This is a genomic window from Paraburkholderia sp. BR13444, assembly GCF_040948755.1.
In the GTDB taxonomy this organism is placed as follows: domain Bacteria; phylum Pseudomonadota; class Gammaproteobacteria; order Burkholderiales; family Burkholderiaceae; genus Paraburkholderia; species Paraburkholderia youngii.
Genome location: NZ_JBFPKM010000007.1, coordinates 1 through 56315 on the forward strand (window position 1 = coordinate 1; position 56315 = coordinate 56315).

General features: G+C 63.5%; 49 protein-coding genes, 1 rRNA gene and 5 pseudogenes (1 of these 55 running past the window's edge). 41 read left to right on the top strand and 14 right to left on the bottom strand.

Features of this window, described 5'->3' with window-relative positions; all coding sequences use genetic code 11:
* The first annotated feature begins 280 nt into the window (after positions 1-280).
* A 5S ribosomal RNA gene (gene rrf, locus AB3X95_RS20385) occupies positions 281-394 on the top strand.
* A gap of 73 nt (positions 395-467) precedes the next feature.
* Here rrf and AB3X95_RS20390 read toward each other — a convergent pair.
* The 3 genes from AB3X95_RS20390 to AB3X95_RS20400 are packed head-to-tail and all read right to left on the bottom strand — an operon-like array spanning position 468 to position 4967.
* Positions 468-1664 carry a lipocalin-like domain-containing protein gene (locus tag AB3X95_RS20390; RefSeq protein ID WP_368622562.1) on the bottom strand — a complete coding sequence of 399 codons (1197 nt, stop codon included), beginning with the start codon at positions 1662-1664 and terminating at the stop codon, positions 468-470.
* On the bottom strand, positions 1664-4243 hold the full coding sequence (locus AB3X95_RS20395; protein WP_368622390.1) for an FtsX-like permease family protein: 2580 nt from the start codon (positions 4241-4243) through the stop codon (positions 1664-1666). The genes AB3X95_RS20390 and AB3X95_RS20395 overlap by 1 nt, the downstream gene beginning before the upstream one ends.
* Entirely contained in the window at positions 4233-4967 is a 735-nt protein-coding gene (locus AB3X95_RS20400) for an ABC transporter ATP-binding protein (RefSeq protein ID WP_176125283.1), read from the bottom strand. The genes AB3X95_RS20395 and AB3X95_RS20400 overlap by 11 nt, the downstream gene beginning before the upstream one ends.
* 680 nt (positions 4968-5647) lie before the next feature.
* On the opposite strand from AB3X95_RS20400, the gene AB3X95_RS20405 reads away from it, so the two are divergent.
* The 6 genes and pseudogenes from AB3X95_RS20405 to AB3X95_RS20430 all read left to right on the top strand — a co-directional run.
* Positions 5648-7204, top strand: coding sequence for an NADH-quinone oxidoreductase subunit M (locus tag AB3X95_RS20405; protein ID WP_368622391.1), 1557 nt, complete (start codon positions 5648-5650; stop codon positions 7202-7204).
* A gap of 392 nt (positions 7205-7596) precedes the next feature.
* Positions 7597-8490: a ubiquinol oxidase subunit II gene (gene cyoA / locus AB3X95_RS20410; RefSeq protein WP_176369838.1), complete on the top strand. Its 894-nt coding sequence runs from the start codon at positions 7597-7599 to the stop codon at positions 8488-8490.
* A 3-nt stretch (positions 8491-8493) separates the two neighbouring features.
* Positions 8494-10515, top strand: a complete 2022-nt coding sequence (gene cyoB / locus AB3X95_RS20415; RefSeq protein WP_368622392.1) for a cytochrome o ubiquinol oxidase subunit I — start codon at positions 8494-8496, stop codon at positions 10513-10515.
* Positions 10515-11120, top strand: coding sequence for a cytochrome o ubiquinol oxidase subunit III (gene cyoC, locus AB3X95_RS20420; protein WP_184228596.1), 606 nt, complete (start codon positions 10515-10517; stop codon positions 11118-11120). Before cyoB ends, cyoC begins: the two co-directional genes overlap by 1 nt.
* A complete protein-coding gene (cyoD, locus tag AB3X95_RS20425) occupies positions 11121-11462 on the top strand; it encodes a cytochrome o ubiquinol oxidase subunit IV (RefSeq protein ID WP_176369841.1) in 342 nt (113 codons plus the stop codon).
* 112 nt (positions 11463-11574) lie between these two features.
* Positions 11575-11782, top strand: a pseudogene (locus AB3X95_RS20430) (glycosyltransferase); the annotation flags it as partial.
* A 587-nt stretch (positions 11783-12369) separates the two neighbouring features.
* Here the strand turns inward: AB3X95_RS20430 and AB3X95_RS20435 are convergent.
* Positions 12370-13587, bottom strand: a complete 1218-nt coding sequence (locus AB3X95_RS20435) for a chondroitin 4-O-sulfotransferase (protein ID WP_368622393.1) — start codon at positions 13585-13587, stop codon at positions 12370-12372.
* A gap of 103 nt (positions 13588-13690) precedes the next feature.
* Here AB3X95_RS20435 and AB3X95_RS20440 point away from each other — a divergent pair.
* The 6 genes and pseudogenes from AB3X95_RS20440 to AB3X95_RS20465 all read left to right on the top strand — a co-directional run.
* Positions 13691-13834: pseudogene (locus AB3X95_RS20440) on the top strand (N-acetyltransferase); the annotation flags it as partial.
* Positions 13835-13932: 98 nt separating this feature from the next.
* Positions 13933-15363, top strand: a complete 1431-nt coding sequence (locus tag AB3X95_RS20445) for a mannose-1-phosphate guanylyltransferase/mannose-6-phosphate isomerase (protein WP_368622394.1) — start codon at positions 13933-13935, stop codon at positions 15361-15363.
* 309 nt (positions 15364-15672) lie between these two features.
* A complete protein-coding gene (locus AB3X95_RS20450) occupies positions 15673-16101 on the top strand; it encodes a hypothetical protein (RefSeq protein ID WP_176125308.1) in 429 nt (142 codons plus the stop codon).
* Positions 16102-16186: 85 nt separating this feature from the next.
* Complete coding sequence (locus AB3X95_RS20455; protein ID WP_176125309.1) at positions 16187-16828, top strand: lysozyme; 642 nt, start codon at positions 16187-16189, stop codon at positions 16826-16828.
* On the top strand, positions 16812-17318 hold the full coding sequence (locus AB3X95_RS20460) for a lysozyme inhibitor LprI family protein (RefSeq protein ID WP_176125310.1): 507 nt from the start codon (positions 16812-16814) through the stop codon (positions 17316-17318). Before AB3X95_RS20455 ends, AB3X95_RS20460 begins: the two co-directional genes overlap by 17 nt.
* 144 nt (positions 17319-17462) lie before the next feature.
* Positions 17463-17642: pseudogene (locus AB3X95_RS20465) on the top strand (carboxymuconolactone decarboxylase family protein); the annotation flags it as partial.
* Positions 17643-17738: 96 nt separating this feature from the next.
* Here the strand turns inward: AB3X95_RS20465 and AB3X95_RS20470 are convergent.
* Together AB3X95_RS20470 and AB3X95_RS20475 are read right to left on the bottom strand one after the other, a co-directional pair.
* Positions 17739-17978, bottom strand: a complete 240-nt coding sequence (locus AB3X95_RS20470; RefSeq protein ID WP_176105868.1) for a hypothetical protein — start codon at positions 17976-17978, stop codon at positions 17739-17741.
* Positions 17979-18187: 209 nt separating this feature from the next.
* Complete coding sequence (locus AB3X95_RS20475) at positions 18188-18874, bottom strand: HAD family phosphatase (protein WP_176125312.1); 687 nt, start codon at positions 18872-18874, stop codon at positions 18188-18190.
* A 210-nt stretch (positions 18875-19084) separates the two neighbouring features.
* On the opposite strand from AB3X95_RS20475, the gene AB3X95_RS20480 reads away from it, so the two are divergent.
* The 6 genes and pseudogenes from AB3X95_RS20480 to AB3X95_RS20505 all read left to right on the top strand — a co-directional run bounded on the left by AB3X95_RS20480 (position 19085) and on the right by AB3X95_RS20505 (position 23911).
* On the top strand, positions 19085-19399 hold the full coding sequence (locus AB3X95_RS20480; RefSeq protein ID WP_368622395.1) for a YXWGXW repeat-containing protein: 315 nt from the start codon (positions 19085-19087) through the stop codon (positions 19397-19399).
* 238 nt (positions 19400-19637) lie between these two features.
* Positions 19638-20234 (top strand): annotated as a pseudogene (locus tag AB3X95_RS20485) (RNA polymerase sigma factor); the annotation flags it as partial.
* Complete coding sequence (locus AB3X95_RS20490; RefSeq protein WP_368596289.1) at positions 20231-20647, top strand: hypothetical protein; 417 nt, start codon at positions 20231-20233, stop codon at positions 20645-20647. The pseudogene AB3X95_RS20485 and the gene AB3X95_RS20490, both read left to right, overlap by 4 nt.
* Complete coding sequence (locus AB3X95_RS20495; RefSeq protein WP_368622396.1) at positions 20644-21153, top strand: periplasmic heavy metal sensor; 510 nt, start codon at positions 20644-20646, stop codon at positions 21151-21153. The genes AB3X95_RS20490 and AB3X95_RS20495 overlap by 4 nt, the downstream gene beginning before the upstream one ends.
* Positions 21154-21236: 83 nt before the next feature.
* On the top strand, positions 21237-22757 hold the full coding sequence (locus AB3X95_RS20500; RefSeq protein WP_368622397.1) for a DUF1800 family protein: 1521 nt from the start codon (positions 21237-21239) through the stop codon (positions 22755-22757).
* 5 nt (positions 22758-22762) lie between these two features.
* Positions 22763-23911, top strand: coding sequence for a DUF1501 domain-containing protein (locus tag AB3X95_RS20505; protein ID WP_368622398.1), 1149 nt, complete (start codon positions 22763-22765; stop codon positions 23909-23911).
* Positions 23912-24028: 117 nt separating this feature from the next.
* Here the strand turns inward: AB3X95_RS20505 and AB3X95_RS20510 are convergent, their stop codons facing one another.
* A complete protein-coding gene (locus AB3X95_RS20510) occupies positions 24029-24574 on the bottom strand; it encodes a flavin reductase (RefSeq protein ID WP_176125319.1) in 546 nt (181 codons plus the stop codon).
* A gap of 48 nt (positions 24575-24622) precedes the next feature.
* Positions 24623-26017 carry an LLM class flavin-dependent oxidoreductase gene (locus AB3X95_RS20515; protein WP_368622399.1) on the bottom strand — a complete coding sequence of 465 codons (1395 nt, stop codon included), beginning with the start codon at positions 26015-26017 and terminating at the stop codon, positions 24623-24625.
* A 199-nt stretch (positions 26018-26216) separates the two neighbouring features.
* Between AB3X95_RS20515 and AB3X95_RS20520 the strand changes: the two genes are divergently transcribed.
* From AB3X95_RS20520 to AB3X95_RS20535, 4 genes and pseudogenes are all read left to right on the top strand, one after another.
* The gene (locus AB3X95_RS20520; protein ID WP_176125321.1) at positions 26217-26507 is read left to right on the top strand and encodes a nucleotidyltransferase family protein; all 291 of its coding nucleotides are present in this window, start codon (positions 26217-26219) and stop codon (positions 26505-26507) included.
* Positions 26504-26889 (top strand): annotated as a pseudogene (locus tag AB3X95_RS20525) (DUF86 domain-containing protein). Before AB3X95_RS20520 ends, AB3X95_RS20525 begins: the two are co-directional and overlap by 4 nt.
* A complete protein-coding gene (locus tag AB3X95_RS20530; RefSeq protein ID WP_176105880.1) occupies positions 26886-27050 on the top strand; it encodes a hypothetical protein in 165 nt (54 codons plus the stop codon). The pseudogene AB3X95_RS20525 and the gene AB3X95_RS20530 overlap by 4 nt, the downstream one beginning before the upstream one ends.
* Entirely contained in the window at positions 27023-27592 is a 570-nt protein-coding gene (locus AB3X95_RS20535; protein ID WP_176105881.1) for an XRE family transcriptional regulator, read from the top strand. The genes AB3X95_RS20530 and AB3X95_RS20535 overlap by 28 nt, the downstream gene beginning before the upstream one ends.
* A gap of 117 nt (positions 27593-27709) precedes the next feature.
* On the opposite strand, the gene AB3X95_RS20540 is transcribed toward AB3X95_RS20535, so the two are convergent.
* Positions 27710-28096, bottom strand: coding sequence for a BON domain-containing protein (locus AB3X95_RS20540; protein ID WP_368622400.1), 387 nt, complete (start codon positions 28094-28096; stop codon positions 27710-27712).
* Between the two features lie 614 nt (positions 28097-28710).
* Positions 28711-29916: a DUF6402 family protein gene (locus tag AB3X95_RS20545; protein WP_368622401.1), complete on the bottom strand. Its 1206-nt coding sequence runs from the start codon at positions 29914-29916 to the stop codon at positions 28711-28713.
* 481 nt (positions 29917-30397) lie between these two features.
* On the opposite strand from AB3X95_RS20545, the gene AB3X95_RS20550 reads away from it, so the two are divergent.
* Positions 30398-30709, top strand: coding sequence for a DUF4148 domain-containing protein (locus AB3X95_RS20550; protein ID WP_176105883.1), 312 nt, complete (start codon positions 30398-30400; stop codon positions 30707-30709).
* Between the two features lie 101 nt (positions 30710-30810).
* Positions 30811-31938, top strand: coding sequence for a VIT1/CCC1 transporter family protein (locus tag AB3X95_RS20555; protein WP_368622402.1), 1128 nt, complete (start codon positions 30811-30813; stop codon positions 31936-31938).
* 5 nt (positions 31939-31943) lie between these two features.
* On the opposite strand, the gene AB3X95_RS20560 is transcribed toward AB3X95_RS20555, so the two are convergent.
* Complete coding sequence (locus tag AB3X95_RS20560; RefSeq protein WP_368622403.1) at positions 31944-32099, bottom strand: hypothetical protein; 156 nt, start codon at positions 32097-32099, stop codon at positions 31944-31946.
* 100 nt (positions 32100-32199) lie between these two features.
* Here AB3X95_RS20560 and AB3X95_RS20565 point away from each other — a divergent pair, with 100 nt between their 5' ends.
* The 3 genes from AB3X95_RS20565 to AB3X95_RS20575 are packed head-to-tail and all read left to right on the top strand — an operon-like array spanning position 32200 to position 35286.
* Positions 32200-33375: a glycine betaine/L-proline ABC transporter ATP-binding protein gene (locus AB3X95_RS20565; RefSeq protein WP_176125326.1), complete on the top strand. Its 1176-nt coding sequence runs from the start codon at positions 32200-32202 to the stop codon at positions 33373-33375.
* Positions 33368-34270: a choline ABC transporter permease subunit gene (choW, locus tag AB3X95_RS20570; protein ID WP_176105887.1), complete on the top strand. Its 903-nt coding sequence runs from the start codon at positions 33368-33370 to the stop codon at positions 34268-34270. Before AB3X95_RS20565 ends, choW begins: the two co-directional genes overlap by 8 nt.
* A gap of 20 nt (positions 34271-34290) precedes the next feature.
* Complete coding sequence (locus AB3X95_RS20575; RefSeq protein WP_368622404.1) at positions 34291-35286, top strand: GlxA family transcriptional regulator; 996 nt, start codon at positions 34291-34293, stop codon at positions 35284-35286.
* Between the two features lie 16 nt (positions 35287-35302).
* On the opposite strand, the gene AB3X95_RS20580 is transcribed toward AB3X95_RS20575, so the two are convergent.
* Positions 35303-36385, bottom strand: a complete 1083-nt coding sequence (locus tag AB3X95_RS20580; protein WP_176105889.1) for a GlxA family transcriptional regulator — start codon at positions 36383-36385, stop codon at positions 35303-35305.
* A 326-nt stretch (positions 36386-36711) separates the two neighbouring features.
* Between AB3X95_RS20580 and AB3X95_RS20585 the strand changes: the two genes are divergently transcribed.
* The 7 genes from AB3X95_RS20585 (at position 36712) to AB3X95_RS20615 (ending at position 45345) form a co-directional block, all read left to right on the top strand.
* Positions 36712-38106 carry an L-serine ammonia-lyase gene (locus AB3X95_RS20585; protein ID WP_368622405.1) on the top strand — a complete coding sequence of 465 codons (1395 nt, stop codon included), beginning with the start codon at positions 36712-36714 and terminating at the stop codon, positions 38104-38106.
* A 45-nt stretch (positions 38107-38151) separates the two neighbouring features.
* Positions 38152-39396, top strand: a complete 1245-nt coding sequence (locus AB3X95_RS20590; RefSeq protein WP_013091654.1) for a sarcosine oxidase subunit beta family protein — start codon at positions 38152-38154, stop codon at positions 39394-39396.
* 17 nt (positions 39397-39413) lie between these two features.
* Positions 39414-39761 carry a sarcosine oxidase subunit delta gene (locus tag AB3X95_RS20595; RefSeq protein WP_176125331.1) on the top strand — a complete coding sequence of 116 codons (348 nt, stop codon included), beginning with the start codon at positions 39414-39416 and terminating at the stop codon, positions 39759-39761.
* A complete protein-coding gene (locus tag AB3X95_RS20600; RefSeq protein WP_368622406.1) occupies positions 39758-42760 on the top strand; it encodes a sarcosine oxidase subunit alpha family protein in 3003 nt (1000 codons plus the stop codon). The genes AB3X95_RS20595 and AB3X95_RS20600 overlap by 4 nt, the downstream gene beginning before the upstream one ends.
* The gene (locus AB3X95_RS20605) at positions 42750-43406 is read left to right on the top strand and encodes a sarcosine oxidase subunit gamma (protein ID WP_368622407.1); all 657 of its coding nucleotides are present in this window, start codon (positions 42750-42752) and stop codon (positions 43404-43406) included. The genes AB3X95_RS20600 and AB3X95_RS20605 overlap by 11 nt, the downstream gene beginning before the upstream one ends.
* Positions 43407-43498: 92 nt before the next feature.
* The gene (locus AB3X95_RS20610; RefSeq protein WP_018438003.1) at positions 43499-43762 is read left to right on the top strand and encodes a hypothetical protein; all 264 of its coding nucleotides are present in this window, start codon (positions 43499-43501) and stop codon (positions 43760-43762) included.
* 164 nt (positions 43763-43926) lie between these two features.
* Positions 43927-45345, top strand: a complete 1419-nt coding sequence (locus AB3X95_RS20615; protein ID WP_368622408.1) for an MFS transporter — start codon at positions 43927-43929, stop codon at positions 45343-45345.
* A 59-nt stretch (positions 45346-45404) separates the two neighbouring features.
* Here AB3X95_RS20615 and ampC read toward each other — a convergent pair whose 3' ends face one another.
* Positions 45405-46586, bottom strand: coding sequence for a class C beta-lactamase (gene ampC / locus AB3X95_RS20620; RefSeq protein WP_368622409.1), 1182 nt, complete (start codon positions 46584-46586; stop codon positions 45405-45407).
* 278 nt (positions 46587-46864) lie between these two features.
* Here ampC and fdhA point away from each other — a divergent pair, with 278 nt between their 5' ends.
* Positions 46865-48064 (top strand): formaldehyde dehydrogenase, glutathione-independent, encoded by a 1200-nt coding sequence (gene fdhA, locus AB3X95_RS20625; RefSeq protein WP_368622410.1) that lies wholly within the window; start codon positions 46865-46867, stop codon positions 48062-48064.
* A 114-nt stretch (positions 48065-48178) separates the two neighbouring features.
* Here fdhA and AB3X95_RS20630 read toward each other — a convergent pair whose 3' ends face one another.
* Positions 48179-49174: a GlxA family transcriptional regulator gene (locus tag AB3X95_RS20630; RefSeq protein ID WP_184228576.1), complete on the bottom strand. Its 996-nt coding sequence runs from the start codon at positions 49172-49174 to the stop codon at positions 48179-48181.
* Positions 49175-49592: 418 nt separating this feature from the next.
* On the opposite strand from AB3X95_RS20630, the gene AB3X95_RS20635 reads away from it, so the two are divergent.
* The 5 genes in view from AB3X95_RS20635 to AB3X95_RS20655 are tightly spaced (at most 34 nt apart) and all read left to right on the top strand, a layout consistent with a single transcriptional unit that may run on beyond the window.
* Positions 49593-50867 carry a serine hydroxymethyltransferase gene (locus tag AB3X95_RS20635; RefSeq protein WP_368622411.1) on the top strand — a complete coding sequence of 425 codons (1275 nt, stop codon included), beginning with the start codon at positions 49593-49595 and terminating at the stop codon, positions 50865-50867.
* An 18-nt stretch (positions 50868-50885) separates the two neighbouring features.
* The gene (locus tag AB3X95_RS20640) at positions 50886-51857 is read left to right on the top strand and encodes a dipeptidase (protein WP_176125339.1); all 972 of its coding nucleotides are present in this window, start codon (positions 50886-50888) and stop codon (positions 51855-51857) included.
* Between the two features lie 34 nt (positions 51858-51891).
* A complete protein-coding gene (locus AB3X95_RS20645) occupies positions 51892-52431 on the top strand; it encodes a DUF5943 domain-containing protein (RefSeq protein WP_368622412.1) in 540 nt (179 codons plus the stop codon).
* 25 nt (positions 52432-52456) lie between these two features.
* Entirely contained in the window at positions 52457-54520 is a 2064-nt protein-coding gene (locus tag AB3X95_RS20650) for an NADH:flavin oxidoreductase (RefSeq protein WP_176125341.1), read from the top strand.
* Between the two features lie 2 nt (positions 54521-54522).
* Positions 54523-56315: the 5' portion of a (Fe-S)-binding protein gene (locus tag AB3X95_RS20655; protein WP_368622413.1), read on the top strand. Its footprint extends 133 nt past the window's final position; only the first 1793 of its 1926 coding nucleotides appear in the window; the start codon lies at positions 54523-54525; its stop codon lies off the right edge, out of view.

Genomic DNA, 56315 nt, shown 5'->3' on the forward strand with positions numbered 1-56315 from the left:
ACAGTAATGTACTGAGCTAACTGATACTAATTGCCCGTAAGGCTTGATCCTATAACAGGTGTGTTTCGACATGAGTTAGCGCTTTAGCGCTTACTCAGGTCAACCCCCGCAGGGGGCAGGGCGCCAGCATTATCCTGGGCGTTCCCAGCACACAGGTTGAGACCCGTGTTGTGCCAGATTGAACAACACAACCCCCACACGAATCCTTTACGCTTCTTCCCGATTGGCTGTGGCGCGCAGGGTTGACTCCAACCCGGCCGCGACGCAGCAACCCGTCATGCCTGATGACCATAGCGAGTCGGTCCCACCCCTTCCCATCCCGAACAGGACCGTGAAACGACTCCACGCCGATGATAGTGCGGATTGCCCGTGTGAAAGTAGGTAATCGTCAGGCTCCCCCAAAAGCCAGAAACCCCACCCGCAGCGGTGGGGTTTTTGCGTTTACGCGGTCAATTCCGCGCGCTTCACTACTTTCCGATCCGCAGCGCATCCGCGTAACCCGTCAGTTCCAGATAGGCCCGCCCTACATCGGCATTCTGTTGACTCACTCGCACCGCGCCTTCCCAATACACCGCGCCGGTCGACTGTCGTGAGTCGAGTTCCTGATCGTTCATCAGCGGATCGAGTTGCCATGTCAGAGTTCCGGCTCTAACCGTCATCGATACCGGGTACAAAGTATTTGTGTGCGGCGACCGCCACATGCGATGCGGCGTGAACGAAACTTCGCCGGGGCCGAAATTCCTTACCTGCCCATCGGGTCTGCGAAGCGTCGCGTGGGCCCATGTTGCATGTCCATCGCGGCTACGGATCTTGAATGCCATGAGCGCCGAGCCGTCTGTCAAATTGGCGCCGAGCCAATCCCATCCGACCGCATTGGCGTCGAGCAATGTGCTCGACCATTCGTGATCGAGCCATGCGGTACCCGTCACCGCAGCATTGGGCGTCGAGTCGTTTGCAGCCGCGGCCGGGCGCACCACAGTGCCCGTCACGCGGAGTTGCGGTTCGCTGTAGTAATAGCTTGCCTGTTCGGGACGCGGTCCTTTGCGCGAGTAACCGCGCTCGCCCTGAATCAGCGGAGGCTGCGTTGGTGTCAGTTGGAGGTGTAGCGAGAATCCGCTTGCGTCGGCGGTGACCTCGTAGTGACCGTCCGCGGTGCGAATCATTTTCCATGCGTCGAGTTTGACGTCGGTGTTGTCGGGCTTCGCGTAGGAAAGCCCGAGACCTTGCCGGGCGATGCGTTGATCGTGAACGAGATGGCCGATGGCCGGATCGCTCAGCGCAGCGTGCGCAATGATCAGTTGCGAGGGGGCGAAGGCGCTGGGGTCGGCGGCATCGTGACCAGTCGCCGAACGGAAGAACGTGATCTGGAATCCGAGCGGTTGGTGCTCGGGTGTCGTGAGCCAGCCCGTCGCGTACCACCATTCGGTGCGGAATTCCGGATGGGCACCGGTGTCCCGCGGAAACGAGATCAGATGTTCGGGCGTGACTACCGCGAAGGCGGCCGGCGTGGATGCAGAGGAGTCGCTGCTAGCGGCAAAAGAGGGCGACGCAGCGGCTATGCCAACGCAAAGTAGACTCCGAAAAGTTCGATGAGGGTATGGGAGTGAAGATTTGCTGGTACTCCAAAGCAATCGCATCCCCCACGCACGCCGCACAACTCGCATCACCAGTCCTCCTTCACCGCGCGCACGGCATCCACCGACACCGCACCCCGTCCCGCTACCACCGCCGTCGTGCACGACAGCACTAGCATCACCAACGCGACCGTGCCCAGCACGAACCACGGCACATGCAGCGACATGCTCCAGTGAAACGACTGCGGATTGACAACGAACACGAGAATCAGGCTGATCGCGAAACCAAGCGCGAAACCTAGCGCAATGCCGGATGCGGTGAGCAGGCCGCCCTCCGATGCGAGGATCGCAAAAATCTGCGCGCGCGTCACGCCGACGTGGCGCAACATCCCGAACTCGCGGGCGCGCGCGAGCGTCTGCGCGGAAAACGTCGCGGCGACACCGAACAAGCCGATCACGATGGCCACCGCCTCGAGCAGATACGTGACCGCGAAACTGCGATCGAAGATGACCAGCGTGCGCGCACGGATCTCCCCCGGTTGCGACATCTCGAGCGAAGCGCCGAACGGCAACGCCTTCAAACTTGCGACGACGCGTTCGACACTCACGCCCGGCTCGACGGTCACGGCGACATCGGTTGCGGCGGAGTCGCCGGTGAGCCGCCGATAATCGCCAAGCCGGATCTGAATCGCGCCACTCTGCCGCGCGTAGTCGCGCCAGACGCCGGCGACGACGAACATCTGATCATGCTCGCCGAGCGGCAACCGCACACGTTGACCTAACTGATACCCATACAGGTCGACCATTGCTTCGGAAACCCAAATAGGTATGTCTCCGGTGCGAAGCGCGGACGGCGACAGCACCGCGCCGGTCATCTGCAGGGTCGCGCCCGGATCGGCCGCATCGATCTCGCGGGCGAGCAGCGCGACGTCCGGGCGGGCGGGATCGAGCGTCAGATGCGTGATGCGCGAAAACGCAGCGTGGCGGATGCCGGGGACCGTCGCGATGCGCGTCTGTTGGTCGGGCCGCAAGCCGCCACTGTCACCACTATTGCCGCCGGAGGTTAGGCGCACATAGAGATCCGCGGACAGCAGATGCGTGATCCAGTCGTCGACGGATACGCGGAAACTGGCCACCATGATCGCCATCGCGACGATTAGCGCGAAGCTCGACAGCACGCCGCCCATCGCGATCGACGCCTGCCCCGACGCATTCGCGAGACGCGCAATCGCGAGCGTAGTCGTCGCGCCCGCGCGGCGTCGCGCGCCGCGCACACGGCTCGCCGCACCAAAAATCAGCGCGGTCACGCGCGGCATCAGTGCGATGCCGCCGACGAGCAGCAACGCGACCGCCAGATAACCAGCAATCGGCGCATCGAACCACGGCGGCACGCGCGTCAGCGCGGCGGCCGCCAGCAAACAGCCGAAGGCCGGCCACGGCGTCGCGAGCCGCGCCAGCGCGGTTTCCTCGGCGCCGGCCTTGAGTGCCGCGGCAGGCCGTGCGCGTGCCGCGTCGATGGCGGGCGCGACGCTGCCCAACACCGACACCGCGACCCCGAGCGCGAGAAACACCGCGCTCGCGAGCGGCTCGAAACCGACTCGCGGTTGCACACCCGGAAAATAGCCGCCGCCAAGATCGCTGCCGAAAAAGCGCAGCGCACCGCTTGCCATCGCGTAGCCGAGCGCAAGTCCAAACAACGAACCGAGTAGCCCGAGCAGCGCGCCTTCGAGCAGAATCTGCCGCAATAGCTGAACTCGCGTGAGGCCGATCACACGCAGCATTGCGAACTGCGAGCGGCGTCGCACGACACCGAGCGCCTGCGTCGAAAACACGAGGAACGCGCCTGTGAACAGCGCGACCAGTGCGAGCACATTCATGTTGATCCGGTAAGCACGCGACAGGCGATCGGTGCGGCTCTCAGTATCGTGCGTTTCGGCGACTACCCAGGCACTGCCGAGCCGCTGTTGCAGATCGCGTTTGAAGCGTTGCCGATCGACACCGCGTTCGAGTTGCACGTCGACGCGCGACAGCTTGCCCACCTTGCCGAACCGCCATTGCGCGGCGGCGATGTCCATCACCGCGAGCCGTTGACCCGGCCGCGTGCGCACGAGCCCGCCCGCGACGCGCAACTGCAGATCCGAGGTGCCGACCCGCAGCGTCACGTCGTCGCCGGTCTTGACGTTCAGCCATTGCTGCGCGGCCGTCGACAGAAATATCGCATCGGAGGCGAGCGTGTCGAACGGGCGCTCAGGCGAGGGTACGCCGATCAGATCGGGCGTGATCCGGCTCGCCTTGAAGACGTCGATGCCGAGAACGGGCAGTGCACCGTTGCGGCCGGGCACCGCGACGTCGAGCGCGAGCACGGGACTCGCTAGCGCCACGCCCGGCTCGTTGGCCAGCAGCGGATAAAGGGACTCGTCGGCGAAAGGCTGCGCGCCGCGCACTTGCAGATCCGCTTCCCCGGACAGACTGCGCGCGGCCGCGGAGAATTCATTGAAGGCCGCGCTGTTGATCAATTGCACCGCGTAGCCGAGCGCGACGCCGAGCGCGATCGTCGCGATGGCGACGAGTGCGCGTCCGCGATGGCTGCGCCATTCCGCGGCCAGTAGCCAGCGTGCGAGAACGCGATAGCCGGGCGCGCGCGGCAGTGGCTGAAGGTCAGCGGCCATCGTCGGTCGAGCGGGCCGCGGCGGGCGCGACGTTCGCGGCTTTATCGCGCGCGGCATGCAAGCCGCCGTCGCTCAGGATCAGTACGCGGTCGGCCACGGCTGCCGCGGCTTCCGAATGCGTGACCATGATGGTCGCCGCGCCGGTCGCCTTGCTTTGCGCGCGGAATAGGCCGAGTACGTCGTGCGCGGTCGCGGGATCGAGGTTGCCGGTCGGTTCGTCGGCGAGAAGCAGCGTTGGACGATGCACGAGTGCGCGTGCAATGGCTACGCGCTGCAATTCGCCACCGGAGAGATCGCGCGGAAAGTCGTCGCCGCGTCCGCCGAGCCCGACCGCCGCGAGCATGTCGAGCGCGGCGGCCGTCGGAAGATCGTTGAGCAGCAGTGGCAGCGCGACGTTCTGCGCGAGCGTCAGATGCGGCAGCACATGAAACGCCTGGAATACGAAGCCGAGCTTCTGGCGGCGCAGACGCGTCGCGGCGTTATCGTCGAGTTGCTCGACCGGGCGTCCGTCGATCAGCACACTGCCGCTATCGGCGCGGTCGAGTCCCGCGATCAGGTTGAGCAACGTCGACTTGCCAACGCCCGAGTCGCCCATGATCGCGACGAACTCTCCCGCAGCGAGCGTGAAGTCGAGCTGCGCGAGCACGATGCGGCCGGTGCCGTACCGCTTGCTGAGGCCGCGGCATTCGAGTGCGGGTACGACGTCGTCGTCACGAAGCGCCATGCGAGGAGATCCGGAAAAGGGGCCGGGCGAGGGGCGCCGGCCAGGCGAAATGAGTGTGCCTCGCCGCGCGAATTTCCGCAGCAGCTGCCAGGCGAAACGCCGTTTTTCGTAAGGCAAATGGAAGATTGGCGCGCCTCGGTAGAACAGGTTCAGCGCATCTTGATCCGAGGCGCTCGGCATCGTTGCCCCTGTTCGCCGGTCGATTCAGACCGCCCGGACAAAAAATTTTTTGTCGTCGACAACGCAAATTCTTGTTCAAATGCGGGTCGTTGCCGCCGGCCGAAAAGGACCGTCCAGCACGATCCGTTCCAGCCGAACCGGCCCCACAAACAGGTGATGCCTAAAAGCGGCCAACCTCCGGGTAATTGCCGGCTTTTGCTGCCAAATTATCAATTGTTTGCGGGGCCTTTGTAACAAGGTGAAAACGCACATTTTGATGCGTTTTGCAAGCGTCCTCGTCGCAACAATCTAATCCGAAGGGATTTGTTCGCTGCTGCGATGCAAAATTATTCTTATCTTGGTAATCTCCCACCCTCGGTCGGTCGGCTGCGGGTAAACGTGTAGCGGGAAACCCCTCCACGCGTCAATTTCAGCGCACTCCAACTTACATTTCAATTTCAATGCCTGCTGTTTTGGCGGCATTGACGCAGCGTTTTGTACTTCAAGTTTTGACAGAGCACATGCCATTGCCTCTTCTAAGTCTTCTCATCTGGATCCCCATCGTCGCCGGCTTCGTGGTTCTGCGCGCCGGGTCCGACGCGGCGCGTAATCGCACGCGCTGGCTCGCGCTGATCGGCGCGGTGGCGGGTTTCTTGCCGGTGATTCCGGTCGTGGCGAATTTCCGCAACGACGTGACCTCGATGCAGTTCGTCGAGAACGTCCGCTGGTCGCCGACGTTCGATATCGCATGGCATGTGGGAATCGACGGGATTTCGCTGTGGCTCGTCGCGCTGACCGCGCTGACTACGATCATCATCGTGATCGCGTCGTGGGAGTCGATCACCCAGCGTACCGCGCAGTACTACGGCGCGTTCCTGATGCTGTCGGGTTTCATGCAAGGCGTGTTCACGTCGCTCGACGGCATGATGTTCTTCATTGCATTCGAGGCGACGCTGATCCCGCTATATCTGCTGATCGGCACGTACGGTCACAAGAATCGCACGTATGCGGCGGTGAAGTTCTTCTTCGTGTCGTTACTCGGCTCGCTGATGATGCTGATGTCGCTGCTCTATCTGTACAGCCAGACGCACAGCTTCGACCTCGCCGTGTGGCGCGAAGCGCATCTCGACATGGTGCCGCAGACGCTGATCTTCCTCGGCTTTCTCGCCGCGTTCGGCGTGAAGGTGCCGATGTGGCCGCTGCACACGTGGCTGCCCGACGTGCACCTCGACGGCCCGACCGGCGCCGCGGTGATGATCGGCATGCTGAAGATCGGCGGCTACGGTCTGCTGCGTTTTGCGCTGCCGATCGCGCCGCAAGCGAGCCACTTCTTTGCGCCGATGATGATCACGCTGTCGCTCGTCGCGGTGATCTATTCGAGCCTGCTCGCGCTCGTGCAAACCGACATGCGCCGCCTGCTCGCGTATTCGACGGTCGCGCATATGGGCCTCGTCACGCTCGGTCTGTTCGTCTTCAACCGCTTCGGCCAGGCCGGCGCAATCGTGCAGATGATCTCCTATGGCGTGGTGTCCGGCGCGATGCTGTTGTGCACCGGCATGCTGTTCGACCGCACGAAAAGCGCATCGATCGCCGAATACGGTGGCGTCGCCAACACGATGCCGCGCTTTGCCGCTTTCGTGATGCTGTTCTCGATGGCCAACATCGGTCTGCCGGGCACGTCGGGTTTCGTCGGCGAATTCATGGTGCTGATGGGCGCGATCCGCTTCAACTTCTGGATCGGCGCGATCGCCGCGACCACGCTGATCCTGAGCGCGGCCTACACGCTGTGGATGTATAAGCGCGTGATCTTCGGCGCGATCGCCAATGCGCGCGTCGCGAATCTGAAGGACCTCGGCAAGCGCGAGTTCGCGCTGCTCGGTGCGTTGGCGTTGCTGGTGCTCGCGATCGGTCTCAATCCGAAGCCGTTTACCGATGCGATCGATCCGTCGGTCGGCACGCTGCTCGCGCAATCCGAACGCTCGGCGCTTCCTTCTGACAACGTGCCGGTCGAAGCTGGCGAGCATCTGCAGGCGGCGGCGCCCGGACCGGCACCCGTCGCCACGCACAATCCGGGTTAAAAGAACAGAGCGCAAGAACCGTTGTCGCATCCGCGCGTCAGGATGCGGCGACGGCTTTTGCGCTTTTGCGCGTCGCTACGAATCCCTTTGTGAATGCATGCTCGACGAAGTACTGCGAAACCGCTGCGCGTCCGGCGGTTTTCCAGTGCTTATTTGAAGGGGATCTTGCGATGCGTCAACTTTTAGATGCTTCGTTTTGAAGCGTCGCAAACGACGCTGGTGAATAGGGTGTGCGGGGAAATGCGGCAACGTGTCGCACTGCGGCGCGATGCAATAGATCGTTGCAAATTCGAGTGTTTATTAGCATTCGATGCCCCCCTATTATGCGAGCGCTTATTACTGGAGAGCCGTCGAATGACGTTCGTTGAAGTCAAAAAAACGAGGCAGTGGATATGAAAGGACGGGCGCTGGGAAGGCCGGCAAGTTTCATTTCCGCCAGCCTCATGTTGCTGCTTTCGGGTTGCAGCAACCTCGATATTCTGAATCCGAAGGGGAGTGTGGGACTCGCGGAGCGTGATCTGATCGCGACTTCGGTGTGGGCCATGCTGATTGTCGTGGTGCCGGTCATTCTGATGACACTGTTTTTCGCGTGGCGTTATCGCGCGTCGAACAGAAACGCTGAATACAAACCGGGGTGGACGCATTCCACCGCGATCGAAGTCGTCGTCTGGACGATTCCGGCGCTGATCATTTTGTTCCTCGCCGTGTTGACGTGGAAGAGCACGCATGAGCTCGATCCGTATCGTCCGCTCGAGTCGCAGGTCAAGCCGATCAACGTCGAAGTCGTCGCGCTCGACTGGAAGTGGCTGTTCATCTACCCGGACCTCGGTATCGCATCGGTGAACCAGCTCGCGATCCCGGTCGGCACGCCGGTGAACTTCCGGATTACGTCGGACACGGTGATGAACTCATTCTTCATCCCGCAGTTGGGCGGCCAGATCTACGCGATGGCAGGCATGCAGACTCGCCTGCACCTGATCGCCGATCACACCGGCGACTACGCGGGCCTCGCGGCGAACTTCAGCGGCAAGGGCTTCTCGGACATGAAGTTCCGTACGCTCGCCTCGTCGCCTGAAGAATTCAACGCCTGGGTTGAGAAGGTGCGCGCTTCGTCGGACCGCCTCGACATGGACCGCTATCACGCGGTGTCGGAGCCGAGCGAAAAGGACCCTGTGCGGTACTTCTCGACCGTCGATCCGAAGCTCTTCAACAACATCATTGCCAAATACAACAACGGCAACGTCATCGACAACATGAAAGACGCCAACTGTGCGCCTAAGGGGTAACTCATGTTCGGAAAACTAACTCTCGATGCGATTCCGTATCACGAGCCCATCATCGTCACGGCGGGCGCCGGCATGGCCCTCGCCGCACTGGCGGTGCTCGGCGGAATCACGTATTTCGGCAAATGGCGCTACCTGTGGAGCGAATGGCTGACGTCCGTCGACCATAAGAAGATCGGTGTCATGTACATCGTCGTTGCGTTCATCATGCTGTTGCGCGGCTTTGCCGACGCAATCATGATGCGTATGCAACTGGCGCTGTCGTACCTGAGCCCAGGCTATCTGCCGCCGCATCACTACGACCAGATCTTCACCGCGCACGGCGTCATCATGATCTTCTTCATGGCGATGACGTTCATGATCGGTTTGATGAACATCATCGTGCCGCTGCAGATCGGCGCGCGCGACGTCGCTTTCCCATTCATCAACTCGCTGAGCTTCTGGCTGACGGCAGTCAGCGCGATCCTGATCAACATTTCGCTGGTGGTTGGTGAATTTGCACAGACGGGCTGGCTCGCTTATCCGCCCCTGTCGGAATTGCAGTTCAGTCCAGGTGTCGGCGTCGATTACTACCTGTGGAGTCTGCAGATCTCCGGTGTCGGCACGTTGCTGACTGGTGTGAACTTCTTCGTGACGATCGTGAAGATGCGCGCTCCGGGCATGTCGTGGATGAAGATGCCGGTGTTCACGTGGACCTCGTTGTGCGCGAACGTGCTGATCATGGCGTCGTTCCCGATCCTGACCGTCACGCTCGCGCTGCTCGGTCTCGACCGTTACCTCGGCATGCACTTCTTCACGAACGAAGCCGGCGGCAACGCAATGCTGTACCTGAACCTGATCTGGGCATGGGGTCACCCCGAGGTGTACATCCTGGTCCTGCCGGCGTTCGGTATTTTCTCGGAAGTCGTCGCGACCTTCGCGAAGAAGCCGCTGTTCGGCTACAAGACGATGGTCTGGGCGACCTGCGCGATCATGGTGCTGTCGTTTCTCGTGTGGCTGCATCACTTCTTCACGATGGGTTCGGGCGCGGACGTGAACGCGTTCTTCGGCATCGCGACGATGGTGATCTCGATTCCGACCGGCGTTAAGGTGTTCAACTGGCTGTTTACGATCTACAAGGGCCGTCTGCGATTCACGACGCCGGTACTGTGGACGATCGGCTTCATCATCACGTTCACGATCGGCGGTATGACCGGCGTGATGCTGGCGATTCCGGGCGCGGACTTCATGCTGCACAACAGCCTGTTCCTGATCGCTCACTTCCACAACGTGATTATCGGTGGCGTGCTGTTCGGCTATCTGGCTGGCTTCAACTACTGGTTCCCGAAGGCGTTCGGCTTCAAGCTGAACGAGAAGCTCGGCAAGGCCGCGTTCTGGTTCTGGCAGATTGGTTTCTGGGTCGCATTCACGCCGCTGTACGTGCTCGGCTTCATGGGCGCGACTCGTCGTCTGAATCACTACGACAACCCGGATTGGCATCCGTGGATGATCATCGCCGCGTTCGGCGCGGTGCTGATCGCAATCGGTATCGCTTGCCAGCTGCTGCAACTGGTCGTCAGCATCCGCGATCGCAACAAGATGGAAAACCGCGACCTCACGGGCGATCCGTGGGACGGTCATACGCTGGAATGGGCGACGAGCTCGCCGCCGCCGGTTTATAACTTCGCTCACATCCCGGACGTCCGCTCGCTCGACGCGTTCAGCGAAATGAAGTCGCGCAAGGGCGGTGTCAAAGTGCCGGCGTATCGCGACATTCACATGCCGTCGAATACGTCCGCGGGTCTGCTGGTGGGGCTGTTCTCGCTGGTGCTCGGATTTGCAGCCGTGTGGCACATCTGGTGGCTCGCGATCGTTGGCCTGGTTGGCACGATCGCCACCGTGATCGTGTACAGCTTCATGGACAACGACGGCTATTACATTCCGGCGGACACTGTCGCGCTGATTGAAGAGAAACGCAACGGCGGTGCTGGCGCCGTGGCCGGTGTCGGCGCAGGTGTCGGCAAGCAGGTCGCGCTGGAGGTGGACTGATGTTACAGAAGACTATTGCGGTTGAGCCGCATCTCGCGCCGGACCACGTGCCGTCGCACTCGGTGTTCGGCTTTTGGGTGTACCTGATGACCGACTGCATCATCTTCGCGGCACTGTTCGCAGTGTTCGCGGTGATGAGCCAGCAGTTCGCGGGCGGTCCGAGCGGTAAGGAGCTGTTCGAGATCCCCGGCGTCGCGCTCGAAACGACGATGCTGCTGCTCTCGAGTATCACCTACGGCTTCGCGATGCTCGGCGCGCACAAGAACCGCAAGGGCGCGCTGCTCGGCTGGCTCGGCGTGACGTTCCTGCTGGGCTTCGCGTTCCTCGTGCTGGAAATGCGTGAGTTTTCGCACATGATCGCCGAAGGCGCAGGTCCGAGCCGTAGCGCGTTCCTGTCGTCGTTCTTCACCCTGGTCGGCACGCACGGTCTGCACGTGACGTTCGGCCTGATCTGGATGGTGGTGCTGGCGCTGCAGGTGATGCGTCATCGCGACCTGACCGAACGCGACATGATCCGTCTGACGTGCCTGAGCCTTTTCTGGCACTTCCTCGACGTCGTGTGGATCGGCGTTTTCACCTTTGTCTATCTTGCGAGCGTGATCTAAATGGACCATAGCCATAGCGCCCATGGCGCACACTCGGAAGGCGGTCACGGCAGCTTCGGCAGCTACATGACGGGCTTCGTGCTCTCCGTCATTCTGACCGTCGCGGCATTCGCGATCGTAATGACCGGTACGTTGAGCGGCCATAGTGCGTTGTTCGCGATCGCGGGCCTCGCGCTTGTGCAGATCCTCGTGCACTTGGTGTTCTTCCTGCATATGAACACGTCGTCGTCGCAGCGCTGGAACGTGACGGCGTTTGTGTTCACCGTGCTGACCGCGGTTATCGTGGTGGGCGGCACGTTGTGGGTGATGCACAACGTCAGTATGAACATGATGTCGCGTTAAGCGGATAACGCTTTAGCGTTAGCATCGATAAAAAAGCCCCGCAAGATTGAAATCTTGCGGGGCTTTTGCTTTGTCTGGACGGTTTGTTTTTTTACTGTGCTCGTGGCGCGCGGAATACGAAAACGTCATCGATATGCAGGAGTGTTGCGAATCGCCAAAGGCCGTCGCAATGGAAGAAGCCCACTGCTTCGACGAAAAGCTACATGCGTATCTGCAACACTGTCGGGGCACTGCTTTTTCCGTCGTTCGTCGAAGGTTGCGGGATGCCGCTCGCCGAAGCGCTCGATTTCAAAGTACCGATACTCGAGAGTGAGTGCGATTTCGATCCGTCGCGTCGATGCCGGGGCGCCAGCGGACTGAGCCCCTGTCAGGTTCAAGCACAGCGTCTACGCGCGTAGAGCGCATCGGAACGTTGCGTATCTGTTTGCAGATAGAAGGTATTAAGAACTTCCGGTCAAACCATGGTACCCCTGGAGGCATGACAAGAGAGAACCCAAAGACCTTATACGACAGACGTATCAGACGAGGAATGGAGCTTCGTGGCAGCTCATCTGACGTTAGCGGAGGAGAGTGCGCCACAGCGTGATATGAGTTGTGCGAGATGTTCAAGGGTCGCGTTGGACGGCTAGTGCTGCGGCTGCGTGGCCGATGATGCCGACCAACCTTCCGCTGCGGCAACTAACACCGTCTGGCCGCCTTCGGCAATCGCGTCCCCCGTTCGCCGTACTTGCCCCGAGACGCATACTTGGAGCAACCCCGTGAATCTCCGGATACCGCCTCACGCTTGAGTTGATGAATCGGTCGTGTGCTTGAGCTCGGGTGGCGGGCGGTACTTCCGCACGTTACGAGGATGATGTTCGTTGTAGTGCTGAAACGCGAGCGAGCACGACGGGACCCGGACGGCGTCTCACGCCATATGCCAACCCCGCTGCCAGGTCCCCGCAGATCGTATCGTTTGCGCAGATCCCGCAATCTTGACTCTGAATCCCTCCTGCGCCTCCTCCGGTAACCGAACAGCAAAGCCACAACGCTCGGACGCATAGCCGGCAGCAGCCACATCCGGCCGCGGGTTGCCAGTCAGCGTCGTCGCAACCAGCTTTTCCCGTACCCATATTTCAATCGGTACGCATTTGTCCGGTACGCTTAGATTCACCGCCCAGCCGTGCACCATGTCGTCGTTCACTGCGTCCACGAAACCATCGAACAGGTCGCCACATTCGCGGCGACGCGATTGCGCCAGCTCAATATATGCATCGATCGGAGAGAGATCAGCCGAAGTAGCGACCTCGCGCACCATACGTAGATGATTTTCGTCGAATCCGAACATGTTCGACTTGCCGGTATAAATATAGGGATTGTCGAGAGCATCGATCCGCCGCTGAATCTGGCGAACAGCTTCTATGGCCCGGGTATAGATAGCGCCGTACGACTCCCTTTCCCGTGCGATCTCATCGCACACATACTGGTACAACTCGTAGTCCAGGTGATTGTCTTCGACAAATTTTTCACGGGCTCGCTCGGATAGCGGCGAGCGCTCTTTGGGCACGCCTTCCGTCACATTCGTCCGGATGAAGAACGGTAAACGCATTCCGGTTCTACCGCAAAGACGAAGCAGAAAATCGCTCATGTCTTCACAGAGACCGACTGTCGGGATATGTTGCCGGACGTTCTCAATCGCGATTTCGAGGCTTTCACGGTTCACGCGGCCATGACCGCTCAGCATATGCACGAACAGATTCTTGCCGCTGCACGATTCGCCCACCCAATCGTCCAGAGACAATTCACCGCCTTGCGCCAGCGCTTCAGCCTCGGAAACCGAAACTCCGCGCGCGACGCCCCCGTTTTTTCCATTACGCGCGAACCAGTAATGCGAGATCTGCCGCCTGAGCGGCTCGCGCAAAATACTGCAATATTCCAACGGCATCTTGAGGTCTCGATGAATGCCGATAGGATCATGACCGCCGCCGATTCCGCTTGCCAAAAATCGCTCTCGCGTTTTTTCCTGAGATACACCACCCCATACGAAATTGATGAACTTATCGCGATCGAGATTAATGTCAAAAAATGAAATAACAGTGGAACCGCCACATTTCGGCGGATGTATGAAGAACAGAGGTTTGCTCACGTAGGTTATTGCTATGTGTTGGCTAGCCTCAATTTTAAATCCAACGGCGGGCCCGAGGTGTAACAACCAGTTGTGATATAAAGCCGCGCAGCCCCCGAAAAGGCTCGATGTACTGGTGAGCAACAAGCCCGCATAGGCGCTGTACCGGCGTCTCGGCTTCGTCGAATTGCCGCGCAGGGCACCGATCTCGGCGCGCCTGCCGCGCGAGCTCGAATCGGTGCGAATGGGGTGGGTGGGGGAAGAATAACGGGCGCCGTAACAAAGACGGCCTGCAAGATGCGACGCAATCACGAGGCAGATGCCCGATGCAGTCGATTCATAAGACACAAACGAGGACCTGAAAACATGCACATCCATCCGGTAGTTCTTTGCGGCGGCAGCGGCACGCGACTGTGGCCGATGTCGCGCGGCGGCTATCCGAAGCAGTACCTCGCACTGACAGGCGAACACACGCTGGTCCAGCAAACCGTGTTGCGCTTGCGCGGCATCGATGGTGTCACCGCGCCGATCGTCGTCACGAACAACGAGCAGCGTTTTCTTGTCGCTGAACAACTGCGCCAGGTCGACGTGGGCTCCGCAAACATCGTGCTGGAGCCGGCAAGCCGCAACACGGCGCCGGCCATCGCCGTGGCCGCGTTGCTCGCCTTGCGCGACACGCCAGACGCTTTGCTGCTCGTGCTGCCGTCCGATCATGTGATCGCGGGCGAGGCCGCATTCGTCAAGGCGGTCGAAGCGGCCGCGCAGATCGCGAAGGATGGACGTCTGGTCACGTTCGGCATCACGCCGACCGAGCCGCATACCGGCTACGGCTACATTCGCGCGGGTGCGCCGCTGATCGACGGCACGCCGACGTTCGCGGTCGATTCGTTCGTCGAGAAGCCCGATGCTGAGACCGCTCGGCGCTTCATCGATGAGGGCCGCTACTACTGGAATAGCGGTATGTTCATGCTGAAAGCGTCGACGTATATGGACGAGTTGCGCCGCTACGAGCCGGAGATCGCGCGTCAGGCCGAGTTGTCGCTGCAGAACGCGCAGCAGGATTACGATTTCGTGCGTCTCGATGCCGAGTCGTTTGCCGCCTGCCCGAATATTTCCGTCGATAACGCGGTGATGGAGAAGACCCAGCGCGCGGCCGTCGTCGCGGTCGCCGATCTCGGCTGGAACGACATCGGTTCGTGGACTGCGCTCGCCGACATCGCCGAGCGCGATGCGCAGAACAACGCATTGATCGGCGACGTGCTGACCGACGCGGTCAGCAACTCGTATATTCGCGCCGAGCATCGGCTCGTGGCCGCGATCGGGCTCGAGAACGTCGTGATCGTCGAGACCGCGGATGCGGTGCTGGTCGCTAATCGTGACCAGGCGCAGAACGTGAAGAAGATCGTCGCGCAGCTCAATGCGATGGGGCGGCACGAATCGGTCACGCATCGTCGCGTGGTGCGGCCTTGGGGTTCGTATGAGGGCATCGATAGCGGCGAGCGCTTCCAGGTCAAGCGCATCGTCGTCAATCCGGGCGCGCAGCTAAGTCTGCAGATGCATCATCATCGCGCCGAGCACTGGATCGTCGTGAAGGGCACAGCGCTCGTGACGAACGGCGACAAGGAAATCATGCTGACCGAGAACCAGTCGACCTATATTCCGCTCGGCGTTACTCACCGGCTGCTGAACCCCGGCAGGATTCCGCTCGAGTTGATCGAGGTGCAGTCGGGCGCGTATCTCGGTGAGGACGATATCGTGCGGTTCGAGGATACGTACGGGCGCGTGGCGAAGGGTTAAAACCCTCGGGGTTTAGCCCCGGCGTCGCGCCTCAAAGGCCATCGGTCGAAAGACCGGTGGCCTTTTTCTATTCATGCGAGCGGATCTGGACACTGACGGCGCGTGCGAAGGGTGAGCGTCGAGCAGATGGTCGACGGGCCGTCGATATAAAGCGTGTGCGGACGTCGGACTTACCTGTCGTTGAACAACGCTCATCATCAGAATCGTAAATAGTTGTCAAAAAGGGCTTATCCCGAATTAATGCGGTTGACCGTGGTCCGTTTCGATGGTTAATTCGCGAGGTATCGCCAGAAAATCTTGAGGAGTGTAATGGCGCAACTGAAACAGCAAAGCAGTGAAACGGATTGGACAGTCGAGGAAGAATGCGACCTTTGCCGTATCACCTATTCGATCTACTCAAACTTCCCGCCGATGCCGCACGCACAGGCGCTGAACGCCGAAACCGGCGAGTTTTTTCCGTTTGACAGGGTTCGTAAGATGAAATCCGGTTATGCCATGGCCGAAGCCCTGGGTTACGCATGGGCATGCAATTGTCGCCGAGGCTCAGGGAATTATTTCGATCAGCGGTTCAGATTGCGCGACAGTGACGGCCGTGCGGTTCCCGATACGTTCTATACGGTCCGCTATCCAACCGGCGAACTGAAGCACGGCGTGACTGATCACGCGGGACGTACAGCCCGCTATAGAACACGCGACGGCCAGCAACTGGCCGTATATCTCGGACACAGGAAGCCTTGATGTCGGGGCGTCTATTACGTTGCCGTCGAACTTGTCAACGGTATTAGCGGTTCGCAGGGGCATACCGCGCGCTACAGGACAGTCGGTGCGCGATGCATTCACATTTACACTGGCCACAGGGGGCGCAATGCCTGATGCAATTGGAAGAGCACTAACAGACACAAACCCGAATTCGTGCGTTGACCTGCGTTGCGATAGGCACGGCAAACCGTGGAAAGCCTCCGATAAAATTAAAACCTTTATGGGTATTTGGGAAAGCGGACGCATGGAGGGCACGACTAGAATATTTCGCGCGGACCATTCGCACATTGATGTGCCGGTATCTGGCGGTATGATCCTGGTGGTTTACCGCGACGACCGTGGAAATCCAACGGTGGGCTGCGGTCACCTTGTTCTCCCTGAGGACAATTTGCAGGTTGGTCAAACAATCACAGTTGCCCGCGCGCGTGATCTTCTGGAGAAGGATTTGAAGCGAATGGAGGAGGCGATGAATAGAAACGTCAGGGTTCTCTTGCATCAGTACGAGTATGACGCACTGGTTAGCATTTGCTTCAATGCGGGCGGCGGTGCGGCGGCGATCGAAATTGCCGGCCGGGTCAATCAAGGCGATTATCAAAACATCGCTGAGTACATCACCACATTTCGTTGCCGCAATCCACGCTTGCGTCAGCGACGGATAACAGAGGCGCGGGTTTTTGCGCAGGGAATATATGATGCAACCCACTAGGTCTTTGACCACATTGACTGCCGCGTGTACTATCGCTGCGTTTGCGTTTAGTTCGATGGTGCACGGTAGAACCGTTTATTCTGAGCCGTTTGACTATAAGAAATTCCCTGCGCCGTCGATCTACTTTGAAGGAAAATCACTCAAGGAAATCGACCAGTTCTGTAAATCCGGTCAAAATGCTTCCGCTGATGATGCGGCTGCGTGCGGGCAATGGGATTTCGAACATTTGAATTCGACACTAAACGCAACTTATGCCAAGGTTCTGAATTCAATAAGAAAGTCGGACAAGGAATTGGCGGAGTATCACGCTCCTTTAGCCGCTCCCGATTTTGTCGGAGCGCAAGAAAGTTGGTTCAAATATCGCGATCGTTACTGTTACTCCTATGTCTATGCGCTCGGTGAAGCATCCGGACGCTACATATATTTCTGGGATTGCATGAAGGAAATCACTGAGGACCGCATCAAGCAGCTGGAAAGATTTTCGCAATGAATATGTCCCGCTTTGGGGGCTTTTGGGCCCGATAGGCATCTCTGATCGAGACGTGTCACAAAGTCAAGCGGCACACTTCGCCTGATCATAGGTCGTCAAGTTCAGTAAGTCAGGAATTGTCCACTTGCTCCCAACCTCGCTACGGTGGCGGTCAGCGTGACGAACAACTGCGGCTATTGCGTCGCGAGCCACACGGCGGTGGCGCGTCGCGCCGGCATGACCGACGAGACGTTCGGCGAACTGCAGGCGATCGTCGGAATGGCTAACGAAACGAACCGGCTTGCGGTCGGCTATCGCGTGCCAATCGATCCTGCTTTCGAGTAAAGCGCACGAAACGCACGCTGCGGCCCGGTCATACCGACCTGGGCCGCAACACATACAGGCTTGCGCTGTCGTACGCAAAGGCGCGAGGCCTCGTGCTTACAGCGGCACGATCTTGCCCGGCTCCGGATGGCAGATCGGGGTGTAGACCGGTCCACACCCAAAGTGCACCGGCGGGCATGGGTTGTAGTGCGGCGGTTCGTAGTGAGGCGGGCTGCACACCGGCGGCTTGTAACACGAAGGCGGGTACTCGCGCGAGTACCCGCCGCGCACGGACTGCGCAGCTGCGTGGTCGAGGTCGTCGCAGCGCGACAGGTCGGCAAGGGTCAAGTTGGACATGATGAATCTCCGGCAACGTTGGATGGGTATCGAGCGCGCAAATGCTTTTCGCTCGGGCGTTCCAGTTGCACGCAACATGCCATGCGGCGGGATTCAACGTCGGTACTGGCGCAAACGCTGATCGACCGCACCTGCGCAGCCGAAAACTGGTCGTGGTTGGCCAACTCGCGTCAGGCCGGTGTCGTTCAACTGCCAACACGTGGGCCGAATCAGCGCGTACTCCATCCCGCGAGTAACGCCGGTAGCTCGGCCATGTCCCTGAACACGTGCACCGCGCCCGCGCCATGCAACGCGGTCGCGCTGCTATGGCCGAGGTGCGTCGGGCAATAGCCGAATACCGTCGCACCCGCCGCAACGCCCGCGGTCGCTCCCGTCACCGTATCCTCGATCACCGCGCAGCGCGCCGGCTCGACGCCGAGTGCCGCGGCCGCGGCGAGGTAGACGTCGGGAAACGGCTTGCTGCGCGGCGTTTCGTGTCCGCTGAAGATGCGCCCGTCGAAGCAGTCGAGGAGGCCGGCCTTCACGAGCTGCAATTCGATTTTGATGCGATCCGCGCCCGACGCCACCGCAATGCGTCCGTTCAACGTTTGGTGCAGTGCGCGCACCGCGAAAGACGCGCCGTCGATCGCGCGCAACTCCTTGTCGAGCGCCACGTTGCGACGCGCGCGGAACTGCGCCAGCCACTCGGCCGTGATGGCAAAGCCGGTGTGCGCCTCGATCAGTTCCGCTTCGTCCTTGACCATCTTGCCGACGAAAATGCGCATCGTCTCTTCGACGCTCATATGCCAGCCGAGCTCGCCGAGCATTTCGGTGAGCACGCGGTTCGTGATGGGTTCGGAATCGACGAGCACGCCGTCGCAGTCGAAGAGCACGGCGTCGAAAGGAAAATCGGCCATCGGGGAGGGTACGGATGAGGTTCGCTAAAGCGGCAAGGATACCCCACCGGCTCGCGGGTCGCAGCGCGATGGCCGCCCGACAGTGAAGCGCTTCCTTCCCGCCGCACTTTTTTTGCAGACAAAGCGACGGATTTCGCCCCGCAGACCCGTTGAAGCAGAAACGGGGCCACCCTGGCTCCGGCTCTTTTCGGGCCTAGGGGAGAAAACGACATGATCTCGAACCGCATGAGTCGCCTGCTCGGTTCCACGCTCAGCGCCGCGCTGTGCTGCGCGGCCACGCTGACGGCCGCACCCGCCTTCGCACAAGTGGTGATCGCGCCAATGGCGCCGCCGCCGCGCGTCGAACTCGTGCCCGCGCCTCGTGACGGCTATGTGTGGGATCAGGGCCGCTGGCGCTGGGAGCACGGCCGCTATGTGTGGGCGCCGGGCCACTGGCAGCCGGTGCGGGTCGGCTATCACTGGGTGCCCGGGCATTGGGCGCAACGTGGGCCGCACTGGCGCTGGATCGAAGGACATTGGGCTTGAGCGAGGCTTGCGATGAAAACACTCGTGATGATCCTGCTGGCGGCCTCGCTCGCCGGCTGTGTGGTCTATCCGGCACGTCCGGCCTATTACCGGCCGGCGGTCGTCGTATATTGACCGCATACGTGATACCCGGCCGGCTAGCGCCGTAGCGCACGAAAACCATAACAACACGATAGTCGAAGGAGCGGCGGCAAGTGAACGACGTTGATCCCGTGATGCGGCCCGCACGCGAACGCGCGCGCGTGATGTCGCGACGGAGCCGCACGCCTTGAGCGACGCGCCGCCCGATCCGGACGCCGAGCTGATCGCGCGGGTGGGCCGCGAGGAGCCCGGCGCGGTCCGCTCGCTGGTCGCGCGCAAACTGCCGCGGCTGCTCGCGCTTGCCACGCGCATGCTCGGCGATCGCATGGAAGCGGAGGACGTCGCGCAGGAGGTCTTCGTGCGAATCTGGAAACAGGCGGCTCGCTGGCGTGAAGGCGAAGCGAAGTTCGACACGTGGATGCATCGGGTCGCGCTCAATCTTTGCTATGACCGTTTGCGCTGTCAGCGCGAAGACCCGAGCGACGAACTGCCCGACGCGGCCGATCCCGCCGCGCCACCCGACGCGCGGCTCGAAGCACGTGCGGACCACGCGCGCGTGCGCGCGGCGCTCGCCGCGCTGCCGGCGCGACAGCGCGAAGCGCTCGTGCTGAGCTATTACCAGGAGATGTCGAACCTCGACGCTGCCGCCTTGATGGGCATCAGCGTCGATGCGCTGGAAAGTCTGCTGAGCCGCGCGCGCCGCGGTTTGCGCGCTCAACTGGCCGGCAGCGGCCTTAGCAAGGACAAGTCATGACGCCCGAAAGATTCCATCAGATCGTCGCAGCGTACGGCGCCGACGCGCGTCGCTGGCCGGAGCGCGAACGCGAGGCCGCGCAGGAGTGGGCGCGCGCGCATCGCGACGAAGCCGACGCGGTGCTGAGCGATTCGGCCGGCCTCGACGCATGGCTCGCCGCGGACCGGATCGAGCCGCCGAGCCTCGAACTGCAACGCCGCATCATCGATGGCGCGCCGTCGCGACGCCCGGCCGCGCGCTGGCGTTTGTGGTGGTCGGGCGCGGCGGTGGCAGGCGTCGGGCTGCTCGGTGGCGTGGCAGGCGCGCTCGCGGTGTCGTTCTTCGTGCTGACCGAGAACGCGCCGGTCTTGCATGAATCCTCGTATCTGACTTCGAGCTTCGGCGGCAGCTCCGCCGATTGGAGCGGCGAATGAACGGGCGCTCGTGGAAATTTGCGCTGCTGGGCTCCGCGGTGCTCAACGTGTTCCTGCTCGGCGCGATCGCCGGCGGCGCGTATCAGTGGTTCGCCGCGCACGGCGCGAATCAGCCGGTGACGCAGGACCAGCGCGCGTTGCGGTTCGCCGCCGAGCCGCTGTCGGCGCAACAGCGGCAGGCGTTTATCGACGGCCTGAAAAACGCGCGGCGCGACGGGCGCCAGTATGCGCGTGACGCTCGCGAAGGGCGTCGCGAGGTATTGCGTTTGCTCGCCGCGCCGCAGTTCGATCGCGCCGCGCTCGATGCCGCGCTCGCGCGCACCCGCGCGGCCGACAGCAGCCTGCGCGCGATGGTCGAAGCGAGCGTCGCCGATTTTGCGGCGACGCTGACGCCCGAGGAGCGTGTCAAATTCGCCGAGAGCCTGAAGCTGCGCGGGCAATGGCGCGAAGCGCAGTCGGCGCCGAACGAAAGGAAACCGGCGGCGAATGCCGCATCGGGCGAATAAAAAAACGCGTGCGGTGGCGACGGATTCCGGCGCGTCGGCCGTTTAACGAACATGCAGGCGTCTTACCTGCCGACGAGGATCGTATGGCCCACTCATCGAACCTGAATGCCGCGGCGATCGCACTAAACCGCTTCGGCCTCGGCGCGCGCGCCGACGATACACCGCCAGCCGATCCGAAGGGATGGCTGCTTGCGCAGTTCGAGCAGTACCAGCCGCGGCCGGACGCGTGGGCGAACCAGCCCGACTCGATCGCGTTGTCGACGCAGCTCGTGCAGCAGCGCATGCAGATCGAGCAGCAGGCGAAACAGAAGGCGGGCGAAGAGTCGAACTCGAACCAGAGTGTGAACAACCGTACAACCAACATCGCCAGCAACGCCGCAGCAGCCAGCCAGACCGACGCGCAAGCTGCGAAGCTATCCGAACGAAAGGCGTTTCGCGTCGAAATCCTCGACATGTACCGCTCGTCGGTCAATGCGCGCGTCGCAAGTGCGCTGAGCACGCAGACGCCATTTGTCGAACGCCTCGTGCATTTCTGGGCGAACCACTTCGCGGTGTCGGCCGAAAAACCCGGCGTCGCGGCGCTTGCCGGGTCGTTCGAAGCGGAAGCGATTCGCCCACACGTGCTCGGCCGTTTCGAGGACATGCTGGTGGCCGTCGAGCGTCATCCGGCCATGCAGCTGTTCCTCGACCAGACCCGCTCGGTCGGTCCCGACAGCATGGCGGCGCTGCGCGCCGCGCAGCGCAATCCGGACAACAGGCGCGGACTCAACGAGAACCTCGCGCGCGAGATCATGGAGCTGCACACGCTCGGCGTGCGCAGCGGCTATAGCCAGGACGACGTGACCGAGTTCGCGCGTGCGCTGACCGGCTGGAGTCTCGTCGGCAATCCGGGGAACGGCGGCGCCAATGCAAACCGGCGCACGATGGAGCCAAGCGGCGAACCCGGCAGCTTCGTGTTTCGCCAACCGCTGCACGAACCGGGCTCGCGCACGATCATGGGACGCCGCTACGACGAAGCCGGCGAACAGCAGGCGCTCGCGATCCTGCACGACCTCGCGCACGCGCCGGCCACCGCGCAGCATATCGGCGCGAAGCTCGCGCGCCATTTCGTCGCCGACAATCCGCCGGCTGGCGTGTGCGTTCGTCTGGCCGATGCGTTCACCCGCAGCGACGGCGATCTGCCGACCGTCTATCGCGCGTTGATCGATATGCCGCAAGCGTGGTCGCCGAGCGCGGTGAAGTTCAAGACGCCGTGGGAGTGGACCATTTCGTCGATGCGCGGACTCGGCTGGCACGACCTCGGTAATCTGCAGAGCGCGCCGATCCTGACGCAGCTGGGCCAGCCGGTGTGGCGACCCGGTTCGCCCGCCGGCTACGACGATATCGCCGCGAGCTGGGCCGCACCGGATGCGCTCGTGCGCCGCGTCGAAGTCGCGCAACGCTTCGCTTCGCGCGTGGGCGACCGGCTCGATGCGCGCTCGCTCGGCCAGACCTTGCTGGCTGGCTCGCTCAGCGAGCCGACGGCCACGGCGGTGTCGCGCGCGGAAAGCGCGGCGACGGCGATCGCGCTGCTGCTCGTATCGCCCGATTTTCAACGGAGGTGAACGCCATGCTGTCACGCCGCCAGTTTCTGAGCGTCGCCGCCGCCGGTGCCGGCGCACTGCTCGTATCGCCGCGAATAGCGTTCGCGCATGTCGCGACCGACCGCCGCTTCGTGTTCGTGATCCAGCGCGGCGCGGCCGATGGCCTGAACATCGTCGTGCCTTACGCGGACCCCGCGTATGCGAGTTTGCGCGGACCACTCGCGATCGATGCGTCGAACGCGCCGCATCTGGACGGCACGTTCGCGCTCCATCCAGCGCTCGCGCAAATGGCGAAGCTGTACGCGCAGCGCGAGGCGCTATTCGTGCACGCGGTCGCTTCGCCGTACCGCGACCGCTCGCATTTCGACGGACAGAACGTGCTGGAAACGGGTGGCACATCGCCGTATCGGACGAAGGATGGTTGGCTCAACCGGCTCGCCGCGCAATTGCCCGCGACCCGCGAAAACGCGATCGCGTTCGCGCCGACCGTGCCGATGGCGCTGCGCGGTCCCGCTTCGGTGACGTCGTATGCGCCGTCGGGGTTGCCGCAGGCGTCCGACGATCTGCTCGCGCGCGTGTCGCAACTGTACGAGCAGGACGCGCAGTTGCGTCCGCTGTGGGAATCGGCGATGGCGGCGCGCAGCGTCGCCGGCGATGCCGGCGCACGTCAGGACCCGGCGAGCCTCGGCAAGCTCGCGGCGAGTTTCCTGGCGCGCGACGACGGTCCGCGCATCGCGATGATCGAGACCGGCGGGTGGGACACGCACAGCGCGCAGAACGCGCGGCTCGCGAATCAGCTGAAGGCGCTCGACACGATGCTCGCGGCGTTGCGCGACGGCATGGGACCATCGTGGAGCAAGACCACGGTGCTGGTCGCGACGGAGTTCGGCCGGACCGCGGCCGCGAACGGCACGGGCGGCACCGATCACGGCACCGGCTCGGTCGCGATGGTGCTGGGCGGCTCGGTGCAGGGCGGTCGCGTGATAGCGGATTGGCCGGGGCTCGCGCCGCATCAGCTGTATCAGTCGCGCGACCTGAAGCCGACCACCTCGCTCGATGCGTTGATCGCAGGCGCCGCGAGTGAAAGTCTCGGGCTCGACCCGGAACGGACGGCAGCAGCGCTGTTTGGCCGGACCGCGGCGGGCGGACCGATGACGGGCGTCGTACGGGCGTGACGCGTCGATGGTCGGCGCGGCGAGCGAAAGTATTGCGCTCGATCCGGTCCGCGCCGCAGCCGCACTATTCGGCCGGACGATCGCGGCGGCCCGCCGATTTCAACGAGCCGTGCGAACTCAACGCGCGCAGGCGGACGCTTCGCATTGATTCGCCGCGGCCTGATGCGTCGCGTGCACCGAGCGCTCGCCGACGCGATGGTAGCGGCGTCCGTAGTAGATCAGCGCATCGCCCGCGCCCCGCGTACGCGTGGCCTTCACCGCGCAGAAGAACACCGTGTGCGTGCCGACTTCAGTCACCGACTCGATCTCGCAATCGAGCGACGCGAGCGCGTCCTGCAACACCGGCGCGCCGGTCTCGAGCTTGCCCCATTGCGCGGCCGCGAAGCGCTCTTCGATCGCGAGCGCGCTCGTGGCGAAGTGCGCGGCAAGCGCCTGCTGCTCGGCGCTCAGCACGTTCACGCAGAGCTTGCCGTTGCTGCGAAACGCGGCGTTATTGCGGCTGCCGCGATTGATGCAGACGAGCAGCGTCGGCGGCTCGTCGGTGACGCCGCAGACCGCCGACGCGGTGCAGCCAGCAAGGCCGGCTTCGCCGTCGCTGGTGATGATGTTGACGGCCGCGCCAAGACCGGCCATCGCGTCGCGGAACGCGCTCTTGTCAAGCATGAAGGCCTCTGCTGGAAGTCGGGGTTCGCTAAGACAACGGTGATCGCGTCAGCCGCGAGCCTCGTCGGCCGGCTCCGCCGCGCAAGCCGGCGATCGGAAGCGCGCCGCGGTGTGAGTCTCGGGCAGCCGCGCATGGCCGAACAGTTTTTCGCGCAGTGTGCCGTCGCGATACTCACGCTTGTACGCGCCACGTTCCTGCAGCAGCGGCACGACCAGTTCGATGAAATCGTCGAAGCACTCGGGCACGACGGTGCGCGACAGATTGAAGCCATCGACGCCGGTTTCCTCGGTCCATGCGATCAGTTCGCTGGCGATTTTCTCGGCCGAACCGACGAGCGGCTGCTGGCGGCTGCCGAGCACCATCTGTTCGAGCAGCTTGCGCCTCGTCCATTGCGGACCGGCCGCGCGCGTCATCGCTTCGACGTTCGACACGATCGCCTGGCTCTTGCCGGTTTCGATCGGTTCGTCGAGGTCGTAACGCGCGAAGTCGATCCCAAGCGATGCGGCCGCGTGCACCAGCGCCGCCTCCGAACTCACATAGCGGCGGTACTCGTCGAATTTCTCCTGCGCTTCCTGATCGGTGCGGCCCGTGATGACGGTCTGGCCGAGCAGCACCTTGATGTCATCGGCGCGGCGGCCGCCGGCGACCGCGTGCGCGCGAATGTCGTCGACGATCGACTTGACCGCCGGCTTCGCCTGGCCGTTGACGAACACGCACTCCGCGTGTGCCGCCGCGAACTGTTTGCCGCGCGCGGACGAGCCGGCCTGATACAGCACGGGGGTGCGCTGCGGCGACGGCTCGGCGAGATGCATCGCATCGACGCGGTATTGCTTGCCGTGGTGGTGGATCACGTGGACCTTCGACGGGTCCGCGTAGACGCCGTGCGCCTTGTCGCGCAGCATCGCGTCGTCCTCCCAGCTGCATTCCCACAGCTTGTAGACGAGCTCCATGTACTCGTCGGCCAGATCATAGCGGTCGTCGTGCGCCATCTGACCGGTCAAGCCGATCGCGCGCGACGCGCTGTCCAGATAGCCGGTCACGATGTTCCAGCCGACCCGGCCGCGCGTCAGATGATCGAGCGTGGACATGCGGCGCGCGAACAGAAACGGCTGCTCGACCGACAGATTCGACGTGACGCCGAACGACAGATGCCGCGTGACCGCGGCCATCGCTGGAATCAGCAGCGTCGGATCGTTGACCGGCACCTGCACGGCACCGCGGATCGCGGCATCGGGGTTGCCGCCATAGACATCGTAGACGCCGACCACGTCCGCGAAAAAGATGCCGTCGAACAGGCCCGCTTCGAGCTTCTGCGCATAGTCGGTCCAGTACTGCAGGTCCGTGTAGCGCGTGGACTGATCGCGCGGATGGGTCCACAGCCCTTGCTGGATGTGGCCTATGCAGTTCAGGTCAAACGCGTTGAGAACGATTTGCTTCGGCATGGTGTGTTCCGGCTGGTGAGCGGTTCGGACGAAGGATTTCGTTTAATATAGTGGACGAAAAATCACTATGCAAGACATCGTTGGCTGCCTGCGGGGGCAGCCAGCCCTCCAAAGCAACTGGCATGGCGCAGGTGAAGGCGTTGCGAGTCTCGACTCAATCGCTTATCGTCTCGATGAGTTTCGACAAGAAAGGATGCCCATGCGACCGTCCGTTGTACTCGAGATGAAGCGCAGCGTAGTGCGCGAAGCGACAAGCCGCTTCCGCGCAGCGAACCCGCGCGTGTTCGGCTCGGTGCTGCATGGCACCGACCGGGACGGCAGCGACCTCGATCTGCTGGTCGATGCGCTGCCCGGGGCGACGCTGTTCGACCTTGGGGGGTTGCAGGATGAACTGGAAGCGCTACTCGGCGTCCACGTCGCTCTGCTGACCCCGGCCGACCTGCCGCAGAAGTCCCGGGCCAAGGTGCTAGCGGAGGCGCAGCCGGTATGAACGAGAACCGCTTGCCGGACTACCTCGACCACATGCAGCAGGCCGCCACTGATGCTTGCAGCTTCGTGAAGGGGCAGGCCAAGGATCAGTTCCTTGTAGACAGCGCACCCAGCGGGCCGTCGTCATGAGCCTCATCATCCTTGGCGAGGCCGCCACGAAAGTAATGGACCGCTATGCCGACTTCGCTCAGGCGCACCCCGAAGTGCCGTGGCGCAGCATGCGCGGGATGCGCAACCGCATCGCCCACGGATACTTCGATATCAACCTTGATGTGGTGTGAGACACCGTGCAAACGGCGCTACCGGAGCTACTCAAACAACTGCCTGCTGCGTGCCGGGATGCCAAAGATGAAGACCGCAAGGACGACGGATTGAAGCAATGACCGAGCGGATCGAGTTAACGGAACTGAAGGCAACTATTTCGGCCGCCGGCGGCAACGAACTCGTCAATGGGCGCTGTCACGCCACGATGATCGGCTATGCCCGTACCCCCACCTCCGCACCGACGCCCCTTCCATGTCCGAAACTTCCGCAATCGATCTGACCCAGGCGATCTCCGCGCGCGTAAAGACCGAGCGCGAGGCGCGCAACTGGTCGCTCGCCGAACTGGCTGAGCGCTCGGGTGTGTCGAAGGCGATGATCAGCAAGATCGAGCGTGGCGAGGCGAGTCCGACCGCGACGGTGCTCGGGCGGCTGTCGGGCGCGTTCGGGCTCACGCTGTCGACATTGCTCGCGCTCGCCGAGCAGACCGGCGAGCGGCTCGTGCGTCATGCGGACCAGTCGCTGTGGGAAGACCCCGAAACCGGCTATACGCGGCGGCGTATTTCACCGCCGACCGGCGGCGTGCTGGAGCTGCTCGAAATCGAATTGCCGATCGGGGTGAGGGTGCCTTATCCGTCGGATGCGTTCGCGTTTCAGCATCAGCAGATCTGGGTCACGCAAGGGGTGCTGACGTTTCGCGAGGGCTCGCTGACGTACCAGCTCGAAGCGGGGGACTGCCTGCAACTCGGTGCGCCGGTCGACTGCGAGTTCTTCAATGCTGGCACTCAGGTGTGCAGATATGTGGTGGGCTTGGTGCGGCGCTGAACTGTGCCGGATGGTGCCCAGCAGTTCAGATAGCAGGACGACGCCCGGGGATTAGCGGGAGACGCCGCATGCATCGCAGGTTCGCGGCGCTCCCGTTCGCGAGTCGGATGCCGACGCTCAGCTTCCACCACCTCCGCGGGACGGGAAATTCAGCGTGAGCTTGTTGGTCACCGAGGTCACGCCTGGCACGCCTTTCGCCACGTCGGCAGCCTGCTGGATCATGCCGCTTTCAGGCACCGAGCCGGTCAACGTCACTGCGCCGCCGCGCGCCCGCACGAACACGTTCGACACGTTCGACACGTTGAAGCCCTGCGCTCTCGCGAGCGCGCGCCGCACGTCGCGGCCGAGCTTGCGATCCGCCGCACGCGTCGATTGGGTGGTCGTGGCCGGCGCGGCTGCCGTGGCGGCAGGCGCCTGCGCGTCGCTTGCCTGCGCGTAGGCGCTGGATGCCGTTGCCACGCACAATGCAATTCCGAGCACCTTCAAAAGATTGAGTGTTTTCACGGTTTCACCATCCTCGATAAGTTGATGTCGCTTCGTTGCATGTTAGAAACGTCGCGCTTTTGTCGAGCTGGTCCGGACTCTGGGAAGTGCCTGTCTTATAGAGGAGTGGTGGTTTCGGCGCTTCCGGCGCGGTTAAACGATACTCCTGGCGGGGCTGGCGTGCCAAAAAACCGTACCGCGGGGAGGTGCGACCAGCTATAAGCGCGGGCGGGCGGCGGCCAGTTTGTCCCAGAACGACGGGGGTAGCGAAATCCTCGAGTCGCCTTTACCGGCATCTCCGCGGGAAAACTCGACGGACGGACCGAGATAGCGGGGCGGCGAATACGGATTCAGCGAGTATCGCAGGCCCGTTGACCAGAAAAGATCGGGGACAGACGTGCTGAAAGTGCGCTGTGCAAGCAGCCTCCCGCTCTTTGCATCGAATAGTCGGCCGACATATTCAGGGCTCCCGCTGCGGCCCGGAGCCCATCGCAACAGGCAAAGCTCTGCTCTGTAGATGCCGTCGACAGGTGCCGAATGACGACACTCGCGTCCATGCGGAGTATGGTCGAAGAGCCCGAAATAAAGCCCTGCGCTAAGACCAGCCAATAATGCAGCACGCTTAAGGATGCGCTTCATAGGTAGAGCACGATCGGCGGGAAAAGCGGAACGTAGCGACGGTCCGAGTAGATGATGAAATCGCCGCCGCGCTGATGTCTGATGGCCCACTGCCGGAAGTCGCTGTTATGGATCGGGTAGTAAACCTGTCCTTTGATAACTGGATCGCCAAGCGTCACCGGCGACTCCACGTAGGGAATGTAACGAGACGTGGCCGCCACGCCATCAAGCGGTATCACGATAACACCGTTACTGCTCCAATGCCCCAGATACTGGGACCGCTCTCCGGGCTCATCGGTAAACGTGAAGTTGTCTTTCACGTACACCCATGCGCCAGTTACTTCGGCAGTCGTCCTTCGCGTGCCAAATGGCTCCCTTGACAGTCGAACATGACCTATAGCGGCGTAGATCACGAACGATCCAAGCGCGGCAGTCAAATCGTCGGGGACACCTGATCGCGCAGCATCCGCCATTAGCTTTAGTTTGATTTTTTCCGCAAACGTACCGTCGACTTCGACGTGTTGAAATTGAAAAAACTGATGCAGACGTTGAGGATCATTCCGACAAATCTGGTGTGTAGACAGCTCACTCCTGTGCCTGTAGAAGAGAAGCTTCTTGTGAAGCACTTGAAGTGCCGCTGGTGAGCGTATTGCATCGTTGACCAGGAAGTCGTATTTCCGTTTGGCGCGAGCGAACTTCAGTACCCAGTCCATCTTTATTGTGGTTGTATCGTACATGTCAGGCGGGTACGGCTTGCCGTCCTGATTGATTTCCTTGAGTTCGTCGCTGGGCACTGCGGAGTAGTTCAATCGGGCGGCAAACCATCGCTCCATTAACATCGCTCCGATAGGCATCATTTCTTTGCGCAGAGCGTTCGGAATTTCCTGGATATCGAATGGCGGTACCGTCTTTTTCGGGGCGACGATTTTCGTCGCTTCGGATGGTTTGGGCGTCACAGGTGTGTTCAACCATGTTCTGAAGCGGGAAACCGAATCGGCGACCTTGAGAAGATCGTTGATCATTTTTACGGTCGGATCAGGTTTGGGAGGCTTGGCTGGGCTAGGCACGGCATTCGATTTCGCGACTAGCGAGGCCGGAAACGGCGGCGGTGCGTTGTCCGTCGAAAGCGAGACCTCATGCACGATCCGAGCCCCGTCTTGCTTCTTCCAACGCCAAAACAGCTTGTCGATCTTGTAGTAAAGGTATTTGTCGTCGTGGTTCATGGGCACTTACGGCGCTTAAGCAGGAGTGAAGGGAACCGGATCGCCTGAAACGTTCGAATTCGACTATTGGGAATCGAGCATGGCCGTGACGTTATGATCCGCGCCACTATTGTTCGCGAGTTGGTCCGTGGCAAAACGCGGAGAATTCTGAAAGTGAGGCCGCACGGGCACACCGCTGCCCCGATGCCAGTGCTGGGTGGCCTGCTGATGAGACTATGGTTCCGCATCCCGGAACATCTCGATCCACTCCCAAAGATCGCACCATCGGCATCAGACGGCCGTTTCACGGCAAGGGATTTCGCCCACAGACACCCGTCGACTAAGCGACGAACGCGCCCACCGACCCTTACAGCGCGCATCCCGCCATTTGCCTGTAAGCTTCCCTGACGGGTTCGCGTCCAGGCTGCGCGACCCGCTGTGGTGCTTCACGATTCGCAGACGGACTCGTACGTTATTACCAATCAACCAAGGGATCTCAGTTATGAAGAGCTTCGCCATCAAACGAATCATGCTTGGGGTTTCGGCCGTCGCACTGATGGCCGGCACCATTCCGCTCGCGCTCGCTCAGGGCTCGACGGATGCCGCGGCCCAGGAAGGCGCGACGACGACCACCCCGAAGCCAACGAAGGCCGAGCGCAAGGCAGCGCGCAAACAGGCCCGCGCGAAAAAGAACGCCGAGCTGAAGAAACTCGAAGACGCGGGCTACCAGCCGGCGCAGAACGATCCGAACTATCCGGACAAGCTGCAGGCGGCGCAGAAAAAGGCCGGCGTCGGCGCGCCGGCCAGCCAGTAACGGAGAAGCCTACGCCCGGCGCGGTATTCAGCGCCGACGAGACGCCGGGCGGTTTCGGTTAGGCTTTGCCGTCAGCAACGCGATCCGCGGGGAACGTGATCATGGCAACGAAGCATGAAGTGAAACGCTACAAGGCGAACCTCTCGGACGAACTGCACAGCGCCGCCCTGTATGAGACGCTCGCGCGCGTCGAGAAAGACGAGACCCGCAAGCAGGTCTATCAGGATCTCGCGCAATCCGAACACAGTCACGCGCAAGTGTGGGCCGACAAGCTCCGGGCCAACGGCATCGAACCGAAAGGCCGCGGTCATGCGATCAAAACGCGTCTGATGAAGGCGCTCGTGCGCGTGTGCGGCGCGGACTTCGTGCTGCCTACTCTTGCCGCCGCCGAATACGCGGACCGCAACAAATATCGAGGCCAACGCGACGCAGGCCACATGTCGGCCGATGAGCATCATCACGCGGCGGTCGTGCAGACGCTCGCCAGCACCAGCAACCCCGACCTGTCGCCCGGCGCGCGCATCGCCGCGGCCGAGTCGTGGCACAAGGGTGCCGCGTCGGGCAACGATCTGCGCGCGGCCGTGCTCGGCGCGAACGATGGCCTCGTGTCGAACTTCTGCCTGATCATGGGCGTCGCGGGCGCGGGCACCGGCAACCAGGCGATCCTGTTGACCGGCCTCGCCGGGCTGATCGCCGGTGCCTGTTCGATGGCGCTCGGCGAATGGCTGTCGGTCACCAATGCGCGCGAACTCGCGAGCACGCAGATCGCCAAGGAAGCCGAGGAGATCGAAGAGCAGCCCGAAGCGGAGGAGCACGAGCTCGCGCTGATCTACCGCGCGAAAGGGCTCGACGCGAACGAGGCGAAACGCGTCGCCGCGCAGATGATGCGCGACAAGGACAAGGCGCTCGACACCCTCACGCGCGAGGAACTTGGTCTCGATCCGGCGGAACTGGGCGGCAATCCGTGGTCGGCGGCGGGCGTGTCGTTCTGTCTGTTCTCGCTGGGCGCGATTTTTCCGGTGATGCCTTTTCTGTGGTCGCACGGCGTCAGCGCGATCGTGCAGTGTGTCGTGCTGAGCATGCTGGCGCTCGCGTCGATCGGCGTGTTCACGTCGCTGTTCAACGGCCGCAGCGCGGGATTTTCGGCGCTGCGCCAGATCATCATCGGGCTGGTCGCGGCGGGATTTACGTTCGGCGTCGGACGTTTGCTGGGCGTGTCGATCTCCTGAGCGGTTCAACCCGCGGGCACCGTGTCGCGCTCGCTGCCGTCCGGGAGCACCGCTTGCTCTGTCGCGACATCCTCCGCGCGCCGGCCAACCGGCGCCAATCCCTTCTGCCACAAGGCTTTCGTCGCCGCGTCGAGCGCTCGCGGCGCGGCCGGGTGTCGCATTTCCTCATGTGCTTGTCGGAAATAGTCGGCTAACCGCACTTTTTTCTAGCAACTATGTAGGCACAGCGCGGGCGACGTCCGCAAGCGAGGAGAGCATTCGATGAATTCCCCCAAGGTCGTGGTCGAAGGGCTGTGCAAGGTGTTCGGCACCAACCCGAAACAGGCGCTCGCAATGCTGGCCAGCGGCGCCACCAAAGAGGAGGTGTTTGCCCGCACCGGTCAGATCGTCGGCGTGCACAACGCGTCGTTCGAGGTTCGCGAGGGCGAAATCTTCGTGCTGATGGGCCTGTCAGGCTCCGGCAAGTCGACGCTGATTCGCCTGATCAATCGGCTCGTCGAGCCCAGCGCCGGCAAGGTGCTGATCGACGGCCGCGATGTCGCGAGCGTGCCGCGCGCTGAGCTGACGGCGCTGCGCCGCAAGGACATGAGCATGGTGTTCCAGTCATTCGCGCTGATGCCGCAGCGCACCGTGCTGGCCAACGCGGCGTTCGGCCTCGAGGTCGCGGGCGTCGGCCGCAAGCAGCGCGAGGCGCGGGCGCTGGCGGTGCTCGAACAGGTCGGCCTCGCGCCGTTCGCGCAGAAGCTGCCCGCCGAGCTGTCGGGCGGCATGCAGCAGCGCGTCGGGCTCGCGCGCGCGCTCACGGTCAACCCGTCGCTGATGATCATGGACGAGGCGTTCTCCGCGCTCGATCCGCTCAAGCGCAAGGAAATGCAGAACGTGCTGCTCGATCTGCAGCGCGAGCAGCAGCGCACGATCCTGTTCGTATCGCACGATCTGGAGGAGGCGATGCGCATCGGCACGCGCATCGCGATCATGGAAGGCGGGCGCGTCGTGCAGATCGGCACGCCGCAGGAAATCATCAAGAACCCGGCCGACGACTACGTGCGCGCATTCTTCGAAGGCATCGACACGAGCCGCTATCTGACGGCCGGCGATCTGATGCAAACCGACGACGTGCCGCTGATGCACGCGCCGCAGATCGACGCGTCGAGCGTCGCCGCGACGCTGAACGGCAGCGCCGACTACGCGTTCGTGCTCGACAGCGAGCGCAGGATACGCGGCTTCGTGTGCCGCGATGCGACGGGCAGCGTGTCGCCGCAGCTCAACCAGATCGAATGCATCCATCGCAGCACGCCGCTCAACGACGTGGTCGAGCGCGTGGTGGCGAGCCGCGCGCCGCTGCCGGTCGTCGAAGCGGACGGCTCCTACTGCGGCTCGGTCAACAAGACGAACGTGCTGAGCGTTCTCACGCATCATCGAGGTTCCCATGTCTGAAATCATTCCGCTTGGCGCCTGGGTCGATCACGGCGTTCACTACCTGCTCGATCATGATGCGAAGACCTTCGACACGATCGGCAAGGTCATCGAGAGTTTCGCCGCGGCCGTCGAGCACGGTTTGCAGGCCGTGCCGATGTGGGCGCTGATGGCGTTCTTCGTCGGCATCGGCTTGTGGCGCGTCGGCTGGCGCTTCGCGTTGTTCACGCTGGCCGCGCTGCTGTTGATCTACGGCACCGGCTTCTGGGATCAGATGGTGATCACGCTCGGCCTCACGCTGTCGTCGACGGTGATCAGTCTCGTGCTCGGCGTGCCGCTCGGCATCTGGATGGCGAAGAGCCGCACCGTCGAAATGATCGTGCGCCCCGTCCTCGATCTGATGCAGACGATGCCCGCGTTCGTCTACCTGATTCCGGCTGCGATGCTGTTCGGCCTCGGCCGCGTGCCCGGCATCCTGTCGACGGTGATCTTCGCGATGCCGCCCGCGGTGCGTCTGACCGCGCTCGGCATCAAGCACGTCAATCATGAAATCGTCGAAGCGGGGCAGGCGTTCGGCTGCACGCCGTGGCAGCTGCTGTACAAGGTGCAGTTTCCGAACGCGCTGCCGTCGATCATGACCGGCGTGAACCAGACCATCATGATGGCGCTGTCGATGGTGATCATCGCGTCGATGGTCGGCGCGGGCGGTCTCGGCAACGACGTGCTCGCGAGCATCCAGCGGCTCGATATCGGGCTCGGCTTCGAAAGCGGCATGTCGGTCGTGATGCTGGCGATCATTCTGGACCGCATCACCGAGAGCTTCGGCCGGGCGCCGGGCAAGGCACGCGCGCCGCTGTTCGCCGGATTGCGCCAGGCGCTGAAAGTGCGCCGCGAGCCGGCGGCGCAACACGGCTGATGGCCTGATCCGATACGTCCATGAAGCGCGACGCAATCGCCACCGCCGAACAAGCCGATGCGCGGCTGTCAGCCGTCGCGCACGTCGGCTTCCTGACGCTGCCGAACTTCTCGATGATCGCGTTCACCAGCGCGGTCGAGGTGCTGCGCATGGCGAACTACGTGGGCCGCGCGCAGCACTACCGGTGGTCGGTAGTCACACCGGATGGCGAGCCGGCGCGCGCGAGCAACGGCATCACGGTGAGGCCGACCACCACGCTCGCCGAAGCCGGGATGCCGGACCTGCTGTTCGTGTGCGCCGGCTGGCACGTGCGTGAGTATGTGAACGACGCGGTGATCGCACTGCTGCGCGAGGCGGCCGCGCACCGCGTGCCGCTCGGCGGCATCTGCACGGGCCCGTATGCGCTGCTCGCGGCGGGGCTGCTCGACGGCTATCGGGCGACCGTGCATTGGGAGGACATGTCGCCGTTGCACCAGCGCTATCCGCACGTGCATTTCGACGACGAGCTGTTCGTGATCGACCGCGACCGGCTCACCTGCACAGGCGGCACCGCGCCGCTCGATCTGATGCTGCATCTGGTGGGCATGCGGCTCGGGCCCGCGGTGGCCGCGCAGGTGTCCGAGCAGTTCATCGTCGAGCGGATTCGCGGTTCGACCGATTGCCAGCACATTCCGGTCGATGCGCGGGTCGGCCTGTCGCGCGCCGAACTGATCGAAGTGGTGCGGCTGATGGAAGCGAACATCGAGGAGCCGCTATCGCTCGAGGAACTCGCGCGGCTCGTGAACCTGTCGCAGCGTCATTTGCAGCGGATGTTCAAGCTGTTCCTGAACGTGTCGCCGACGCATTACTACCTGAGCCTGCGGCTGCGCCGCGCGCGCGATCTGCTGCGCAATACCGATGCATCGATCGCACGCGTGACCACGGTGTGCGGTTTTCATTCGCCGTGTCATTTCAGCAAGGCGTATCGCGCGCAGTTCGGGCATGCGCCGAGCGTCGAGCGGCGCATGCCGGAGTAGCGCACGCCGCGTCAATTCAGATCGCCTGCGCGCGGCCCGGAAAGGTTTCGTCGTAGCACGAGCCGTCGTCCACTTGCTCAGCCGTGCCGCGCTGCTCGCGATACATCATCGGCGGCACGCCGAACTGTTTGCGAAATTCCCGCCCAAGGTGCGACGCGTCCGAGAAGCCGCAGCTCGACGCGATATCGGCGACGGTCTTGTCCGAACTCGTCAGCAGCCACGCGGCGGTGCGCAGACGCACCTGCTTCGCGTAGGCCTGCGGCGCCTTGCCGGTCTGCGCCTTGAACAGCCGTTCCAATTGACGCGGCGACAGATCGAGCTTGCCCGCCAGTTCGTCGAGCGACAGCGCGCGGCCCACGTGCTGCTCCATCAGCAGGATCGCGCGCTTGACCTTCGGATGCGAGGCCGGCGCAAGTCCGGGCGGATGCGGCTGCGGCGCGTTGCCTTTCTGCAGGTCGTCGACGAGCAGGATGCGCAGCGCCTTCTGCACCGTCGCGGTTTCGAAGTGCCGCAGCAGGATCGCGGCGGCGACGTCGATCGACGCGCGCCCGCCCGAACACGTGATGCGCCGCCGGTCGATTACGAACAGCCGGTCGGCGACCAGCATCTGTTCGTCGACCGACGGAAAGCGCTCGATGAAATCCCAGTAGTGAAACCAGCTCACGCAGATCCGGTGGCCGTCGAGCACGCCCGCTCGCATCAGCGAGAACACGCCGGTGCACATGCCGACCAGCGTCGCGTCGCGCGCGGCGGCGCGGCGGATGAACGCGAGCGTCGCCTCGCTCGCGGCGGGCCCCGAGTGCAGCAGTCCGCCGACCACCACCACATAGTCGAACTTTTCGGCGGTCTCGAAGGTTTCCCACGGCGTGATCTGGATGCCGCAACTCGCGCGCACCGGAGCGAGGGTTTCCCCGATCACGCTCCACGAGCAGCGCACCGGCTTGCTGAAGTCGCCTTCGTCGGCGGACAGGCGCAGCAGATCGACGAAACCCGAGAACGCGGTCAGCGTGAAGTTCGGCAGCAGGATGATGCCGAAGCGGATGCGCTGCTTCGCGGCGGTGTCGAGTGAGGAAGGGGCAAGCGTTTCAGCGGAATTCATGCGCGCGGAGGGTCGGTGATCAGAGCTGCGAAAGAGGAACAAACGTTGACCGAAAAGGCTGTAGGCAAGCATAGCACCACGGACCTTCAGCATTGCCTGCCGGCGTCGGGTCGCCTTTCGCGAATGCGTCGCAAGTCATCGCAAATCCGCCGGGAGGCCCGCGTGGCGGGTCATTTGACGACGCCATCCCATTGCGATGCCGTTTTTATTCTATCGATCGGGCCTGCCGTGCGGTGCAATAGACGCACTTTCCATCCGGGCGCATCAGTCTAGTCGAAGCGCTTCCGGCCATCGCAACTCGCAAGACTCAACGCACAAGGCACGCCATGAACGTCAGCGTCTTCGATCTGTTCAAGATCGGCATCGGTCCATCGAGCTCACACACGGTCGGGCCGATGATCGCCGCATGCCGCTTCGCATCGCATGTCGAGGACGCGAATCTGCTCGGCTTCGTGCGGCGCGTCAGAGCCGAGCTGTTCGGCTCGCTCGGCGCGACCGGCAAGGGCCACGGCACCGATAAGGCCGTGCTGCTCGGCCTCGAAGGCAATCTGCCCGACCAGATCGACCCCGACCTGATCGAGCCGAGGCTGCGGGCGATTCGCGAGACCAGGCAGCTCGTGCTGCTCGGCAAGCATCCAGTCGCGTTCGACGAGCGCGAGCATGTCGGCTTCTACCGCAAGCTGATGCCGGGCGCACCGGGCTCGGGTGTCGTGCATCCGAACGGCATGCGCTTTCAGGCCTTCGACGAGAACGGCCAGTTGTTGGTCGAGAAAGAGTATTTCTCGATTGGCGGCGGCTTCGTCGTCAATCGCGACGGCGATCGCGTGAATGGACGCCGCGCGACCGCCGAGGTGCCGTATCCGTTTCGCACCGGCGACGATCTGATGCGCGTGTGCCGCGAAAGCGGCCTGTCGATCGCCGAAGTGACGTTGCGCAACGAATGCGCAACCCGGCCCGAACACGAAGTGCGCGAGGGCCTGCTGGCAATCTGGCGCACGATGGCCGCGTGTGTCGAACGCGGCTGCAAGGTGCGCGGCGAACTGCCCGGCCCGATGCACGTGAAGCGCCGCGCGGCCGAACTGTGCGAGCGCTTGCGCGCACGCTCGGAGGAATCGCTGCGCGACCCGCTGTCGATGCTCGACTGGGTCAACCTGTACGCGATGGCCGTCAACGAGGAAAACGCCGCGGGCGGCCGGGTCGTCACCGCGCCGACCAACGGCGCGGCCGGCGTGATCCCGGCGGTGCTGCACTACTACGTGAAGTTCATGCATGCGGCGAACGACGCGGGCATCGTCGACTTCCTGCTGACCGCCGCGGCGATCGGCATCATCTACAAGGAAACCGCGTCGATCTCCGGCGCCGAAGTGGGCTGCCAGGGCGAAGTGGGCGTGGCCTGCTCGATGGCTGCCGCGGCGCTCGCGGCAGTGATGGGCGGCACGCCCGCGCAGGTCGAGAACGCCGCCGAAATCGGCATGGAACACAACCTCGGCATGACGTGCGACCCGGTCGGCGGGCTCGTGCAGATTCCGTGCATCGAGCGCAACGCGATGGGCGCGATCAAGGCGATCAACGCGGCGCGCCTCGCGATGAAGGGCGACGGCAAGCACGTGGTGTCGCTCGACAGCGTGATCCGCACGATGCGCGAAACCGGCGCCGACATGAAGACGAAATACAAGGAGACGTCGCGCGGCGGGCTGGCCGTGAACGTCATCGAGTGTTGAACCGCTACCGCTACACCGTATCTGCAAAACCGCAAAGGACCCACGATGAGCCGCTATTCGATATTCAGCCTGCTGCGCAACGGGATGTCGTATCACGAGAACTGGGAGCGGCAATGGCGCAGCCCCGAGCCTAAACGTGAGTACGACGTCGTGATCGTCGGCGGTGGCGGGCATGGTCTCGCGACCGCGTACTACCTCGCGAAGGAACACGGCGTGCGCAACGTCGCGGTGCTCGAGAAGGGCTGGATCGGCGGCGGCAACACCGCGCGCAATACGACGATCGTGCGCTCGAACTATCTGTGGGACGAATCCGCCGGGCTCTACGAGAAGGCGATGAAGCTGTGGGAAGGGCTCTCGCAGGATCTGAACTACAACGTGATGTTCAGCCAGCGCGGCGTGATGAACCTCGCGCATACACTGCAGGACGTGCGCGACACCGAGCGGCGCGTCAACGCTAACCGCCTGAACGGCGTCGACGCCGAATTTCTCACGCCCGCGCAGATCAAGGAACTCGAGCCGACCATCAATCTGAACAGCCGCTACCCGGTGCTCGGCGCATCGATCCAGCGGCGCGGCGGCGTGGCCCGGCACGATGCGGTGGCCTGGGGCTTCGCGCGCGGCGCGGATCAGGCCGGCGTCGATATCGTGCAGAACTGCCAGGTGGTCGGCATTCGCCGCAACGGCAGCCAGGTGACGGGCGTCGATACGACCAAGGGCTTCATCAAGGCGAAGAAAGTCGCGGTGGTCACGGCCGGCAACACGTCGACGCTCGCGGACATGGCCGGCGTGCGCTTGCCGCTCGAAAGCCATCCGTTGCAGGCGCTGGTGTCGGAGCCGATCAAGCCGGTGGTCAACACGGTCGTGATGTCGAACGCGGTCCACGCGTACATCAGCCAGTCCGACAAGGGCGATCTGGTGATCGGCGCGGGCGTCGATCAGTACACCGGGTTTGGGCAGCGCGGCAGCTTCCACATCATCGAGGGCACGCTCGAGGCGATCGTCGAAATGTTCCCGGTGTTTTCTCGCGTGCGGATGAACCGGCAGTGGGGCGGCATCGTCGATGTGTCGCCGGACGCGTGCCCGATCATCAGCAAGACCGATGTGAAGGGGCTGTACTTCAACTGCGGCTGGGGGACGGGCGGCTTCAAGGCGACGCCCGGTTCGGGATGGGTCTTTGCGCACACGATCGCGAAGGACGAACCGCATCCGTTGAACGCGCCGTTTTCGCTGGACCGGTTCTATACCGGTCATCTGATCGATGAGCACGGCGCTGCCGCCGTGGCCCACTAGTCGACGAGGAGACACAGATGTTGCTGATCGAATGCCCGTGGTGCGGTCCCCGCGCCGAAACCGAATTCTCCTGCGGCGGCGAGGCGGACATCGCCCGCCCGCTCGACACCGAATCGCTGACCGACAAGGAATGGGGCGATTACCTGTTCATGCGCAAGAACCCGCGCGGCGTGCATCGCGAGCAATGGTTCCACACGCAGGGTTGCCGCCGCTGGTTCAAGGCGCAGCGCGACACCGTCAGCTATGCGTTCCAGGGTTATCAGACGTTCGAGCGTCCGTTGCTGGCGCTGGACGGTGGCGATACGCAGGCAGCTAATGCACAGGCAAAGGCACAGGCAAAGGCACAAGAGGGCAAAGCATCATGAGCCAGAAAGACCGACTCCCAACCGGCGGCCGCATCAACCGCGCGATCGCGCTGAGCTTCACGTTCAACGGCGTCGAATACCAGGGCTATCAGGGCGATACGCTCGCGTCCGCCTTGCTCGCTAACGGCATGCACTTCGTCGCGCGCAGCTGGAAATATCATCGGCCGCGCGGCATCGTGACCGCGGGTGTCGAGGAGCCGAACGCGGTCGTGCAACTGGAGACCGGCGCCTACACGGTGCCCAACGCGCGGGCCACCGAGGTCGAGCTGTACCAGGGGCTCGTCGCGAGCAGCGTGAACGCGAAGCCGAGCATCGAGAAGGACCGCATGGCGATCAATCAGAAGATCGCGCGCTTCATTCCGGCGGGCTTCTACTACAAGACCTTCATGTGGCCGCGCAAGCTCTGGCCGAAGTACGAGGAAGCGATTCGCGACGCGGCCGGTCTCGGCACCGCGCCGAAACAGCGCGACGCGGACCGCTACGACAAGTGCTTCGCGCATTGCGACGTGCTGGTGGTCGGCGGCGGCCCGACCGGGCTCGCGGCCGCGCACGCGGCGGCTTTGTCCGGCGCGCGCGTGACGCTCGTCGACGATCAGCCGGAACTCGGCGGCTCGCTGCTGTCGTGTGCTGCGGAGATCGACGGCAAGCCCGCGCTGCAGTGGGTGCAGAAAATCGAAGACGAATTGCGGCAGTTGCCCGACGTGAAGATCCTGAGCCGCAGCACCGCGTTCGGCTATCAGGACCACAATCTCGTCACGGTCACGCAGCGCCTGACCGATCATCTGCCCGTGTCGCAACGCAAGGGCACGCGCGAACTGCTGTGGAAGATCCGCGCGAAACGCGTGATTCTCGCGACCGGCGCGCATGAACGGCCGATCGTGTTCGGCAATAACGATCTGCCTGGCGTGATGCTCGCGTCGGCGGTATCGACCTATCTGCATCGCTATGCGGTGCTGCCCGGTCGCAACGCGGTCGTGTTCACCAACAACGACGACGGCTATCAATGCGCGCTCGACCTGAAAGCGGCCGGCGCGCAGGTGAGCGTGATCGATCCGCGCGCCGGTGAATCGAAGGGCACGCTGCCCGCGCTCGCGCGCCGCCACGGCATCAAGGTGCTGAACGGCACGGTCGTCACGGCGGCGCATGGCAAGCTGCGCGTCGCGTCGGTGTCGCTCGCGTCGTATGCGAAAGGGCAGATCACGGCGCAACAGGGCCAACTGCCGTGCGATCTGCTCGCGATGTCGGGCGGCTGGAGCCCGGTGCTGCATCTGTTCGCGCAGTCGGGCGGCAAGGCCCATTGGCATGACGACAAGGCCTGCTTCGTGCCGGGCAAGGCGGTCCAGCCGGAGACCAGCGTCGGCGCCTGCGCGGGCGACTTCACGCTCGGCCAGGGCATCCGTTTCGCGGTCGATGCCGGCGTCGAAGCGGCGCGCGCGGCCGGGCACATCGTCGCGCGGCCCAAGCCGGTGCAGGTCGCCGAGCTGAGCGAAACGAAGCTGGAGCCGCTGTGGCTCGTCGGCGGACGCGAGCTGGCCACGCGCGGGCCCAAGCAATTCGTCGATTTCCAGAACGACGTCGCGGCGGCCGATATCTTCCTTGCCGCGCGCGAAGGCTTCGAATCCGTCGAACACGTGAAGCGCTACACCGCGATGGGCTTCGGCACCGACCAGGGCAAGCTCGGCAACATCAACGGCATGGCGATTCTCGCGCAGGCGCTCGGCAAGACCATTCCCGAGACCGGCACCACGACGTTCCGGCCGAACTACACGCCGGTCACGTTCGGCACGTTCGCCGGCCGGGAACTGGGCGAATTGCTCGACCCGGTGCGCAAGACCGCGATCCATGAATGGCACGTCGAACATGGCGCGGCGTTCGAAGACGTCGGTAACTGGAAGCGGCCGTGGTTCTACCCGAAGAAAGGCGAGGACCTGCACGCGGCGGTTGCGCGGGAATCGCTCGCGGTGCGCACGAGCGTCGGCATTCTCGATGCGTCGACGCTCGGCAAGATCGACATTCAGGGCCCGGACTCCGCGAAGCTGCTGAACTGGGTGTACACGAACCCGTGGACCAAGCTCGAAGTCGGCAAATGCCGCTACGGCCTGATGCTCGACGAGAACGGCATGATCTTCGACGACGGCGTGACCGTGCGCCTCGCCGATCAGCACTACATGATGACGACCACCACCGGCGGCGCGGCGCGTGTGCTCACGTGGCTCGAACGCTGGCTGCAGACCGAATGGCCCGACCTGCGCGTGCGGCTCGCGTCGGTCACCGATCACTGGGCGACGTTCGCGGTGGTCGGACCGCAGAGCCGCAAGGTGCTGCAAAAGGTTTGCGACGACATCGACTTCGCGAACGCGGCGTTCCCGTTCATGACATATCGTGAAGGCACGGTCGCGGGTGCGGCGGCGCGCGTGATGCGCATCAGCTTCTCGGGCGAACTCGCTTATGAAGTCAACGTGCCGGCCAACGTCGGACGCGCCGTATGGGAAGCGTTGATGGCCGCGGGCGAGGAGTTCAACATCACGCCGTACGGCACCGAGACGATGCACGTGCTGCGCGCGGAGAAGGGTTACATCATCGTCGGCCAGGACACGGACGGTTCGATGACGCCGCACGACCTCGGCATGGGCGGGCTCGTCGCGAAGTCGAAAGACTTTCTCGGCAAGCGCTCGCTCTCCCGCTCGGACACCGCTAAGGCAGGGCGCAAGCAACTGGTCGGGCTGCTATCGGAGGATGCGTCGTTCGTGATACCCGAGGGCTCGCAGATCGTCGCCGGTCCGTTCCAGGGCGATACCGCGCCGATGCTGGGGCATGTCACGTCGAGCTATTACAGCCCGATTCTGCAGCGCTCGATCGCGATGGCGGTCGTCAAGGGCGGCCTCGACAAGATCGGCACGACCGTCACGATTCCGCTCGCGAGCGGCAAACAGATCGCGGCGAAAATCGCGAGTCCGGTGTTCTACGACAGCGAAGGAGCACGTCAACATGTGGAATGAAACAGGCGGAACGGTATCGATCGTGGACCGTACGGTCGGGCGGCAGAACGGCGCGTGGCAGGAGTCGCCGCTGGTCGGTGTGGATGGCCTGCTGAAACAGCATCAGGCCAACGCGACTGCCGCGTTCCGGCTCGGCGAGCGGCCGTTTCTCGAACTCGTGAACGTGCGCGGCGATACGCGCGACGCGGCGTTCATCCGTGCGGTGGAACAGGTGATCGGCTGCAAGCCGCCGGAGAAGGCAAACACCGTCGCGCGCGGCAACGGCTACGACATGCTGTGGCTCGGCCCGGACGAATGGCTCGTGCGTTCGGAGGCCGCGCATGATGCGACGCGCACGGCGCCGTTGCTGGCGTTGCTCGGCGCGTCGTTCGCGGGCGTGTTCGCCTCGGCGGTCGATGTCGGCAGCGGCTATACGGTGCTCGAAATCAAGGGCACGCGGACGCGCGACGTGCTCGCGCGCGGCTGTCCGCTCGATCTGCATCCGAAACTATTCGGCGTGGGGCAGTGCGCGCAGAGCCATTATTTCAAGGCGTCGATCACGTTGCTGCCCACGGGCGCGGACAGCTTCGACATCGTCGTGCGCCGCAGCTTCGCGGATTACTTCGTCAGGATCATGCTCGACGCCGCCGAGCCGTTGATGTCCTGAGCGGGACACGATGGGCTTTGCCAATCGATGGCGGCCGGTGTGTGCGCGCCCCGGCCGCCGTTTTTTCCGTCTCTTCTTCCCCGTCTTCCGCCATGACGTCGACCCGGGTCGCCACCGCGCGTCTCACCGCGCGCGCGTGCGATGAGCACGATGCCAGTGCCGCGCTCGCGCTGCTCGATCAAAGCATCGCGCTGCGCCACCGCCGCATCGCGCTGATCCGTTATCTGCTCGCACGGCAACTCGGTGCGCCGCTCGAAGCGCGGCATCACGCGTACGTCGAAAAAGTCGCGGCCCGTCTGAGCGCAGAGGCGCTTGCGCGGATCGCCAGCGCCGCGCATGCGCGGCTGCGCACGTAGCGCCGAAACCTGGCGGCATGGCGGACGCGTCACGACGCCTCTGTTCCATCCCGACGACGCATTTCTTCTATGTGGCCGATTTATGTCGGCATCTACTGAGGACACAGTTTGCCCCATCCACGCGGAAGTCACCGCGTCAACCGCCGTATCCACGAGGGGATCACATGTCCACTGCTTTCCCGCTTCGCGCCAGCGCAGCCGCCCGGCTCGAACGCTTGCCGTTCTCCCGCTATCACCGAACCCTCTTCATCATCGTCGCGATCGCGTTCTTCTTCGATTCGGTCGACCTCGCCACGATGACCTTCGTGCTCGGTTCGATCAAGAACGAGTTCCATCTGTCGACCGCGACGACGGGGCTCGTCGCCAGTGCGAGTTTCTTCGGCATGGTGCTCGGCGCGGCCGTGGCGGGTCTGCTGGCGGATCGCTTCGGACGCCGGCCCGTGTTTCAATGGAGCATGGTGCTGTGGGGGCTGGCGTCGTATCTGTGTTCGACCGCGCAGAGCGTCGATGTGCTGATCCTGTATCGCGTGCTGCTCGGCGTCGGCATGGGGATGGAGTTTCCGATCGCGCAGACCTTGCTGTCGGAGTTCGTGCCCGCCGCATCGCGCGGCCGCCTGATTGCGCTGATGGATGGTTTCTGGCCGCTCGGCTTCATCACGTCGGGCGTGGTGTCGTATTTCGTGCTGCCGAACTTCGGCTGGCGCAGCGAGTTCGCGCTGCTCGCGATTCCGGCGGTGTTCGTGCTGATCGTCCGCCGTGTGGTGCCCGAGTCGCCGCGTTGGCTCGAACATCGTGGCCGTCATGAGGAAGCCGATCGTATTCTCGCCGGCATCGAGGCCAAGGTGATGCGCTCGGCGAACGTGAGCCAGTTGCCAGCACCGGTGATGCTGGGGGAACCCGCGGCGGCGAAGGGCACTGGCGCGTTACGCGAAATCTGGAGCCTGGCGTACCGGCGTCGCACGATCATGGTCTGGACGCTGTGGTTCTTCGCATTGCTCGGCTTTTATGGGCTGACGTCGTGGCTCGGCGCGTTGATGCAGCAGGCTGGCTTCGCGGTGACGAAGTCCGTGCTGTACACGGTGCTGATTTCTCTCGGCGGCGTGCCCGGCTTCATCTGCGCGGCGTGGCTCGTAGAGCGCTGGGGCCGCAAGCCGACCTGTATCGCGTCGCTCGCGGGCAGCGCGGTGATGGCGTACGTCTACGGGCAAACGGCGCTCCATGTGCAGACGCCGGGGCTGCTGATCTGTGCCGGACTCGCGATGCAGTTCTTCATGTTCTCGATGTGGGCGGTGCTGTACACGTACACCCCCGAGCTTTACGGCACCGGCGCGCGGGCGACCGGATCGGGCTTCGCGTCCGCGGTCGGCCGGGTCGGCTCGCTCATCGGTCCTTATGTCGTGGGCGTCGTGCTGCCGGTCTTCGGACAGGGCGGTGTGTTCTCGCTGGGCGCGATGTGCTTCGTGGTCGCCGCGGCGGCGGTGTGGATACTCGGGATCGAAACGCGTGGCATGGCGCTGGAAACACTCATGTCCGAAGCGGTCGAAGCCGATGCGCGCAGCGCGTTGACCGCTGTGCGGGAATGAAAGTCACGGGACGGAGCGCGCCGCACGCGACCGTACCCCGTCCCGTCGTACTCAATCCATCAATGCTCGCCGCCATCCAGCGCCGTGAGGATCTGATGCGCGGCGCTCACGCGCGCCTCGTTCGGGAAATTGCGGTTGGCGAGCAGCACGATGCCAATGCGCTTTTGCGGCACGAAGGCGACATACGCGCCGAAGCCATTGGTCGAACCGGTCTTGTTGATCCAGACATTCTGCTGCGGCTGCAGCGGTGGTTTGATTTCGGTCGCCGGCTTGCCGTCGAGGACCATTTCCGCCGAATTGCCGGCCAGCAAGGTCGGCAGCGCGACTGGATACGGGTACTGCTCCCAGATCAGATCCTGGGTCAACACGCCCGCCTGGAAATAGCCGGTATGCGTGTCCGTGATCGCACGCTGGAGCTGGCTGTCGAGCGGAAGCAGGTTCATGTTCGCCTGCACGTAACGCAGCATATCGGCGGCGGTCGACTTCACCCCGTACGCTTCGGCGGCAATCACGCCGCCCGTCAGGCGCACGGGCGCACCGTCTTTGGCATAGCCCTGCGCGTAGTCCGGCATCTTTGCCGCGGGGACGTCGATGTAGGTGCTCTTCATGCCGAGCGCCGGAAACACGCGTTGCTGCATCAGCGTGGTGAAGTCCTGCCCCATGCTTTTCGCGGTGATCAGGCCCAGGGTACCGATGCTGGGATTGGAGTAGGTGCGGAACGTGCCGGGCGGATGAGTGGGCTGCCAGTCGTGGAAGTACTGCAGCAATTGCGTGTCGTTATGGATTTCGTCGGGCACCTGGAGCGGCAGACCGCCGGGCGTGTGCGTGCCGAGGTTCAGCAGGCTCACTTTGCCGAACGGCCGGCCACGCAGCGTCGGCAGATAGCGCTCCGTGCCGTCCGCCAACGACAGCTTGCCGTCGAGCTGCGCATATGACGCGAGCGTCGCCGTGAAGGTCTTGCTGACCGAGCCGAGTTCGAACAGCGTGTCGCGTGTGACCGGCTTGCCGGTTTGCGTCGATGCGACGCCGTAGTTGTACACGTAGGGCTTGCCGTCGTCGATCACGCCAACCGCCATGCCGGCGATATGGTACTTCGCCATCAGCGGCCGGATCGCCGCATCGACGGTGGCTTGGCGTTGCGCGGCGGCGGGCTCGGCCGCGTGACCGGCGGGTGAGATCGCGGACAGCGTGAACAGCGCGAACGTCGCGGTTGTTATCAGTTTGAGCGCTCGGGTCTTCATTGCAAACGGGTCCTCGGTCGGGGAGTGTGAGTCGGCGGATCGGCGATTCGGCTGAGGCAGCACTATCGGGCTTTTGCGAAACGCTGGCAAACGAGGATATGTTGCGCGGGGGTAAAGAAAAAGTTGTGGGCCGCAGCGCGAGCGATGCCGGCGTTGTCGGTTGTGGCCAAACGCGTGTCGGGTTCGGCACAGGTGCCGCTGCGAGCGGCCGCTACGCTGGTGGAACGGCGCGCCATGCAGCGTGCGGGCGCGCCGCTCACGAACATGGAGACGAGACAATGAGCAGCAATCGCGGCGTCGTGTATCTGGGGCAGGGCAAGGTCGAAGTGCAGTCGATCGACTATCCGAAGATGGTCGATCCACGTGGCCGTTCGATCGGCCATGGCGTAATCCTGAAGGTGGTGAGCACGAATATCTGCGGCTCCGATCAGCACATGGTGCGTGGTCGCACGACCGCCGAGGTCGGCCTCGTGCTCGGGCACGAGATTACCGGCGAAGTGATCGAGGTAGGGCGCGACGTCGAAACGCTGAGCGTCGGCGATCTGGTGTCGGTGCCGTTCAACGTGGCCTGCGGACGCTGCCCGACCTGCAAGGCACAGCATACCGGCGTGTGCCTGAACGTCAATCCGTCGCGCGCGGGCGGCGCGTATGGCTATGTCGACATGGGCGGATGGATTGGCGGCCAGGCCGAATACGTACTCGTGCCGTATGCGGACTTCAATCTGCTGAAATTCCCGGACCCGGCGCAGGCGATGGCGAAGATCCGCGACCTGACCTGCCTGTCCGACATTCTGCCGACCGGCTATCACGTCGCGGTGATGGCCGGCGTGAAGCCCGGCGCCACAGCCTATATCGCGGGCGCTGGACCGGTCGGCATGGCGGCGGCCGCGTCGGCACGCCTGCTGGGGGCGGCCTGCACGATCGTCGGCGACATGAACGAGGCGCGCCTCGCGCACGCGCGCAAGATGGGCTTCCAGACCATCGATCTGTCGAAGGACGCGACGCTCGGCGAACAGATCGAGCAGATCCTCGGCAAGCCCGAAGTGGATTGCGCGGTGGACTGCGTCGGCTTCGAAGCGCACGGTCACGGCAGCAGCGGCTCACACGAGGAAGCCCCGGCCACGGTGCTCAATTCGCTGATGGAAATCACCCGCGCGGCCGGCGCGATCGGCATTCCCGGCCTCTACGTGACCGACGATCCCGGCTCGGCCGACGCCGCCGCACGCAAGGGCAGTCTCAGTTTGCGCTTCGGCCTGGGCTGGGCCAAGTCGCATTCGTTCCACACCGGGCAGACGCCGGTCATGAAGTACAACCGCAATCTGATGCAGGCGATCCTGTGGGATCGTTTGCCGATCGCCGATATCGTCAACGTGACGGTGGTATCGCTCGACGATGCGCCCGAGGGCTATCGGCAATTCGACGGCGGCGCGCCGAAGAAGTTTGTGATCGACCCGCATGGGCTTTTGAAGGCGGCTTGAGGTTCGCCAGCCGCCAGAGTGCCGCCGAAGCGCTGGGTGGGCTGCCGGTCCACGCAGCGCGTTGTCTTACGCACGCGCTGAACGGGTACGCCGTTCAGCGCGTATCTTCATTGATCAAGCCGCCAGCACTGGCGCATTGGACAGCGAAGGCGCCTGGCTGCGGCGCTCGCGCGTCGGCGCGGTGCCGAACGCATCGCGATAGCTCTTCGAGAAGTGGCAGGCCGACTGGAAGCCACACGCCATCGTGATGTGCATGATCGACATGTCGGTCTGCAATAGCAGCTCGCGTGCGCGCCGCAGGCGCAGCGTCAGGTAGTAATGCGTCGGCGTCATGCCCAGGTGCTCGCGGAACAGCCGCTGCAACTGCCGTTGCGACATGCCGGCGAGCCGCGCCAGTTCCTCGCGCGACAGCGGCTCCTCGATGTTGTTCTCCATCAGCGAGATAACTTCGAACAGCGACTTGTTGGCCGAGCCGAGCCGCGCGACCAGCGGCATCTTCTGCTGCGCGCTGGTGTCGCGCACGTGTTCGACGATGAACTGCTCGGCGATCTGCGTGACGCGCGCGGTACCGACGCGCGGCGAAATCAGGTTCAGCATCATGTCGAGCGGCGCGACGCCGCCGGTGCAGGTCACCCGATCCCGATCGATCACGAACAGCTCTTTCAGAAAGCGCGTGTCGGGAAACTCCTCCTTCAGCGCCGACATGTTTTCCCAATGAATCGCGCATGCATAACCGGTCAGCAGACCGGCGCGCGCGAGCGCATAGGTGCCCGTGCACAGACTGCCCAGCACGCAGCCCATGCGCGCGAAACGGCGCAGCGCGGACAGATGCTCGGCGGTGGTCGAGCGCTGCACGTCGATGCCGCCGACCACGAACACGATATCGGGTTGCCCGACGCATTCGACCGGACCCGTATCGACAGAAAGCCCGTTGCTCGCCATGACCGGGCCGCCGACGGGACTCACGATCGACCAGCGGTAAAGCGTCTGACCCGTCAGGTAGTTCGCCATGCGTAGCACTTCGATCGCGTTGGTGAACGCGATCATCGTGAAGTTGGGAACCGGCATGAATGCGAAATGCGACAACGATGCCGTGCGATCGATGGACATGGGAACGGGGAATCCTGATTTGAATGTCGCGTCGCCGTGGGGCAGGCGACTATCTCAATTCTGAATATCAGGGCAACTACCGTGCCATCCGGCTAAACCCTTGGATGCTGCGCACAAAGCGTGGAAAGGCTAAGCAATTGACTGATCAAATCGCTTCCACGCGGCACCAGAACGGCGCCGCGACGGCGGTACGGCGCACCCGAACGGCGCAGTAAGACTGCCTTGTAGTGCAGCCCCGCGCAGGCGGACTGCGCCGACTTGTCGAAAAAGGACGCGCATGGCGGAAAAGGCAAAGAACGCGTCTGAATTCGTAAATCGACGCGCGGGCCGACCGTCAAGAATAGATCCAAGGCAAAGCGGCGGCGCGATCCGCCGGCAACCCGCAACAGCCTCCCGTCAACGTTCTTACGGACCTTCCATGTCGAACCCGAATCCCTTCTTCGAAGACTCGCTGCCGGCGCGCGATCCGGCGGTGCGCGGCGCCATTCTGAAAGAGCTCGAGCGTCAGCAGTCGCAAGTCGAGCTGATCGCGTCGGAAAACATCGTGTCGCGCGCCGTACTCGACGCGCAGGGCTCGGTGCTGACCAACAAATACGCGGAAGGGTATCCGGGCAAGCGCTACTACGGCGGTTGCGAATACGTCGACGAGATCGAGACGCTCGCGCTCGATCGTATCAAGCGACTGTTCGACGCGAAGTTCGCCAACGTGCAGCCGCATTCCGGCGCGCAGGCGAACGGCGCGGTGATGCTCGCACTGACGAAGCCGGGCGATACGGTGCTCGGCATGTCGCTCGACGCGGGCGGGCATCTGACGCACGGCGCGAAGCCCGCGTTGTCGGGCAAGTGGTTCAACGCGGTGCAGTACGGCGTGCGGCGCGACACGATGCTGATCGACTACGAGCAGATCGAGGAACTGGCGCAACAGCACAAACCGACACTGCTGATCGCGGGCTTCTCCGCCTATCCGCGCACGCTCGACTTCGCACGGCTGCGCGCAATCGCCGACGGCGTCGGTGCGAAGCTGATGGTGGACATGGCGCATATCGCCGGTGTGATCGCGGCCGGCCGTCACGACAATCCGGTCCCGCATGCGCACGTGGTCACGTCGACCACCCACAAGACCTTGCGCGGTCCGCGCGGCGGTTTCGTGCTGACCAACGACGAAGAGATCGCGAAGAAGATCAACTCCGCCGTGTTCCCCGGCTTGCAGGGCGGCCCGCTGATGCACGTGATCGCCGGCAAGGCGGTCGCGTTCGGCGAGGCGCTGCAGCCGGGCTTCAAAACCTATATCGACGGCGTGCTCGCGAACGCGCGGGCGCTCGGCGACGTGCTGAAAGCGGGCGGCGTCGATCTGGTGACGGGCGGCACCGACAACCATCTGCTGCTGGTCGATTTGCGGCCGAAGGGGCTCAAGGGCAATCAGGTCGAACAGGCGCTGGAGCGCGCGGGCATCACCTGCAACAAGAACGGCATTCCGTTCGATACGGAGAAGCCGACGGTCACGTCCGGCATTCGTCTCGGCACGCCGGCGGGCACGACGCGGGGCTTCGGCGTCAGCGAGTTTCGCGAGGTCGGGCGTCTGATCGTCGAGGTGCTCGATGCGCTGCGCGCGTCCCCCGAAGGCGACGCCGCAACCGAACAACGTGTGCGCCGCGAGATTTTCGCGCTGTGCGAGCGCTTCCCCATTTACTGAGTACGCGTGGAGCAAACGATGAGTCAACTGCACGAGAACAGCATCATCATCGACGGGCTGAACATTTCGAAGTTCGAGCGCTCGGTGTTCGAGGACATGCGCAAGGGCGGCGTCACCGCCGTGAACTGCACGGTGTCGGTCTGGGAAAGCTTTCAGAAGACCGTCGACAACATCGCCGAAATGAAGCAGCAGATCCGCCAATACAGCGAGATCCTCACGCTGGTGCGCACCACCGAAGACATTTACCGCGCGAAGAAAGAGAACAAGACCGGCATCATCTTCGGCTTCCAGAACGCGCATGCGTTCGAGGACAACCTCGGCTATATCGAGGCGTTCAAGGATCTCGGCGTCAACGTGGTGCAGCTTTGCTACAACACGCAGAACCTCGTCGGCACCGGCTGCTACGAGCGCGACGGCGGTCTCTCGGGTTACGGGCGCGAAGTGATTCAGGAGATGAACCGCGTCGGCATCATGGTCGATCTGTCGCATGTGGGCGGCAAGACCTCGTCGGAGGCGATCGCGGCGTCGAAGAAACCGGTCTGCTATTCGCATTGCTGCCCGTCGGGGCTCAAGGAGCATCCGCGCAACAAGACCGACGAGCAGCTGAAGGAGATCGCCGATGCGGGCGGCTTCGTCGGCGTGACGATGTTCGCGCCGTTCCTGAAGCGCGGCCCCGATGCGACCGTCGAAGATTACCTCGAGGCGATCGAGTACGTGGTGAATCTGATCGGCGAGGACCAGGTGGGAATCGGCACCGATTTCACGCAGGGCTACAGCACCGAGTTCTTCGACTGGATCACGCACGACAAGGGCCGTTATCGCCAGTTGACGAACTTCGGCAAGGTCGTGAATCCCGAAGGCATTCGCACGATCGGCGAGTTTCCGAACCTCACCGCAGCGATGGAACGCGCCGGCTGGAGCGAGACGCGCATCCGCAAGATCATGGGCGAGAACTGGGTACGGGTGTTCGGCGAAGTCTGGAAGGTGTGAGCCTTCTTACAGCGGATAAAAACGGAGTTCCCACATGCAACCTCAACTGCCCATCGATGTGAATCCGGACACCGGCGTCTGGACCACCGACGCGCTGCCGATGCTCTACGTGCCGCGTCATTTCTTCACCAACAACCACGTCGCCGTCGAGGAGGCGCTCGGCCGCGACACGTACGCCGAGATTCTCTACAAGGCCGGCTACAAGTCCGCCTATTTCTGGTGCGAGAAGGAAGCGAAACAGCATGGCCTCACCGGCATGGCGGTATTCGAGCACTACCTGAACCGTCTGTCGCAGCGCGGCTGGGGCCTGTTCAGGATCATCGAGGCCGATCCGGCGAGCTCGCATGTGCGGATCGAACTACGGCACTCGTCGTTCGTGCTCGCGCAACCGGGCAAGACCGGCAAGCTCTGCTACATGTTCGCCGGCTGGTTCGCGGGCGCGATGGACTGGGTCAACGACACCGCGCCCGACGGCGCGCGCAAGGGCCCGCCGTCGCAATCGAAAGAAGCAAGCTGCGCGGCGGAGGGACACGAGTACTGCGTATTCGAAGTGTCGCCGCTGGCGTCAATCTAATCCGAGCATTCCGAGGTCGATCGCGATGCGTTACCCGAACCTTTTCAAGCCGCTCACGTTGAACAAGCTGACGCTGCGCAACCGCATCGTCAGTACCGCGCACGCGGAGGTTTACGCGGAGCCGGGCGGCCTGCCCGGCGACCGCTATATCCGCTACTACGAGGAAAAGGCCAAGGGCGGCGTCGGACTCGCCGTGTGCGGCGGGTCGAGCCCGGTGTCGATCGACAGCCCGCAAGGCTGGTGGAAGTCGGTGAACCTCGCCACCGACAGGATCGTCGATCCGCTCGCGCGGCTCGCCGAAGCGATGCACGCGCATGGCGCGAAGATCATGATTCAGGCCACTCACATGGGACGCCGCTCGGCGTTCCACGGCGAGCACTGGCCGCATCTGATGTCGCCGTCGGGAGTGCGCGAGCCGGTGCATCGCGGCAACGCGAAGATCATCGAGGTCGAGGAGATTCGCCGCATCATCGGCGACTTCGCGGCGGCGGCGAAGCGGGTGAAGGATGCGGGCATGGACGGCATCGAAATTTCGGCCGCCCACCAGCATCTGATCGACCAGTTCTGGAGCCCGCGCACCAACTTCCGTACCGACGAATGGGGCGGCTCGCTCGAAAACCGCCTGCGTTTCGGCGTCGAAGTATTGCAGGCGGTGCGCGCGGCGGTGGGCGCCGACTTTTGCGTCGGCCTGCGCATGTGCGGCGACGAATTTCATGAAGACGGGCTCGATCACGAACAACTGAAGGAAATCGCCCAGGCGATGAGCGAGAGCGGTCTGATCGATTATCTCGGCGTGATCGGTTCCGGCGCGGACACCCACAACACGCTCGCCAACTGCATGCCGCCGATGGCGCTGCCGCCCGAGCCGTTCGTGCATCTGGCGGCCGGTATCAAGCAGGTCGTCAAGGTGCCGGTGATGCACGCGCAAAGCATTCGCGACGCGGGCCAGGCCGAGCGGCTGCTCGCGAGCGGCATGGTCGATCTCGTCGGCATGACGCGCGCACAGATCGCCGATCCGCATATGGTCATCAAGATCCGCGATGGCCGCGAGGACGAAATCAAGCAGTGCGTCGGCGCGAACTACTGCATCGACCGTCAGTACAACGGGCTCGACGTGCTGTGCGTGCAGAACGCCGCGACCTCACGCGAAGCGACGATGCCGCACGTGATCGCGAAGTCGCGCGGACCGAAGCGCAAGGTCGTCGTGGTCGGCGCGGGGCCGGCGGGGCTCGAAGCGGCGCGCGTCGCGAAGTTGCGCGGTCACGACGTGGTGCTGTTCGAGAAGAACGATCACGTCGGCGGCCAGATCATGCTGGCGGCGAAAGCGCCGCAGCGCGAGCAGATGGCGGGCATCGTGCGCTGGTTCGACATGGAGACGAAGCGCCTCGGCGTGGACCGCCGCCTCGGTGTCGCCGCCGACGAGCGGACCATCATGGCCGAGAAGCCCGACATCGTCGTGCTCGCCACCGGCGGTTCGGCGTTCACGTCGCAGGTCGCGGCGTGGGGTGTCGACGCGGGGCTCGCGGTCAGTTCGTGGGACGTGCTGGCCGGCAAGGTCGAGCCGGGCAAGAACGTGCTCGTGTACGACGGCGTCAGCACGCATGCGGGCGCGGGCGTCGCGGATTTCATCGCGAGCCGTGGCGGCAACGTGGAGATCGTCACGCCCGACGTGAAGGTTGCCGACGACGTCGGCGGCACCACATTCCCGATCTTCTATCGCCGTCTGTACGCGCAAGGCGTGATCCATACGCCGAACTACTGGCTCGACAAGGTGTACGAGGAGGACGGCAAGAAGATCGCCGTGATCCGCAACGAGTACACCGAGGAGCAGGAAGAACGCGCGGTCGATCAGGTGGTGATCGAAAACGGCAGTACGCCGAACGATCAGCTTTACTGGAAGCTGAAGACTGAATCGGTCAATCGCGGGCAGGTGGACGTGCACAAGCTGTTCGCGTCCGAACCGCAGCCGTGTCTGGACGAGCAACTCGGCAATGGCCGCTTCCTGCTGTTCCGGGTCGGCGACTGCATCTCGATGCACAACATTCACGGCGCGATCTACGACGCGCTGCGCCTTTGCAAGGATTTCTGACGATGAGCCCCGTGTTTGTCATCACCGTCCTGCTGTGGGTGTCGGTGGCCGGTCTCGCATTCGCGCTGGCACGCCGCGCCGCCTACTGGCGCGAGGGCCGCGCGACCGTCGCGGGCGCCTACGGCTGGGCCAATCTGCTCGCGATCCCGAAGCGCTACTTCGTCGACCTGCATCATGTGGTTGCGCGCGACCCGTACATCGCACGCACGCACGTTGCGACGGCGGGCGGAGCGATCCTCGCGATGGCGCTCGTGTTCGTCAACTACGGCTTCGCGATCTACTCGCCGTGGCTCGACAAGCTGATCTTCGTCGCCGCGCTGGCGATGCTGATCGGCACGGTGTTCGTCTGGCGCCGCCGGCATGGCGCGAAAGCAGTGCCGGCGCGGCTCTCACGTGGGCCGTGGGATCAGTTGCCGCTGCTGCTGGGTTCGTTCGCGCTCGGTCTGGCATTGTTCATCGCATTGCCTGCGACGGCGATGTCCGGTGCGCTCGCGGTGATCGTTGCGCTGCTGATCGCGGCGGGCGCGTTCACGATGACGTTCGGCGCGGCGCGCGGTGGTCCGATGAAGCATGCGTTGGCAGGTCTGCTGCACCTCGCGTTTCATCCGCGTCAGGAGCGCTTTGCCGATGCCGCCGCGGCGCGTAACGCTCCCGACGCAGTGCCGCCCACGGCATTGAAAATGCCGCTGCTCGACGCGAAGGAATACGGCGTCGGCAAGCCGGTCGAATTCCGCTGGAACCAGTTGTTGAGCTTCGATGCCTGCGTGCAATGCGGCAAATGCGAAGCGGCGTGCCCCGCGTTCGCGGCGGGACAGCCGTTGAACCCGAAGAAGCTGATTCAGGATCTGGTGACGGGCATGGTCGGCGGCACCGACGCGCAATACGCGGGCAGCCCGACGCCGGGCATTCCGATCGGCAAGCATGGGGGCGCGCCGGGCAAGCCGCTCATTTCGACGCTGATCGAAGCGGACACGCTGTGGTCGTGCACGACCTGCCGCGCCTGCGTGCAGGAGTGCCCGATGCTGATCGAGCATGTCGATGCGATCGTGGACATGCGCCGCAATCAGACGCTCGTCGAAGGCAGCGTGCCGGGCAAGGGGCCGGCGACGCTCGCGAATCTGCGCGAGACCGGCAGCAGCAACGGCTACGACATCGGCGCGCGTTACGACTGGGCCGTCGATTTGCAGGTGCAGGTCGCGCAGCCGGGTCGTCATGTGGACGTACTGCTGATCGCCGGCGAAGGTGCTTTCGACATGCGCTATCAGCGCACGCTGCGCGCGCTCGTCAAGCTGCTGAACCGCGCGGGTGTCGATTACGCGGTGCTGGGCGGCGTCGAAACCGATACCGGCGACACCGCGCGGCGTCTCGGCGACGAAGCCACGTTCCAGCAACTGGCCCGTACGCTGATCGGCACGCTCGCGCAGTACTCGTTCGCACGCATCGTCACCGCCGATCCGCATGTGCTGCATAGCCTGCGCAACGAGTATCGTGCGCTCGGCGGCTTCTATCAGGTGCAGCACCACACGGCGCTGATCGACGAACTGATCGCGAGCGGCAAGCTGTCGCCGCGCGTGGCCGCCGCCGTGGCGGAACGCAACATCACGTATCACGACCCGTGCTATCTGGGCCGTTACAACGGTGAGACGGAAGCGCCGCGCCGTGTGCTGAAGAGCATCGGCATCAAGGTGGTCGAGATGGAGCGACACGGGATGCGCGGGCGCTGCTGCGGCGGTGGCGGCGGCGCACCGTTGACCGATATCCCCGGCAAACGGCGGATTCCCGACATCCGTATCGA

Bases quoted from the DNA above. Each gene is read 5' to 3' on its own strand.
- fdhA (WP_368622410.1), top strand. From the start codon at position 46,865: ATGAGCAGCAATCGCGGCGTCGTGTATCTGGGGCAGGGCAAGGTCGAA.
- AB3X95_RS20585 (WP_368622405.1), top strand. From the start codon at position 36,712: ATGAACGTCAGCGTCTTCGATCTGTTCAAGATCGGCATCGGTCCATCG.
- ampC (WP_368622409.1), bottom strand. From the start codon at position 46,586: ATGAAGACCCGAGCGCTCAAACTGATAACAACCGCGACGTTCGCGCTG.
- AB3X95_RS20505 (WP_368622398.1), top strand. From the start codon at position 22,763: ATGCTGTCACGCCGCCAGTTTCTGAGCGTCGCCGCCGCCGGTGCCGGC.
- AB3X95_RS20550 (WP_176105883.1), top strand. From the start codon at position 30,398: ATGAAGAGCTTCGCCATCAAACGAATCATGCTTGGGGTTTCGGCCGTC.
- AB3X95_RS20445 (WP_368622394.1), top strand. From the start codon at position 13,933: ATGCACATCCATCCGGTAGTTCTTTGCGGCGGCAGCGGCACGCGACTG.
- AB3X95_RS20515 (WP_368622399.1), bottom strand. From the start codon at position 26,017: ATGCCGAAGCAAATCGTTCTCAACGCGTTTGACCTGAACTGCATAGGC.
- AB3X95_RS20605 (WP_368622407.1), top strand. From the start codon at position 42,750: ATGTGGAATGAAACAGGCGGAACGGTATCGATCGTGGACCGTACGGTC.
- AB3X95_RS20530 (WP_176105880.1), top strand. From the start codon at position 26,886: ATGACCGAGCGGATCGAGTTAACGGAACTGAAGGCAACTATTTCGGCC.
- AB3X95_RS20555 (WP_368622402.1), top strand. From the start codon at position 30,811: ATGGCAACGAAGCATGAAGTGAAACGCTACAAGGCGAACCTCTCGGAC.
- AB3X95_RS20500 (WP_368622397.1), top strand. From the start codon at position 21,237: ATGGCCCACTCATCGAACCTGAATGCCGCGGCGATCGCACTAAACCGC.
- AB3X95_RS20615 (WP_368622408.1), top strand. From the start codon at position 43,927: ATGTCCACTGCTTTCCCGCTTCGCGCCAGCGCAGCCGCCCGGCTCGAA.
- AB3X95_RS20390 (WP_368622562.1), bottom strand. From the start codon at position 1,664: ATGCGAGTTGTGCGGCGTGCGTGGGGGATGCGATTGCTTTGGAGTACC.
- AB3X95_RS20650 (WP_176125341.1), top strand. From the start codon at position 52,457: ATGCGTTACCCGAACCTTTTCAAGCCGCTCACGTTGAACAAGCTGACG.
- AB3X95_RS20595 (WP_176125331.1), top strand. From the start codon at position 39,414: ATGTTGCTGATCGAATGCCCGTGGTGCGGTCCCCGCGCCGAAACCGAA.
- AB3X95_RS20480 (WP_368622395.1), top strand. From the start codon at position 19,085: ATGATCTCGAACCGCATGAGTCGCCTGCTCGGTTCCACGCTCAGCGCC.
- AB3X95_RS20405 (WP_368622391.1), top strand. From the start codon at position 5,648: ATGCCATTGCCTCTTCTAAGTCTTCTCATCTGGATCCCCATCGTCGCC.
- cyoA (WP_176369838.1), top strand. From the start codon at position 7,597: ATGAAAGGACGGGCGCTGGGAAGGCCGGCAAGTTTCATTTCCGCCAGC.
- AB3X95_RS20490 (WP_368596289.1), top strand. From the start codon at position 20,231: ATGACGCCCGAAAGATTCCATCAGATCGTCGCAGCGTACGGCGCCGAC.
- AB3X95_RS20535 (WP_176105881.1), top strand. From the start codon at position 27,023: ATGTCCGAAACTTCCGCAATCGATCTGACCCAGGCGATCTCCGCGCGC.
- cyoD (WP_176369841.1), top strand. From the start codon at position 11,121: ATGGACCATAGCCATAGCGCCCATGGCGCACACTCGGAAGGCGGTCAC.
- choW (WP_176105887.1), top strand. From the start codon at position 33,368: ATGTCTGAAATCATTCCGCTTGGCGCCTGGGTCGATCACGGCGTTCAC.
- AB3X95_RS20520 (WP_176125321.1), top strand. From the start codon at position 26,217: ATGCGACCGTCCGTTGTACTCGAGATGAAGCGCAGCGTAGTGCGCGAA.
- AB3X95_RS20600 (WP_368622406.1), top strand. From the start codon at position 39,758: ATGAGCCAGAAAGACCGACTCCCAACCGGCGGCCGCATCAACCGCGCG.
- AB3X95_RS20450 (WP_176125308.1), top strand. From the start codon at position 15,673: ATGGCGCAACTGAAACAGCAAAGCAGTGAAACGGATTGGACAGTCGAG.
- AB3X95_RS20510 (WP_176125319.1), bottom strand. From the start codon at position 24,574: ATGCTTGACAAGAGCGCGTTCCGCGACGCGATGGCCGGTCTTGGCGCG.
- AB3X95_RS20640 (WP_176125339.1), top strand. From the start codon at position 50,886: ATGAGTCAACTGCACGAGAACAGCATCATCATCGACGGGCTGAACATT.
- AB3X95_RS20495 (WP_368622396.1), top strand. From the start codon at position 20,644: ATGAACGGGCGCTCGTGGAAATTTGCGCTGCTGGGCTCCGCGGTGCTC.
- cyoB (WP_368622392.1), top strand. From the start codon at position 8,494: ATGTTCGGAAAACTAACTCTCGATGCGATTCCGTATCACGAGCCCATC.
- AB3X95_RS20630 (WP_184228576.1), bottom strand. From the start codon at position 49,174: ATGTCCATCGATCGCACGGCATCGTTGTCGCATTTCGCATTCATGCCG.
- cyoC (WP_184228596.1), top strand. From the start codon at position 10,515: ATGTTACAGAAGACTATTGCGGTTGAGCCGCATCTCGCGCCGGACCAC.
- AB3X95_RS20635 (WP_368622411.1), top strand. From the start codon at position 49,593: ATGTCGAACCCGAATCCCTTCTTCGAAGACTCGCTGCCGGCGCGCGAT.
- AB3X95_RS20565 (WP_176125326.1), top strand. From the start codon at position 32,200: ATGAATTCCCCCAAGGTCGTGGTCGAAGGGCTGTGCAAGGTGTTCGGC.
- AB3X95_RS20460 (WP_176125310.1), top strand. From the start codon at position 16,812: ATGATGCAACCCACTAGGTCTTTGACCACATTGACTGCCGCGTGTACT.
- AB3X95_RS20470 (WP_176105868.1), bottom strand. From the start codon at position 17,978: ATGTCCAACTTGACCCTTGCCGACCTGTCGCGCTGCGACGACCTCGAC.
- AB3X95_RS20395 (WP_368622390.1), bottom strand. From the start codon at position 4,243: ATGGCCGCTGACCTTCAGCCACTGCCGCGCGCGCCCGGCTATCGCGTT.
- AB3X95_RS20610 (WP_018438003.1), top strand. From the start codon at position 43,499: ATGACGTCGACCCGGGTCGCCACCGCGCGTCTCACCGCGCGCGCGTGC.
- AB3X95_RS20580 (WP_176105889.1), bottom strand. From the start codon at position 36,385: ATGAATTCCGCTGAAACGCTTGCCCCTTCCTCACTCGACACCGCCGCG.
- AB3X95_RS20475 (WP_176125312.1), bottom strand. From the start codon at position 18,874: ATGGCCGATTTTCCTTTCGACGCCGTGCTCTTCGACTGCGACGGCGTG.
- AB3X95_RS20575 (WP_368622404.1), top strand. From the start codon at position 34,291: ATGAAGCGCGACGCAATCGCCACCGCCGAACAAGCCGATGCGCGGCTG.
- AB3X95_RS20645 (WP_368622412.1), top strand. From the start codon at position 51,892: ATGCAACCTCAACTGCCCATCGATGTGAATCCGGACACCGGCGTCTGG.
- AB3X95_RS20545 (WP_368622401.1), bottom strand. From the start codon at position 29,916: ATGAACCACGACGACAAATACCTTTACTACAAGATCGACAAGCTGTTT.
- AB3X95_RS20590 (WP_013091654.1), top strand. From the start codon at position 38,152: ATGAGCCGCTATTCGATATTCAGCCTGCTGCGCAACGGGATGTCGTAT.
- AB3X95_RS20560 (WP_368622403.1), bottom strand. From the start codon at position 32,099: ATGCGACACCCGGCCGCGCCGCGAGCGCTCGACGCGGCGACGAAAGCC.
- AB3X95_RS20400 (WP_176125283.1), bottom strand. From the start codon at position 4,967: ATGGCGCTTCGTGACGACGACGTCGTACCCGCACTCGAATGCCGCGGC.